Annotated in this window: 76 protein-coding genes (2 of these 76 only partly in view); 55 read left to right on the top strand and 21 right to left on the bottom strand. The window is 60.7% G+C overall.

Annotation, left to right across the window (positions count from 1 at the left end; translation table 11 throughout):
- From ABXS05_RS03075 to ABXS05_RS03100, 6 genes are all read right to left on the bottom strand, one after another.
- On the bottom strand, window positions 1–131 hold the beginning of the coding sequence (locus tag ABXS05_RS03075) for a recombinase RecT (RefSeq protein WP_367622864.1). 865 nt of this gene lie to the left of the window's left edge; the window shows 131 of its 996 coding nt (coding positions 1–131); it begins with the start codon at window positions 129–131; its stop codon lies off the left edge, out of view.
- Window positions 128–1,066 (bottom strand): PD-(D/E)XK nuclease-like domain-containing protein, encoded by a 939-nt coding sequence (locus tag ABXS05_RS03080; RefSeq protein ID WP_367622865.1) that lies wholly within the window; start codon window positions 1,064–1,066, stop codon window positions 128–130. The genes ABXS05_RS03075 and ABXS05_RS03080 overlap by 4 nt, the downstream gene beginning before the upstream one ends.
- On the bottom strand, window positions 1,063–1,281 hold the full coding sequence (locus ABXS05_RS03085; RefSeq protein ID WP_367622866.1) for a hypothetical protein: 219 nt from the start codon (window positions 1,279–1,281) through the stop codon (window positions 1,063–1,065). The genes ABXS05_RS03080 and ABXS05_RS03085 overlap by 4 nt, the downstream gene beginning before the upstream one ends.
- Entirely contained in the window at window positions 1,268–1,783 is a 516-nt protein-coding gene (locus ABXS05_RS03090) for an HNH endonuclease (RefSeq protein ID WP_367622867.1), read from the bottom strand. Before ABXS05_RS03090 ends, ABXS05_RS03085 begins: the two co-directional genes overlap by 14 nt.
- Window positions 1,770–2,048 carry a hypothetical protein gene (locus ABXS05_RS03095; RefSeq protein WP_367622868.1) on the bottom strand — a complete coding sequence of 93 codons (279 nt, stop codon included), beginning with the start codon at window positions 2,046–2,048 and terminating at the stop codon, window positions 1,770–1,772. The genes ABXS05_RS03090 and ABXS05_RS03095 overlap by 14 nt, the downstream gene beginning before the upstream one ends.
- Before the next feature lie 220 nt (window positions 2,049–2,268).
- Window positions 2,269–2,631 carry a hypothetical protein gene (locus ABXS05_RS03100; protein ID WP_367622869.1) on the bottom strand — a complete coding sequence of 121 codons (363 nt, stop codon included), beginning with the start codon at window positions 2,629–2,631 and terminating at the stop codon, window positions 2,269–2,271.
- A 232-nt stretch (window positions 2,632–2,863) separates the two neighbouring features.
- On the opposite strand from ABXS05_RS03100, the gene ABXS05_RS03105 reads away from it, so the two are divergent.
- Window positions 2,864–3,088, top strand: a complete 225-nt coding sequence (locus tag ABXS05_RS03105) for a hypothetical protein (RefSeq protein ID WP_367622870.1) — start codon at window positions 2,864–2,866, stop codon at window positions 3,086–3,088.
- A 12-nt stretch (window positions 3,089–3,100) separates the two neighbouring features.
- On the opposite strand, the gene ABXS05_RS03110 is transcribed toward ABXS05_RS03105, so the two are convergent.
- Window positions 3,101–3,835 (bottom strand): S24 family peptidase, encoded by a 735-nt coding sequence (locus ABXS05_RS03110; RefSeq protein WP_367622871.1) that lies wholly within the window; start codon window positions 3,833–3,835, stop codon window positions 3,101–3,103.
- A gap of 94 nt (window positions 3,836–3,929) precedes the next feature.
- On the opposite strand from ABXS05_RS03110, the gene ABXS05_RS03115 reads away from it, so the two are divergent.
- The 17 genes from ABXS05_RS03115 to ABXS05_RS03195 all read left to right on the top strand — a co-directional run bounded on the left by ABXS05_RS03115 (window position 3,930) and on the right by ABXS05_RS03195 (window position 13,067).
- Complete coding sequence (locus tag ABXS05_RS03115; protein ID WP_367622872.1) at window positions 3,930–4,211, top strand: hypothetical protein; 282 nt, start codon at window positions 3,930–3,932, stop codon at window positions 4,209–4,211.
- Window positions 4,212–4,299: 88 nt separating this feature from the next.
- A complete protein-coding gene (locus tag ABXS05_RS03120) occupies window positions 4,300–4,455 on the top strand; it encodes a hypothetical protein (protein WP_367622873.1) in 156 nt (51 codons plus the stop codon).
- Between the two features lie 202 nt (window positions 4,456–4,657).
- Window positions 4,658–5,020 (top strand): hypothetical protein, encoded by a 363-nt coding sequence (locus ABXS05_RS03125; protein WP_367622874.1) that lies wholly within the window; start codon window positions 4,658–4,660, stop codon window positions 5,018–5,020.
- Window positions 5,021–5,193: 173 nt separating this feature from the next.
- The gene (locus tag ABXS05_RS03130; protein ID WP_367622875.1) at window positions 5,194–5,745 is read left to right on the top strand and encodes a hypothetical protein; all 552 of its coding nucleotides are present in this window, start codon (window positions 5,194–5,196) and stop codon (window positions 5,743–5,745) included.
- A gap of 8 nt (window positions 5,746–5,753) precedes the next feature.
- Window positions 5,754–6,299 (top strand): hypothetical protein, encoded by a 546-nt coding sequence (locus ABXS05_RS03135; protein ID WP_367622876.1) that lies wholly within the window; start codon window positions 5,754–5,756, stop codon window positions 6,297–6,299.
- Window positions 6,296–6,829 (top strand): hypothetical protein, encoded by a 534-nt coding sequence (locus ABXS05_RS03140; protein ID WP_367622877.1) that lies wholly within the window; start codon window positions 6,296–6,298, stop codon window positions 6,827–6,829. The genes ABXS05_RS03135 and ABXS05_RS03140 overlap by 4 nt, the downstream gene beginning before the upstream one ends.
- Window positions 6,826–6,984: a hypothetical protein gene (locus ABXS05_RS03145; protein ID WP_367622878.1), complete on the top strand. Its 159-nt coding sequence runs from the start codon at window positions 6,826–6,828 to the stop codon at window positions 6,982–6,984. The genes ABXS05_RS03140 and ABXS05_RS03145 overlap by 4 nt, the downstream gene beginning before the upstream one ends.
- Before the next feature lies 1 nt (window position 6,985).
- The gene (locus ABXS05_RS03150; RefSeq protein ID WP_367622879.1) at window positions 6,986–7,591 is read left to right on the top strand and encodes a GcrA family cell cycle regulator; all 606 of its coding nucleotides are present in this window, start codon (window positions 6,986–6,988) and stop codon (window positions 7,589–7,591) included.
- Window positions 7,588–7,905 carry a TSCPD domain-containing protein gene (locus ABXS05_RS03155; protein ID WP_367622880.1) on the top strand — a complete coding sequence of 106 codons (318 nt, stop codon included), beginning with the start codon at window positions 7,588–7,590 and terminating at the stop codon, window positions 7,903–7,905. The genes ABXS05_RS03150 and ABXS05_RS03155 overlap by 4 nt, the downstream gene beginning before the upstream one ends.
- 62 nt (window positions 7,906–7,967) lie before the next feature.
- Window positions 7,968–8,303, top strand: a complete 336-nt coding sequence (locus ABXS05_RS03160; protein WP_367623425.1) for a winged helix-turn-helix domain-containing protein — start codon at window positions 7,968–7,970, stop codon at window positions 8,301–8,303.
- A gap of 44 nt (window positions 8,304–8,347) precedes the next feature.
- A complete protein-coding gene (locus ABXS05_RS03165) occupies window positions 8,348–8,899 on the top strand; it encodes an MT-A70 family methyltransferase (protein ID WP_367622881.1) in 552 nt (183 codons plus the stop codon).
- The gene (locus ABXS05_RS03170) at window positions 8,896–9,108 is read left to right on the top strand and encodes a hypothetical protein (RefSeq protein WP_367622882.1); all 213 of its coding nucleotides are present in this window, start codon (window positions 8,896–8,898) and stop codon (window positions 9,106–9,108) included. Before ABXS05_RS03165 ends, ABXS05_RS03170 begins: the two co-directional genes overlap by 4 nt.
- Complete coding sequence (locus ABXS05_RS03175) at window positions 9,105–10,517, top strand: replicative DNA helicase (protein ID WP_367622883.1); 1,413 nt, start codon at window positions 9,105–9,107, stop codon at window positions 10,515–10,517. The genes ABXS05_RS03170 and ABXS05_RS03175 overlap by 4 nt, the downstream gene beginning before the upstream one ends.
- A gap of 2 nt (window positions 10,518–10,519) precedes the next feature.
- Complete coding sequence (locus ABXS05_RS03180; protein WP_367622884.1) at window positions 10,520–11,761, top strand: HNH endonuclease; 1,242 nt, start codon at window positions 10,520–10,522, stop codon at window positions 11,759–11,761.
- A complete protein-coding gene (locus tag ABXS05_RS03185) occupies window positions 11,758–11,976 on the top strand; it encodes a hypothetical protein (RefSeq protein WP_367622885.1) in 219 nt (72 codons plus the stop codon). The genes ABXS05_RS03180 and ABXS05_RS03185 overlap by 4 nt, the downstream gene beginning before the upstream one ends.
- 9 nt (window positions 11,977–11,985) lie before the next feature.
- Entirely contained in the window at window positions 11,986–12,426 is a 441-nt protein-coding gene (locus ABXS05_RS03190; protein WP_367622886.1) for a MarR family transcriptional regulator, read from the top strand.
- Window positions 12,426–13,067, top strand: a complete 642-nt coding sequence (locus ABXS05_RS03195; RefSeq protein WP_367622887.1) for a hypothetical protein — start codon at window positions 12,426–12,428, stop codon at window positions 13,065–13,067. The genes ABXS05_RS03190 and ABXS05_RS03195 overlap by 1 nt, the downstream gene beginning before the upstream one ends.
- 34 nt (window positions 13,068–13,101) lie before the next feature.
- Here ABXS05_RS03195 and ABXS05_RS03200 read toward each other — a convergent pair whose 3' ends face one another.
- Window positions 13,102–13,314: a hypothetical protein gene (locus tag ABXS05_RS03200; RefSeq protein WP_367622888.1), complete on the bottom strand. Its 213-nt coding sequence runs from the start codon at window positions 13,312–13,314 to the stop codon at window positions 13,102–13,104.
- A gap of 16 nt (window positions 13,315–13,330) precedes the next feature.
- Window positions 13,331–13,516, bottom strand: coding sequence for a hypothetical protein (locus ABXS05_RS03205; protein ID WP_322430204.1), 186 nt, complete (start codon window positions 13,514–13,516; stop codon window positions 13,331–13,333).
- A 95-nt stretch (window positions 13,517–13,611) separates the two neighbouring features.
- Here ABXS05_RS03205 and ABXS05_RS03210 point away from each other — a divergent pair, with 95 nt between their 5' ends.
- Complete coding sequence (locus ABXS05_RS03210; protein ID WP_367622889.1) at window positions 13,612–14,331, top strand: hypothetical protein; 720 nt, start codon at window positions 13,612–13,614, stop codon at window positions 14,329–14,331.
- An 82-nt stretch (window positions 14,332–14,413) separates the two neighbouring features.
- Here ABXS05_RS03210 and ABXS05_RS03215 read toward each other — a convergent pair whose 3' ends face one another.
- The 5 genes from ABXS05_RS03215 to ABXS05_RS03235 form a co-directional block, all read right to left on the bottom strand.
- The gene (locus ABXS05_RS03215; RefSeq protein WP_367622890.1) at window positions 14,414–14,821 is read right to left on the bottom strand and encodes a hypothetical protein; all 408 of its coding nucleotides are present in this window, start codon (window positions 14,819–14,821) and stop codon (window positions 14,414–14,416) included.
- A complete protein-coding gene (locus ABXS05_RS03220) occupies window positions 14,818–15,288 on the bottom strand; it encodes a helix-turn-helix domain-containing protein (protein ID WP_367622891.1) in 471 nt (156 codons plus the stop codon). Before ABXS05_RS03220 ends, ABXS05_RS03215 begins: the two co-directional genes overlap by 4 nt.
- Complete coding sequence (locus ABXS05_RS03225) at window positions 15,278–15,784, bottom strand: hypothetical protein (protein WP_367622892.1); 507 nt, start codon at window positions 15,782–15,784, stop codon at window positions 15,278–15,280. Before ABXS05_RS03225 ends, ABXS05_RS03220 begins: the two co-directional genes overlap by 11 nt.
- 194 nt (window positions 15,785–15,978) lie before the next feature.
- A complete protein-coding gene (locus ABXS05_RS03230) occupies window positions 15,979–16,473 on the bottom strand; it encodes a hypothetical protein (RefSeq protein ID WP_367622893.1) in 495 nt (164 codons plus the stop codon).
- Between the two features lie 12 nt (window positions 16,474–16,485).
- On the bottom strand, window positions 16,486–16,725 hold the full coding sequence (locus ABXS05_RS03235) for a DUF4160 domain-containing protein (RefSeq protein WP_367622894.1): 240 nt from the start codon (window positions 16,723–16,725) through the stop codon (window positions 16,486–16,488).
- A gap of 408 nt (window positions 16,726–17,133) precedes the next feature.
- Here ABXS05_RS03235 and ABXS05_RS03240 point away from each other — a divergent pair, with 408 nt between their 5' ends.
- Window positions 17,134–17,958 carry a hypothetical protein gene (locus ABXS05_RS03240; RefSeq protein WP_367622895.1) on the top strand — a complete coding sequence of 275 codons (825 nt, stop codon included), beginning with the start codon at window positions 17,134–17,136 and terminating at the stop codon, window positions 17,956–17,958.
- Window positions 17,959–18,100: 142 nt separating this feature from the next.
- On the opposite strand, the gene ABXS05_RS03245 is transcribed toward ABXS05_RS03240, so the two are convergent.
- Complete coding sequence (locus tag ABXS05_RS03245) at window positions 18,101–18,319, bottom strand: hypothetical protein (RefSeq protein ID WP_367622896.1); 219 nt, start codon at window positions 18,317–18,319, stop codon at window positions 18,101–18,103.
- A gap of 84 nt (window positions 18,320–18,403) precedes the next feature.
- Here ABXS05_RS03245 and ABXS05_RS03250 point away from each other — a divergent pair, with 84 nt between their 5' ends.
- Window positions 18,404–18,595 carry a hypothetical protein gene (locus tag ABXS05_RS03250; protein ID WP_367622897.1) on the top strand — a complete coding sequence of 64 codons (192 nt, stop codon included), beginning with the start codon at window positions 18,404–18,406 and terminating at the stop codon, window positions 18,593–18,595.
- Between the two features lie 18 nt (window positions 18,596–18,613).
- On the opposite strand, the gene ABXS05_RS03255 is transcribed toward ABXS05_RS03250, so the two are convergent.
- Window positions 18,614–18,808 (bottom strand): hypothetical protein, encoded by a 195-nt coding sequence (locus ABXS05_RS03255; RefSeq protein ID WP_367622898.1) that lies wholly within the window; start codon window positions 18,806–18,808, stop codon window positions 18,614–18,616.
- A 63-nt stretch (window positions 18,809–18,871) separates the two neighbouring features.
- Between ABXS05_RS03255 and ABXS05_RS03260 the strand changes: the two genes are divergently transcribed.
- From ABXS05_RS03260 to ABXS05_RS03335, 16 genes are all read left to right on the top strand, one after another.
- On the top strand, window positions 18,872–19,324 hold the full coding sequence (locus ABXS05_RS03260) for a hypothetical protein (RefSeq protein WP_367622899.1): 453 nt from the start codon (window positions 18,872–18,874) through the stop codon (window positions 19,322–19,324).
- Entirely contained in the window at window positions 19,281–20,759 is a 1,479-nt protein-coding gene (gene terL / locus ABXS05_RS03265; RefSeq protein ID WP_367622900.1) for a phage terminase large subunit, read from the top strand. The genes ABXS05_RS03260 and terL overlap by 44 nt, the downstream gene beginning before the upstream one ends.
- Window positions 20,759–22,303: a DUF4055 domain-containing protein gene (locus ABXS05_RS03270; RefSeq protein WP_367622901.1), complete on the top strand. Its 1,545-nt coding sequence runs from the start codon at window positions 20,759–20,761 to the stop codon at window positions 22,301–22,303. Before terL ends, ABXS05_RS03270 begins: the two co-directional genes overlap by 1 nt.
- An 80-nt stretch (window positions 22,304–22,383) precedes the next feature.
- Window positions 22,384–23,172: a DUF6651 domain-containing protein gene (locus tag ABXS05_RS03275; protein WP_367622902.1), complete on the top strand. Its 789-nt coding sequence runs from the start codon at window positions 22,384–22,386 to the stop codon at window positions 23,170–23,172.
- A 102-nt stretch (window positions 23,173–23,274) separates the two neighbouring features.
- Window positions 23,275–24,429 (top strand): major capsid protein, encoded by a 1,155-nt coding sequence (locus ABXS05_RS03280; protein WP_367622903.1) that lies wholly within the window; start codon window positions 23,275–23,277, stop codon window positions 24,427–24,429.
- A gap of 61 nt (window positions 24,430–24,490) precedes the next feature.
- A complete protein-coding gene (locus ABXS05_RS03285) occupies window positions 24,491–24,934 on the top strand; it encodes a hypothetical protein (RefSeq protein WP_367622904.1) in 444 nt (147 codons plus the stop codon).
- 65 nt (window positions 24,935–24,999) lie between these two features.
- Window positions 25,000–25,338 (top strand): hypothetical protein, encoded by a 339-nt coding sequence (locus ABXS05_RS03290; protein ID WP_367622905.1) that lies wholly within the window; start codon window positions 25,000–25,002, stop codon window positions 25,336–25,338.
- 6 nt (window positions 25,339–25,344) lie between these two features.
- Window positions 25,345–25,920, top strand: a complete 576-nt coding sequence (locus tag ABXS05_RS03295) for a DnaT-like ssDNA-binding protein (RefSeq protein ID WP_367622906.1) — start codon at window positions 25,345–25,347, stop codon at window positions 25,918–25,920.
- A 20-nt stretch (window positions 25,921–25,940) separates the two neighbouring features.
- Window positions 25,941–26,297, top strand: coding sequence for a hypothetical protein (locus tag ABXS05_RS03300; protein WP_367622907.1), 357 nt, complete (start codon window positions 25,941–25,943; stop codon window positions 26,295–26,297).
- 1 nt (window position 26,298) lies between these two features.
- Window positions 26,299–27,117 carry a hypothetical protein gene (locus ABXS05_RS03305; RefSeq protein ID WP_367622908.1) on the top strand — a complete coding sequence of 273 codons (819 nt, stop codon included), beginning with the start codon at window positions 26,299–26,301 and terminating at the stop codon, window positions 27,115–27,117.
- Window positions 27,118–27,179: 62 nt separating this feature from the next.
- Entirely contained in the window at window positions 27,180–29,051 is a 1,872-nt protein-coding gene (locus ABXS05_RS03310; protein WP_367622909.1) for a hypothetical protein, read from the top strand.
- 13 nt (window positions 29,052–29,064) lie between these two features.
- Complete coding sequence (locus ABXS05_RS03315; protein WP_367622910.1) at window positions 29,065–29,511, top strand: hypothetical protein; 447 nt, start codon at window positions 29,065–29,067, stop codon at window positions 29,509–29,511.
- Window positions 29,511–29,900 carry a hypothetical protein gene (locus ABXS05_RS03320; RefSeq protein WP_367622911.1) on the top strand — a complete coding sequence of 130 codons (390 nt, stop codon included), beginning with the start codon at window positions 29,511–29,513 and terminating at the stop codon, window positions 29,898–29,900. Before ABXS05_RS03315 ends, ABXS05_RS03320 begins: the two co-directional genes overlap by 1 nt.
- Window positions 29,901–29,920: 20 nt before the next feature.
- Window positions 29,921–30,073 (top strand): hypothetical protein, encoded by a 153-nt coding sequence (locus ABXS05_RS03325; RefSeq protein WP_367622912.1) that lies wholly within the window; start codon window positions 29,921–29,923, stop codon window positions 30,071–30,073.
- Window positions 30,066–30,491 carry a phage virion morphogenesis protein gene (locus ABXS05_RS03330; RefSeq protein WP_367622913.1) on the top strand — a complete coding sequence of 142 codons (426 nt, stop codon included), beginning with the start codon at window positions 30,066–30,068 and terminating at the stop codon, window positions 30,489–30,491. Before ABXS05_RS03325 ends, ABXS05_RS03330 begins: the two co-directional genes overlap by 8 nt.
- Window positions 30,488–31,081 carry a phospholipase D family nuclease gene (locus ABXS05_RS03335; protein WP_367622914.1) on the top strand — a complete coding sequence of 198 codons (594 nt, stop codon included), beginning with the start codon at window positions 30,488–30,490 and terminating at the stop codon, window positions 31,079–31,081. The genes ABXS05_RS03330 and ABXS05_RS03335 overlap by 4 nt, the downstream gene beginning before the upstream one ends.
- Here the strand turns inward: ABXS05_RS03335 and ABXS05_RS03340 are convergent.
- Both ABXS05_RS03340 and ABXS05_RS03345 read right to left on the bottom strand, forming a co-directional pair.
- A complete protein-coding gene (locus ABXS05_RS03340) occupies window positions 31,010–31,504 on the bottom strand; it encodes a hypothetical protein (protein ID WP_367622915.1) in 495 nt (164 codons plus the stop codon). The two genes, ABXS05_RS03335 and ABXS05_RS03340, sit on opposite strands and share 72 nt — an antisense overlap.
- A gap of 40 nt (window positions 31,505–31,544) precedes the next feature.
- Entirely contained in the window at window positions 31,545–31,979 is a 435-nt protein-coding gene (locus ABXS05_RS03345) for a GIY-YIG nuclease family protein (protein WP_367622916.1), read from the bottom strand.
- A gap of 116 nt (window positions 31,980–32,095) precedes the next feature.
- Here ABXS05_RS03345 and ABXS05_RS03350 point away from each other — a divergent pair, with 116 nt between their 5' ends.
- A complete protein-coding gene (locus tag ABXS05_RS03350) occupies window positions 32,096–34,096 on the top strand; it encodes a hypothetical protein (RefSeq protein WP_367622917.1) in 2,001 nt (666 codons plus the stop codon).
- Window positions 34,097–34,122: 26 nt separating this feature from the next.
- Here the strand turns inward: ABXS05_RS03350 and ABXS05_RS03355 are convergent, their stop codons facing one another.
- Window positions 34,123–34,668 (bottom strand): hypothetical protein, encoded by a 546-nt coding sequence (locus ABXS05_RS03355; RefSeq protein WP_367622918.1) that lies wholly within the window; start codon window positions 34,666–34,668, stop codon window positions 34,123–34,125.
- A gap of 90 nt (window positions 34,669–34,758) precedes the next feature.
- Between ABXS05_RS03355 and ABXS05_RS03360 the strand changes: the two genes are divergently transcribed.
- The 11 genes from ABXS05_RS03360 to ABXS05_RS03410 all read left to right on the top strand — a co-directional run bounded on the left by ABXS05_RS03360 (window position 34,759) and on the right by ABXS05_RS03410 (window position 44,083).
- Complete coding sequence (locus ABXS05_RS03360) at window positions 34,759–35,520, top strand: hypothetical protein (protein WP_367622919.1); 762 nt, start codon at window positions 34,759–34,761, stop codon at window positions 35,518–35,520.
- A 3-nt stretch (window positions 35,521–35,523) separates the two neighbouring features.
- The gene (locus ABXS05_RS03365; RefSeq protein ID WP_367622920.1) at window positions 35,524–35,745 is read left to right on the top strand and encodes a hypothetical protein; all 222 of its coding nucleotides are present in this window, start codon (window positions 35,524–35,526) and stop codon (window positions 35,743–35,745) included.
- Window positions 35,742–36,779, top strand: coding sequence for a phage late control D family protein (locus ABXS05_RS03370; protein ID WP_367622921.1), 1,038 nt, complete (start codon window positions 35,742–35,744; stop codon window positions 36,777–36,779). Before ABXS05_RS03365 ends, ABXS05_RS03370 begins: the two co-directional genes overlap by 4 nt.
- Entirely contained in the window at window positions 36,776–37,318 is a 543-nt protein-coding gene (locus ABXS05_RS03375) for a phage baseplate assembly protein V (RefSeq protein WP_367622922.1), read from the top strand. Before ABXS05_RS03370 ends, ABXS05_RS03375 begins: the two co-directional genes overlap by 4 nt.
- 8 nt (window positions 37,319–37,326) lie before the next feature.
- A complete protein-coding gene (locus ABXS05_RS03380; RefSeq protein ID WP_367622923.1) occupies window positions 37,327–37,692 on the top strand; it encodes a hypothetical protein in 366 nt (121 codons plus the stop codon).
- Between the two features lie 9 nt (window positions 37,693–37,701).
- The gene (locus tag ABXS05_RS03385) at window positions 37,702–38,823 is read left to right on the top strand and encodes a baseplate J/gp47 family protein (RefSeq protein ID WP_367622924.1); all 1,122 of its coding nucleotides are present in this window, start codon (window positions 37,702–37,704) and stop codon (window positions 38,821–38,823) included.
- The gene (locus ABXS05_RS03390) at window positions 38,823–39,548 is read left to right on the top strand and encodes a UCP028438 family phage-derived protein (protein ID WP_367622925.1); all 726 of its coding nucleotides are present in this window, start codon (window positions 38,823–38,825) and stop codon (window positions 39,546–39,548) included. The genes ABXS05_RS03385 and ABXS05_RS03390 overlap by 1 nt, the downstream gene beginning before the upstream one ends.
- A complete protein-coding gene (locus tag ABXS05_RS03395) occupies window positions 39,549–41,072 on the top strand; it encodes a hypothetical protein (protein ID WP_367622926.1) in 1,524 nt (507 codons plus the stop codon).
- Complete coding sequence (locus tag ABXS05_RS03400; RefSeq protein WP_367622927.1) at window positions 41,072–41,434, top strand: hypothetical protein; 363 nt, start codon at window positions 41,072–41,074, stop codon at window positions 41,432–41,434. Before ABXS05_RS03395 ends, ABXS05_RS03400 begins: the two co-directional genes overlap by 1 nt.
- A 68-nt stretch (window positions 41,435–41,502) precedes the next feature.
- The gene (locus ABXS05_RS03405) at window positions 41,503–43,287 is read left to right on the top strand and encodes a glycine-rich domain-containing protein (RefSeq protein WP_367622928.1); all 1,785 of its coding nucleotides are present in this window, start codon (window positions 41,503–41,505) and stop codon (window positions 43,285–43,287) included.
- A gap of 148 nt (window positions 43,288–43,435) precedes the next feature.
- Complete coding sequence (locus ABXS05_RS03410; RefSeq protein WP_367622929.1) at window positions 43,436–44,083, top strand: acetyltransferase; 648 nt, start codon at window positions 43,436–43,438, stop codon at window positions 44,081–44,083.
- Here ABXS05_RS03410 and ABXS05_RS03415 read toward each other — a convergent pair.
- Window positions 44,077–44,925 carry a glycosyltransferase family 2 protein gene (locus ABXS05_RS03415; RefSeq protein WP_367622930.1) on the bottom strand — a complete coding sequence of 283 codons (849 nt, stop codon included), beginning with the start codon at window positions 44,923–44,925 and terminating at the stop codon, window positions 44,077–44,079. The genes ABXS05_RS03410 and ABXS05_RS03415 overlap by 7 nt on opposite strands.
- 1 nt (window position 44,926) lies before the next feature.
- Window positions 44,927–45,559, bottom strand: a complete 633-nt coding sequence (locus ABXS05_RS03420; protein WP_367622931.1) for a class I SAM-dependent methyltransferase — start codon at window positions 45,557–45,559, stop codon at window positions 44,927–44,929.
- Window positions 45,560–45,751: 192 nt separating this feature from the next.
- On the opposite strand from ABXS05_RS03420, the gene ABXS05_RS03425 reads away from it, so the two are divergent.
- From ABXS05_RS03425 to ABXS05_RS03450, 6 genes are all read left to right on the top strand, one after another.
- Window positions 45,752–46,663, top strand: coding sequence for a hypothetical protein (locus tag ABXS05_RS03425; protein WP_367622932.1), 912 nt, complete (start codon window positions 45,752–45,754; stop codon window positions 46,661–46,663).
- 76 nt (window positions 46,664–46,739) lie between these two features.
- Window positions 46,740–48,620 (top strand): hypothetical protein, encoded by a 1,881-nt coding sequence (locus ABXS05_RS03430; protein WP_367622933.1) that lies wholly within the window; start codon window positions 46,740–46,742, stop codon window positions 48,618–48,620.
- A gap of 187 nt (window positions 48,621–48,807) precedes the next feature.
- Window positions 48,808–49,170, top strand: coding sequence for a septal ring lytic transglycosylase RlpA family protein (locus ABXS05_RS03435; RefSeq protein ID WP_437178626.1), 363 nt, complete (start codon window positions 48,808–48,810; stop codon window positions 49,168–49,170).
- A 261-nt stretch (window positions 49,171–49,431) separates the two neighbouring features.
- Entirely contained in the window at window positions 49,432–49,983 is a 552-nt protein-coding gene (locus ABXS05_RS03440) for a hypothetical protein (protein ID WP_367622934.1), read from the top strand.
- Window positions 49,984–50,167: 184 nt separating this feature from the next.
- Window positions 50,168–50,689: a glycoside hydrolase family 108 protein gene (locus ABXS05_RS03445; protein ID WP_367622935.1), complete on the top strand. Its 522-nt coding sequence runs from the start codon at window positions 50,168–50,170 to the stop codon at window positions 50,687–50,689.
- Between the two features lie 76 nt (window positions 50,690–50,765).
- Window positions 50,766–50,984 carry the 5' portion of a ubiquitination-like system serine protease family protein gene (locus ABXS05_RS03450; RefSeq protein ID WP_437178628.1) on the top strand. The gene runs 36 nt beyond the window's last position, so the window shows 219 of its 255 coding nt (coding positions 1–219); the start codon lies at window positions 50,766–50,768; its stop codon lies off the right edge, out of view.

Below are 50,984 nucleotides of genomic sequence, written 5' to 3' on the forward strand. Positions count from 1 at the left end.
ACCTGCTCGACGTTGGCGAAGGCCAAGCCGCCAGCATGGTCGGAAATGGCGAGGGAGTTGGTGACCTGAGGGTTGACGCGGCCGGCGAGTTTTTCCTCGGCCGCCGTCACCTGGAGAGTGACCTGATTCATTCTGCTGCTTCCTTGTAGACTGAGCCGTCCAATTCAGGGAGCAGCCCATATTTGGTCTCCGTTTCGACCCGCTTTCGGAGCCAATCCGGCATGGATGTTGTGATTTCTGAGGGGTAAGCCGGCCATTCGCCGGTCTCGATGCACTTGGCGAACTTGTCGATCGCGCGCCGATTGCGCCGGGCGCCGTAGCTGATCCATTCTTGGTCGACAGGCGACACATTCACCGCCCAGGGATCGTCACCTTCGATCCAGACCAGTACAAAATCGGTCATCTCGAAGCCGAGCACCTGACGAAAGGCTTCGCCAACGAGCGCGCCCTGGGCGTCGTAGCCCCACTTCTGAACAGCTTTCTGGATCTTGTCCGGCGAGGCATCGGTCGTCGTCTTGATGTCGCCCGCGATGCCGTCGGATACCGGGATGACGTCCGGCCGGCATTTCAGCCAGAGGCCGGTCTTTCGGTCCTGCCACAATATCGAGCGTTCGACATGGCCCTGGAGCAGGCCGGCCTTGATGCTGGGCTCACGCGCTAGGCTTGCCGCCATGCCGCGGATCGCGACAAGGTCATCAGGCACGAGGACTGTCCGGCCGGCCTTACGCATCTCGTCGCGCCAGGCCTGGGCAGCCTTCGTCCGCCAATCCGACCATTCATCCGGCCGCACGGCATAGCGCCTCTTAAAGTCGGCCTCCCCGAGCAAGAGGGTGTGTGCTGCCCGGCCGAAGTCGAACGCGTCCTTCTGTTCTTCCGGTTTGCGGTTCGGGTTCAGATAGGACTGCGCCCAGTAGTGCGCCGGCGACCTGCTATCGAGCAGGCGCAGACCAGACGAGGAGATGCTGGGTCCGGCGCAGCAATCGCTGTGGTAGACCTCCATCGGCACGCCGGAATAGATGCCCGCCTTCGTGATCTTCTGTCCGTCCCAGGGAATGGCATCGATCATAGGCCCAGCTCCTTCTTGAGCTGGAGGTTCTTCAGCCGCCGGCGCTGGCGCTCGAGGTCGCGGACCGGCCGGTGAAGCCGGCGCGCGGCGGCGAGCTCGACCTCGACCTCCATCAGGCGGGCGCGGATCGGTTGGGTTTCTGCAGCGATACGGCGGGCACGGTGCCACTGGTACCAGGCGAGCAGAATGGCCTTGATCTGATCAAACGGAGGCATGGCGCTTCTCCGCTTGCTCACAAACAAATCCCCGCTTGAGATCGCGCATGGCGACCTTTTCGGACACTGATTTGCTACCGGCTTCCCCGTTACACTCTCTGCAGGCCAACACGAGGTTCGACGGATGGTTGGGGCCGCCGTGGGCCTTCGGCACGAGGTGCTCGATTGTGATCGCGGCGCTGTCGGGCGACAGGAACCCGACCTCGCAAAACCAGCACCAGGGGCCATCCCGCGCGACGAGATCATCAATGAGGTGACGCAGCTTGACCTTGCTTTTCAGGTCGGGCGAGAGCGCCACATCCTGCTTCGCCTTGTAGGAATTCAGGATCTCGACCAGTTCATCTGGCCAAGTCTGCCGGCCGGCCTTGTTCTGGTAGACGACGAACGGCCCAAAGCAGGTCCGGACCCGCAGAACTTCCCAGACATTCGTTGGCGGATCGACGATCGCGCCGCGCTTGGTCAGCCAACCCTTAAAGGCTGCCACTTCCTTATCCGACAGCATGGCTGGCCTCCATCTGCCGGCGGCGAGCACGCGCGCCCTCCAGGGCGTCGTCAAAGCAAGCCAGGACCTCGACCGGATCGAAGGGGAGCGCCGGCACTGGGCCCTTCTGGACCGTGAGCAGTTCTAGGCATTTCGCCTCGTCGTCGAGGTCGACACCCGACACGGCCAGGAAATCGCCGATATCGCGGACGGACTGGGCCCGGGCGACCACGGCCTGTGCCGCGGCGCCGATCGGGCGGAAGTTGGGAGGGAGCGGGCCGGTCATTCTGACCTCCCGCCCGCGCTGGAGCTCAGCGCAAATTCTATAAGGTCCCTGAAGGCTTGAACTCGGCTGGTTGCACCGGTCGCGAGCCCCCACGCGTCAACACGTGCCAGCTGTTCATCTTCGAGGACGAGAACGATGCGTGTTGTCTTCCGGATCCGTCGATTTGAGCGATAGACAGAAGAAGAGCGTTTGGCCGGAGTGGCGGCATCTTTCATCGCCGTCACTCCGCGGCCACCAGGGCCGGAGCGGCCTCAAGCCACCTGCCCTCGACGATTTCGGAGACCCAGGCGTCCACGACCTTGTAATCCTGCATCAGGCGCAGGCGATTGCCGTCGCAGTGCAGCTCGTTCGCCGCGATGTAGTGTTCCGCCTCCTGACAGATCGCCTTGGTGACGTCCTTGCACGTGCCGACGGCCGGATCGATCTCCAAGACCTGCAAGAGCCCCTGCCCGCGCTTATCGCTGGGGTCGAACTCGCCGTTGACGAAACGCTCGACGATATCCTTGCGGGTCAGCGAGGTGGCGCACTCGTCGAAAGTGACGCCATAGCGACCAAAGCAGGTCTTGGTGATGAGGTGAGGCATCTGTGCGATCCATGTTGGGTTTGTGAGGCGGGATCGCTGGCGCCGCGTCCCGTTCATGCCCGGCATGGAAACGATAATTGCGATAATCGCAATCTTTCGTCAACACCTAAATTTGCGACTATCGCAAGTTTCTGTCGCTAATAAATTTTTGTCCTGCGAATCACACATCGCTGGACTCGGCAATAATTTTCGGGAATCAATGTGAACAATTAGAGAACAAAGGAGCCCAGCCATGCATGACGGCGGAGCAAGATTTGCTATCCACCTGATGTGCACCAACTGCCTACGAAGGAAGGTTCAGACGCTCTCTGTGCCCGCCGTCGAAGACGCTCCGACGTGCGTAGAGGAGCTCGTTGAAAGCCAGGCGCTCGCCCAGATGCGGTTTGTTTGCCATGGTTGCGAGAGCGTCATTGGCGAGATCGTAGCGATCAAGCAGCTCTATTCAGAACTGGCATGATGGCCGTCGGCGCTACCGGATAACGATGTCATTGATCACCCGGCGAACCAGGGCGATGATTTCGATTCCCGTACCGCCATCAGCAAAGGCATCTCGTTCCACCACAATCGGCTTGTGCGTCTTGTTGGTCGAACGTGGGCAAAATTCGATGCGGTCTTCATGGAATTCGACTTGTTTGATCGACCACTCGCGCAAATGACCGCCATCGCGGGTTCGCTCGACAACCACGACCATACCGTCGCGGATCGGATAGCGGTGCGAGATGTCCTCAAACGCAAGAGCAACAACCTGGGCACCAGGCAGAATGGGCAACGGAGCCAGGGCGTTCATTGAATCGCCGGCAACCTCGAACACCAAGACGCGAGCATTCGGGAACTCAGGATCCTCGGGGACCATGACGCGCTGCGGCTCGCTCTGGTCATAATCATCGACGAGGCGAAAGCTGCCTGCTTCAACACGGCCCGTAACCAATGCGACGGAATAACCTCGAGCGCTTGGCGTGGCCTGATCCGTGGATGCCGGCATCTCATAGCCGGGCGGCGCCTCGCCAAAGAACGCGACGATAGCCGGCAGCTCGTTCACATTGATGTCGCGAGTTTCCTTGCCAGGATCCGTCCGCGACATCCTAGTGATCTGCGCCTGCGTCAAGCCAAGGTGATTGGCCAACTTTGTTTTGGCGCCGTGCCCGGCCTTCCCGAGCATGGTTGCGAGCCACGCTCGCAGCTGATCCTGCCTCAATGCATTCATGTCGCCATTTTCGCAAATATGGCGGCGATTTCTATTGCGATTATCGCAATCATGAGCTTGACATAATCTTGCGATTGTCGCAAATATTGGCGGCATGAAGAAACATCAGCTCAATCCCGCCTTCGCGGTCATCAAGAAAGTCGGTGGCGTTGAGATCGTCAGCACCATCACTGGGCGTAGCACCGCGCGCGTCTATCGGTGGACCTATCCCAAGAGCCATGGCGGGACCGGCGGCTTCATCCCGCATGAAGAGGCGCTGAAGCTCCTCGACCACGCCAAGGCCAACGGAATCTCGCTGACCGCATCGGATTTCTTCGATGTTTCCCCGGCGGCCCCTCAGATCGTGCCGCCGAGCCAGGAAAGGCCCGCAGCATGAGCTACGTCATCACAGCCATCTTTCTCTACTTCCCCGTGGCCCTTCTCGGCGCCAGCGCTCTCGGCAACCTGATGAAGGAACGCGCCTGATGCAGCAGCCCGACGATCCCGGCATTGATCCTGATTACGACGTGCTCGCCGAGCCGCTCGCCGGCGGCAATCGTGTCGTCGCACTGTCAGCCGTGATCGTCATCGGGCTCGTCTTAGCCGGCCTGATCGGCTTCGCCACTCGGTGGCTTTCATGAAATCTCCCGTCGCATGTCCCCCTCCCTGCGACGGCTTAAGCCGGGTCCGCTCAGCGGCCCGGCCTTTTCCTTTAGCTCTCGCGTCCTCCGCCAAGATGCCGCTCGAGCTTCTTTCACGCCGTGAGTTCTGACCATGCAAGGTGTCACTGTTCTCCCTGATGGCCGTCCTTCGATGCAATCAGCATCGTTGGATAGGTCTGGAATGTCCCACCTCCAAAATTCCTCTCGCGGCAATATCAATTCCTTGTTTGGCATTTGTTCCGGTCCCGAGCTCCGGGACAGGGTCACCGCGCATCTGCGGAAGATTTATCCGAACAAGCCCTCCGAGCACGTCGCTGCAGCCACTGACCTCCCGGTCGACACCGTCAGGAAGTGGTTCGCCCGGCAGAACACGCCGAATGGCCCCGCAATCGTTCGTCTGGTCTTTGTCTACGGCATCGAATTCCTCTGCGCGATCATGGACGAGCCACCGCACTGGCTCAGCCGCGCCGCGGATGCCGAAGAACTCGCCACGCTCGATGCCGAGTTCGCTGCCCTGCAGAAGCGGCGGGAGGCGCTCCGTTGAACCTGGTGCGTGCTCTCTATTTCCGGATCCAGATCGCCCGCGCATTCCGCCGATACCGCCGTGCCACGCGGCTCTCCGGCGAATGGACTGCCGAGGCTCTGCGTTGGCGCCAGATCGTGACCGACCTGATCGCGAAATCCCAATCCCCAACCCCAAACCGATAGGAGAGCCCCATGGCCCGCGGCCGGAAGAAGAAGCAGCGCGTCGAGCGCGTCATCAAGATCAAGCGCTCGGAGATCGTCGATTTCTATCGGGAACAAGGCAGGCTGAAGGATCAGCAGGCCAGCTATACCGGTCAGGCCGGCCGCGACGCCCGCACCTTCAAGGAACGTACCGGTCTCAGCCCGATTGCCCTTGGGTTCATCGGGAAGCTCGACCGGCTTGGCGAGGATCTCAAGCGCCAATCCGTCATGGACGAGGTGGTCTTCCTCTTCGAGGCCATGGGTTGGAACGACCAAGGCAACCTCTTCGACCGCGCCTCGACCAAGATCCAGAATGACATGATCAAGGACGATGACGGCGACGACGAGGACGCGGACGACAAGGATCTCCGTCCAGCCTTCCTGCAGAACGCGATGCCGCTCGACGAGGCGAAGGAGAAATTCGACGCCGCCCTTGAGGTCGCCGAAGCCAAGAAGGCGGTTGCGGCTAAGGCTGCTGCCAAGAGCAAGCCCGCCGATGCTCTCTCCGCCCTGGCCGGCGAAGAACCCGCCACCGCGCATTGAGGTCGGACATGGCGGCGCCCTCCATTCTAAGCATCGACTTCAGCAAGGCTCGCACCGGGATCTGTTTCGGCAGGCCTGGCGAACGACCGACTCTGTCGTCGAAGTCCTTCGCGAAATGGGAGGGCGCCACCCTCGACGAAGCCGCGGCCGCTGTGATCCAGTGGCTGCCGGAAGTGCTGTCCGTCTACAAACCGGACCTGATTGCCCTTGAAGCCGCCCTACCGCCGGCAGCGAGCCGAGATCAGACATCGGCACGGCTCGCCCTGGGCGCCGACTTCGTGATCAAGGGCGCCGCCAAGCTCCGCGCAATCCGCTGCATCGAAGTGCATGGGGGCACCTGGAAGTCCGCAATTCTCGGCTCCGGCAATCTGCCGTCGAAGCAGGCAAAGGCGAAATCCCTGCAGTTGGCTCGCGGCATGGGCCTGGAGCCGAAGGACGACAACGAAGCTGATGCCTACGCTATCTGGCTCTACGGCGTCCTGCACCTCGCAAAATTCAACGACACCGATGCCTTGGCGGCAATCGCCAAGTTGCAATGGAAGCTCTGCGCATGAACACCTATCCCAAATCGCAGGTGAACATCACGGTCGACAGCAGGGTTTATATCGGCCTGCAGAAGCTGGCTCGCACCGCCGGCATGACGACAACGGGCTATGCCACGCAGCTCTTCAGCGCGGCTTACACCGCTCGGCACAAGCCCACCGGCGACCGTGAACTCGATGAGGCGGTCGCCCAGATGTCCGCACCGGCGCCCCCAGTCGACAAGACCTCGGCCAAGGAAATCGCGCAGCTCCAGGCCCAGGTCTCCGATCTTCGCGCGAAGCTCACGGAAATGGCGAAGAAGCCGGTCACCAGCCAGCAGTCGCCAGCGCCGGCAGATGAAGCCCTAAAGGCCGAGATCCGATCGTTGTCGGATCGCTTGGCGACCGCCGCCAGTCACGAGCTTCAACTCAGCACCGCGTGCGACGAGATCAAGCGTCTCAGGGCCGAGCTCGAGGATCGCCCTGCGCCCATCGTAATTCCCGACACCGCCCTTGGCCGCTTCCTGCACACCTGGAACGCCGAACTGAGGACCGCTGCATGAACACCGAACAGATCAAGGAAGCCGCCATGCTGTGGCTGACCGGAAAGAACACGACTGAAATCGCCGTCGCGCTCTTCGTCTTCGAGAGCGATGTCGAGCGGCATCTCACCGAGATCAAGGCCGAGGCTCGGCTGATTGCAGCGAGGGCAGCCTGAGATGTTCAACTGGGATGAGACGGCTATCGACAATCTGAAGCGCCTTCGTTTGGAAGGGCAGAGTGCCAGCGAGATCGCCACGGCCCTCGGCACGACGCGCAATGCGGTTTGCGGAAAGGCACATCGCCTGGGCATCCCATTCGCCCCGCCGAAGAAGTTTGGCCAGGCCGGCGGCACTCCGCAGGCGGCACGCGCTGCAGCTGCTGCGAGATCGGCAGGCAAACGGGACCCCAAAATCACGCTGGCGACGCCGGCGCCGACAATCGCTGAAGAATCGCCCTCCATGAACTCGGGTCAAAAACACCGGGTGCCTAAGGGTCCACTCGGCCGGGAAGAGTGCAGGACTGCACAGCTTGGGCCTTCTATCAGCGCGTTACCCGGGGCGATCTCCGGGAGAGCCGTGGAAACCGGCTCACCAGTCCATTTCCTCGAGCTCCGCTTCGGTCAGTGCAAATACCCGCTCTGGAAGGACGGCGCTGCCCTGGCCGACAAGTTCTGCTGTGGCGCCAGGTCTGGTGACGACGTCTATTGCGGTCGGCATCGCCTGATCTGTACCGGTGTCGGCACGCCTGGAGAGCGCCGCGCGCTTCATGGAGTGGCGGCATGAACCGTCATGTCCTTCCCAACCGGCGACCGAGCCTGACCTTCGGTGTCGAGCACGGCATCGGCGGCAAGCACTCCAATTTCACCGTGTCGATCGGCGGTGACGGCGAGAGCAGCGATGTCCGCGAAGTCTTTGTCTCCGGCCCCCAGAGCCCGCTCCTGGATCTGGTTCGCGACAGCGCGATCCTATTGAGCCTGGCTCTGCAATACGGCTGCCCGCTGGAGACGATCCGGCATGCCCTGACGCGTGACGACGCCGACCAGCCGGCAACGGTGATCGGATCTGTCGTCGCCGGTATCGAGGAGGTGCTGGCTTGATTGTCTCATCGGTTTCCCAGTCCTGCCCCTGCTGCGGCCAACGGATCGACCCTTTGGCTTTGGTGATCGACGCCGATCAAAGCCTTGTCACGTATGGCGGCACGACGATCCGACTAAGTCCGAACCACTTTATCCTCTTCGACACTTTGGCAAAGGCATATCCAAGAATCGTCACCCGCGATCAGATCTATGACAGCCTTTATGCCCTGCGCCCCGATTGCGACTGGCCGGAGCTGAAGATCATCGACGTCATGATCTGCAAGGTGCGCCCCCAGCTCGCTCCGATTGGGATGACGATCGAGACTGCGTGGGGCCGAGGCTGGAAGTTGGCGGCCGGCACAGTCTCGCCTGACGCGGTTGCGATCGCATCAGATCGGCTTCGTAAGAGGTCGGCATGACGGCAGCGTGGCCATTTGGTGAGCTGGAAGCAAGGAAATACAGGGTGATCTATGCTGATCCGCCCTGGAAATTCTCGGCCGGTCCCAACAAGAACCCCAGCCGGCATTATCCGACGATGCCGATCCGCGATATCGCGGCGCTTCCGGTCAAGGAACTCGCGCATCCCGAAGGATGCCGTCTCCTGATGTGGGTGACGCTGCCGATCCTGCTGCTGCCTTTTGGCCCACGCGAAGTGTTGAAGGCTTGGGGGTTCAAATACTCTACCTCCCGCGTCTGGGCGAAGCTCTATCCCCGCGAGGATGGTCTCTTCATCTACCAAGGATCTGTCTCCCGCGGTCCCGGCTATGAATCGACCGGCGATGCTGAGCTGCTGGTGATCGCCAAGCGCGGCCGCGTCCAGCCGATCAAGGGCGGGAAGCCCCGCGGCCTCTTCTACGGCCAGCGCCGTGAGCATTCGCGCAAGCCCGACCATATCCGCGACGAGATCTGCACGCTGTTCGACGGGCCTCGCTGCGAACTCTTTGCACGCTCGTCAGCCCCTGGCTTTGAGAACTTCGGCAACCAGACAACCAAGTTCGACGAGGTGGCGGCTTGAGCTCGGTCCCCCTGTCTCGCCAGATCCACTCCCTCGATCGCCTGATCAAGCTCGGCGCCCAGGCGCTGCGCAAGGAAGGTGCTCGGCCGTCCGAGGTCGACATGATCATCGCTGATGCAGGAGCCGCCAAGGCTACGCTCGAGGCGATCATGCCCGTGCAGGACCAGATGCGGGAACTGATCCGCACAGCTCGGCGAGGCCCGGCATGAATGCGATGACGCCTCCTCCGCCCCGCCCGATCGCCTCCGTCGAAGCCGAACAGGCAATGCTCGGCGCGATCATGCTGAACAACGAGGCCTTTGGCGCAGTTGCCGACGTCGTGAAGCCGGAGGACTTCTACGAGCCCCTGCACCGCACCATCTTCGACCTCATCGGCCGGCAGATCCGCGACGGGATCAAAGTCGACGCGATCACGCTTCGCCAGGCCCTACCGGATATCGAGGTCGCCCCTGGCATCCGGACCCAGCAATATCTGATCCGCCTCGCCGCAGAAGCTACAACGGTCATCGGTGCCAGGGACTATGCCCGGGCCGTCAGGGAAGCATTCGTCGCCCGCCAGATCGCCGCCATCGGAGAAGATCTCCGCGCCGCGCCTGACAACGCCAAGACGACGGGTGAAGCCCTCGATGAGGCCTGGAAGCGTCTCGACAAGCTCCGGCAGGATAGCCAGGAAAGCGAGGACAAGTCAGCGACCGTCGGCGAGGCCGCCCAGAAGGTCGCCAGGCGCATCACCGAGATCCGCGCCGGCAAGTCCGAGTCCGTCGTCAGCACCGGCCTTGCAGAATACGACAAGGCAATCGGCGGTGGCTTCCGCGCAGGTCGAGAGTACGTGCAGGCCGGCCGTCCCGGCCAAGGTAAAACGGTGCTCGCCATCGCCCAGGCCAGGCGCATCGCTCGCGCCGGACACGGTGTCATGTTCTTCAGCTTGGAGATCGACGACGAGGAGACCGCGGCGCGGACCATCGCGGCGGAATTGGCACGCTCCACAAGCCCGCTGACCTATCGCGATATCCTCACCGGACAGGTCGATGATCTCAACCATGAACGCATTGCTGAGGCTGCGATGCGCATGGAGGAATGGCCGCTCCGGTTCGACTGCACCGGGGGTCTCTCCATGGCCCAGATCGCGGCGCGGTGCCGCCTGCAGAAGGAGCGGTTGGCCAAGATCGGCAAGGAACTCAAGGTCGTCTTTATCGACTATCTCGGCCTTCTCAAGGTCACCGATCGCTACAAGGGCAACGCAACGATCGAGCAAGGCGAGCTCGCTCTGGCCGGGAAGACCATGGCCAAGGAACTCAATGTCGCCGTCGTGATGCTGGCCCAGCTCAACCGCGGTGTCGAAGGGCGTGATGACAAGCGGCCGACCATGGCCGACCTCCGGCAATCCGGGAATATCGAGGAACACGCCGACTGCGTCGGGCTGCTCTACCGGCCCGCCTACTACCTGGAGAAAACGGCCAAATACAAAGCCGACGATCCGGATGCGCTCGACGAGATGCTCCGCATCAAGAACGACTTCGAACTCATCATCGACAAGAACCGCCTCGGCCCGACCGGGACCCGCCATTTCTGGTGCGACGTCTCGTTGAACTCGGTCGAGGACAAGACGAGGTACTGACCGTGGCCAGGATCCGCACCATCAAGCCTGAATTCTGGACCGACAGTCTTATGGTTCAATTCGATGCACTCACCCGTCTTCTCTATATCGGAATGTGGACTGCCGCAGATGACCATGGGGCACTCCCCGACGAACCAGAACGCCTCGCCATGGAGATTATGCCTCGCGAGGATGTCGACGATGTTCAGGCGAGGATCGATCTTCTTATCGCGGCAGGTCGCCTAACCCGCATGCTCAACGATGATGGAAGCAGCTACCTCGTCATCGAGAAATGGACTGCACACCAGCGGGTCGACAAACCGTCAAAGAGCAGAATTCTTCGCGAGAATTCGCGAAAGCTCGCGATACCTGCTGAAAGTCGCCGGAAGGTCGCCCTGAAATATGGATGCAATCCCGGCGAGACAAAGGAGGCGACTTGCTACTTCTGTGGCAAGCCAGGCCAGATCTATTGGCCCCGCCTTGGCTCCGGAAAACCGGGGGCGTGGGTCGCTTTTTCAGGCCTGGAACTAGACCATTTCCATCCGGAGAGCGAAGGGGGCAATTCGGATCAGGCCAATCTCGTATTGAGCTGCGAAGGCTGCAACTGCGCCCGCCGAAATCGCACGGCCTTTGCCTTCGTCACCGCCCGTCTCACTGCTGCCGGCTCCCTCCCAAGCCAAGCTCAACAGGAGTTCTCGCGAAACCTCCGAGAAACTTCGCGAGGGCTCTTGGAGGGAAAGGACCTGGACCTAGGAAGGGAAAGGAAAGAACCAAATCCTGAACAGCAGCAGCCTGTAGGCCGCGCGTCGCAGGCTGCGCTGCTTGAAGATCTCGAAATCAGATGCCGGGAAGCAGCGGGAATTGAAAAGGACCCCTCCCCTGGTCTCCTCGTCATCGGACCCATCGCCGATCTGATCGAAGCGGGCTGGTCGCTGGAGCGTCACGTGCTGCCGGCGCTGCGCTCCGCCAAGGCCGCCGGGCGCAAGGGAAAAACCTGGGCCTACTACGCCAAGATCATCACCGACGGCGCCACGACACCGCCTAAGGCCGAGCCGCCGCCCCAGGAAGCAGCAAAGCCCGAACTGACCGAGCGCCACCTGATCCAGATGGCCTGCCGGTACATCGAGCGGGGGAACGACTGGCCCTTCAACTCGCCAGGGCCTGGCACCCCCGGAACGAAGATCACCCCCGAAATCCTCGAACGTGCCCGCGCAGAAGTTGCCGCGGAACGTCAACGCCGCGCCCGCCCCGGAGAAGCCGCATGAACACCGATGCCGATGAATTCTACCTGGTCTGGAACCCCAACGGGTACAACCCGCAGCACCGCCACGCGAGCTACGAGGACGCCGCCAAGGAAGCGAAGCGCCTGGCCGAACAGAACCGAGGCCAGAGCTTCTTCGTCCTGGCTGCCCTCGCCTTCGCCAAGGTCCGGGACCCGGTCGAATTCACCACGATCAACCGCGATCTCATCCCGTTCTGAGGTGCCACGATGACCGCCACCAAGTCCCCCAAACCCGCCTCGTCGAGCAAGCCGCACCGCGCTGATATCGCTAAGTTTATGGGTGAAAAAAAAGCATCGTCGGGTATCACGCCCCGCGACCGGCGCGCTCTGATCGCACAAATGGCCTCCGAGGGCCAAACCCTGAGGGAAATCGGGCGCAGCCTCGGCATTTCAGCTCAGCGTGTCAGTCGCATCGCCAGGGGCGCGGGCATCCCGCTCGGGCGACAGGGTGGCACCGGCCTGGTGAGCACACATGTGCCCTTCCGGCTTAAGTCCGCGCTTAGGCAACAGGCCGAGGCCGCCGGGGTCAGCGTCAGCGCCTATGTCGCCAGGGTGCTCAGGGCGGTGTGCGAGGACGCGACGGTGGCGAAGCGGACGCTTGGGCGGGATGCGCTGCCGGTGCGGGCTTATCGGAAGGGAGCGGCGTGATGGGCAAAACACCGTACAAGGACCTGACGCCCGAGCAGAAGGCCATCGTCCTTGAGAACAACAAGAAGTGGAGAGACAGAAATAGGGACAAAATCAAAGTTTATAACGCGGCGCATTGCAAGGATCGCTACGTCTACACCAAAACGTGGCGGGAAAAACACAAGGAACATTTGCGACAAAAGAAGAAGCTCTACAGCAGGCGATGGTACCTGAAGGTGAAGGCTAACGACCCCAAACGCTGGCGAGAATGGATGGTCGATTGGGCAGCGCGCCAAAGGAGCCGCCGCGAGAGGCTGAAATCCGAGATTCGAGCTCAGGCCGAGCCCGGAGTGGCATTTATGGAAGCCTTACACAGCAATACCCTCTATGCCGCTGTGGCAGCAATCGTACATAGGCGATTGCCGGCGTTCGTCAGGGACGATGTCATATCATCGATAGTACTGGACGTTCTGGACGGAAAGCTTTCCCGTGAGGAACTCGACAGCAAAACCGCCCGACGCTACGTCTCCGCCTATAATCGAGAATTCGAGACCTATGCCATCCGCTCGCTCGATGAAGATCTCGGCGACGGCTTCAGGCTACTCGATACGCTCGCAAGCGAGGATCTCAGCCCCGAAGATGCAATGATGCAACGCCGATGACCGGGAGCGCTCCTCTCGCGCTCATGGCGAAGTCTCAATGCAGCAGGCTCTCCCTGATGTCCGCGAGCAGCGCCAGTGCCATCGGCGACATCTTCTCCATGTTGACCTCCATATGCTCGCGCAAGGCTTCGGGGTACTGCCCGCGCTCCAGCACCCCGTTGCGCTCCAGGCACAGCACCAATACTTCGATCGCGGCGGAATTGGCCTCGATCATCGATTTCATGACATCACGGTCGTCGTCGGACATGGCAACCTCCCTGCCATCACATCATCTGTTGCCGAAATGCAGCGAGAAGTTCACGGGCCATTGGTGGCAGATGAAGGTCGGGATTTTCAAGGTCTGCGGACAGAGAGGCGGCGTACTGCCCGGGCATCAGCGTTCCGGCGGCCTCCAAGGATCGCACAAGCGCCTCGAGTGCGACGGTCAGCATGGTGATCTGGGCGCGCACAACCTGGTCCCCCGTTTCCGACATTGTTCTCGACCTTTCTCCAGTTTCCCGACGCCGGATCTTAGATCGAACCTACCTCATAGGAATGGAATTTGATGCTCGCCCGCGATCACGACGATAGCCACGATGCCGTCCTGGATGTCGATCTCTCTTCCCCCGTCGGCGGTGACAGGGTCAAGGCCGTCATGACCTGCATGGTCGACGCCTTCGAGACTCTCCGCCGGATCCCAGGCGCTGTCGGCCCGAAGCAGCCCGGCAGCGGGTGGCCTGCTATCGTGCGCGAGATGGGCGAGGAGGATTCCTTCCGCTCCGGAGACCGTGAGTTTCAGCGGGCCCTGTCGAAGGCCCAGATCAGCCGCATGGAGGAGGTGCTGGCCTGGCCGTCGCGTTTCCTTGCCGATGAGCCGCTGGCTGCCGACGCGCTGAACCTCTGGGCGATGTGCAAGGCCTGGGGGCGCTCGATTGATGGCGTGCTGCAGGGACGGGCGAAGCAGGCCGCAGACATCGCCAGGGTCGTCGAGCGAGAGATCAATGAGCGGCGGGGCGCCCAGCGCAAGGCAGCGGCCGGCGAAGCAGCGACCTGGACCAACAAGCGTCGGTTCCTGTCGGACGGCTCAGCGGAGGCCCGGGAGCGCATCGTCGCGAACGCACTGATCCGCCTCGAGCGCGACCTCGCAAGCAAGGGCCTGGTGCACGCTGCGGTGATCGTGAAGCCGGCGGAGTGCTCGCCCGACAAGGTGATCAGCCGGACGAGCCTGGATCGGTGGCGGTTTGTGGGGGCGCGGGTGATTGCGGAGGGTGTGACCCGTAGTTGAACATGTTAGGATGGATCGAGCAGGTGCCAATAGCTCGCGTACGTATTACTCGCTAGGCATGACCCATTACGGCGTTCTTATTTCACTGGCTTTCACTATCTTGAAATGATTTCAAATGTAAAATCCGAACTTTCTTCAATGATTTCCAGGGTCCGTCGTTCACTTTCCCTCTAAGAGTCACAACACTCGGTCTATCGACGTGAACATCGATTGTAGGAATTGGAAGAAGTGCCCCATAATCTGGCCCGGTTACTTCAATTTCAGATTCGACCTGAGCCAACGGCTTCTTTTTGCCCTCCAACAGAACTTCAAACGCCACCTTTGATGAGCCTATCTCAGGCATATCAGCCACGACTACCCAAGATAAGGGCACTTTGGCGGGTAACTGCGGGACGCCAACTACACTGTGGTAACACCCGATAAGTATCAGTTTTGAACCAACCTCAAACCGCACCTGATCGCACACGATTGCCGTGACCAGCTTGATCATGTGCACGGAACCAGATGCGATTTAAATCGAGCCTTTTCAGACACGGGCTGCGATCCAGTCATCTCAACCGGCGAGTGGACGATGAAATAAGAATGACTACTCATCGTCACCGGCTGGATCGCTCGCGTCTCCACTTTCGGATAGAGCACACTGAGGGCATCGTTCTCTAAAGAGGGCATCTCTTCATAGGGCACCGCCGCAAGAAATAAATCGTGTTCCAAAACGGCGAGATAAGCGGCAAGAGACTCCAGCGTCATGCCAGCGCCAGCGCCGTTCAACAAGCGCGAAACCTGGGATTTGTTGCGATCGAGTTTCTCGGCCAACTTCGAAAGCGTCATCCCCTTTTCGGCTCGAAGATTGAACGCCTTCTTGAGCGCAGCATAAGCGTCCAATTGGGCGTGGGAGACCGCTTCCGCGATGGGAAGTTCCGCACGGAGCCAATCCAGTTTTCTCTTCTTAGTTGCCATTGGATGCCTCAACACACAGGGACTCGATAGAAGTGCTGCAACGATTGAAGGTAGGAAAGAGTTTCAGCCAAAGTTCGCAGCACATATCAATGGCTTCGTTATAGTGCCCCGCCAAATCAGCGCGAGACGCCGCAACCAACCCAATGAAATCACCGGGAACAATGAACCCCCCGATTAAACGAGCTTCTGGGAAACCTTTATATTGCAATTTCCAGACCCCCAGTCCGGGGGAGCCGTTACGCTTCGTGGCTCTGGCTGGCGCCATAAGGTGGCTGTCAACGACGGCACCACCTTCGCAGAAATGCTGGATCGATGTTGAAAGACCCAACCATACGCCATATTCGTCACCATCTCGGTCAGCGAGACCTTCATCCAAACGTCGCGCAACTGACTTGTACAACCAGACGCGACGCACAAAGCGCCTTCGCCGTCGACGATCAAAAAGCACAAGCTCTCCGTCGTCCACCAGCGCTCGCAGATGGTCATGAGTTGACATCGTTGTCAACCCATCGTTGCGTATATGTAATGCGCGCCACGAACCTACCTCAGCCCCGAATCCCCATCTAATGGGACGATTCAGGCTTATCCTGCAATCGGCGCGTTAAACAGCGAGCTGTCATTTCACGTTTGTGTCACATCACGCCCGCTGTGTGCGCGAAAACACGTCGTGACGCCTTACTTCCTCAGTAACTACGCCAACACTTCCTTCTTTGGCCGCCCCGCCTTCCTCGGCCTGTAGTGCGCCTGCATAATCAGCGGATCCCGCATTGCAGCCCGCAATGCGATCGCAACCACCTTGGCTCCCCTGCCCAGCTCCCCGGCTTTGTACAGGTTCCAGGTGCTCAACGAGACGCCCAGCAGGTCGGCGGCTTCGTGGTTCGATAGCCGCGCCTTTTCCTGCCAGGCGGCGACGTCGATCGGTGCCTGCTCCTCAGCGAGAAGCCGCAGATGCTCGGCATCGATCATCCAGTCGTCATCCTCGCCCCAGGCAACAGAGGTGCCGTACTCAGCGACATGAGCAGAGGCGAACAGCGGGGCGTGTGCCAGTGCCGCCAAAAGCTCGCCGCCGGTCGCGATCCAGCCGGCGAGATTGACGGTCGATACGCCGCCTTCCTTCCATTTGATCTGCAGCGTGAGCGGGACCAGGGTCTCTACGGATTCGATCCTCGGAAGTTCCTCAGTCATGGCTCTCTCCTCTCACTCGATCGGGAAGCGGGGGTTGATCCGGTTCCACTCCGCCTTGATCGTTTCGATGTTGGCGGAAACCCAAGCCTCGATTTCCTTGCGGTTGGACTTGATCGAACCCTTCAGCACGCGCTGCGTTTCGATCTCGACCAGAGCCTGGGAATCAGGGGCGACGATATGGAAGTGCGGGGGCAGATGATCATTGGCATACACCCGGATGATGATGTTGCCGATCTGAAAGAGTTTGCCCATCGCCGTCCCCGTCGTTCGATGAAACAAACCTAATCCGAATTTCGGACCACTTCAATAAAACTAATCCGTTTTTCGTACTACATTACAAACAAATTCGCCTGAATATCACCCTCCCATGGGGCGGTGACACGACCTTTTCCAGCTCAATTTGGGGTGGTGACAATTGCCGCGAAAATTGGCATCAAATCGTCACTGTCGCCGAAGGTGTGGGCAACGCACTTTCCACCGAGCGCACCGCGCTCCCAGAGAGCCGAGAGGCTCTCAGCGACAGGCCATTTCTCTTACAATCCGAGGCTCTTTGAAACCGCAGCTGGTTTGCGCCACCCGGCAGCGATTATGTAATAATTCTAGTTTGCGACCTAACTCATGCTAGATAAATCTCAGTTCAAAAAAATTGGCTGGTAAAGCATGTGGGACGCCAAGCAACATTCATATGAGGAACTCCGCGACGTTACAATTGACGTCCTTTTAAGGCAGCAACCACACGTCAGCCAATATGCCAGTCTCTTGGAAGAGGTTGCGAAGGTGATCAACGCACGTGAAGGATCAACTGCGAATCTCGGCGCTGGGATGGCGTATACTGGTGCAAAATCGGCGCTACACCCGAATGACAGAGATAAATTACTAGAGATTTTTTGGGATCTCTTCCGACAGGGGATAATAACCCTTGGAAGGGATGACAATAACCCACAATGGCCCTGGTTTCGACTGAGCCGTTTTGGCAAGTCGGACGCAGCCCGCCAACCCTTTCGTTTTCACGACGCCAGCTCATACATTGCTCTGGTAGAGAAGAAAGTGCCAGATCTGCCTCCGGAAACTAAAATGTATCTGGAAGAAGCAGTTTCTTCCTTCTACGGCGGATGTTTCTTGGCAGCGACAATAATGTTAGGCGTCGCTGCTGAGGCCGAGTTTTTGCGGATGCTCGATGTAGCAACCAACAACCCTCAATTTGGCAGTTCTTTTGCGGCTACGGAAAAGGCAAAATTCATCCGTGGCAAGATCGAAGCGTTCAGCAAAGCATTTGAGCATCACCGCAAGAATTTCTCGAAGGAAGTAACCGAGGATTTAGATACAAATCTAAATGCGGTGCAATCGATCATTCGAATTGCAAGGAATGAAGCAGGACATCCATCAGGAGTGGCTCCGCCCTCTCGTGAGCAGGTATATGTGAACCTTCAGTTATTTGCTCCCTACGCAGGTCAATTGCATCGCTTGCGTCAAGAATTGTTGTAGATTTCAAGCAGGCAGACGGACGAGGCTTTGGCCCGTGAGTGCTGAGCCCTGAATTGGCAGGGCTTTCGAGGCAGGCAGGCGGGAGGCGAAAGCCGCTCTAACCGCGAGAGCCAAGCACAAGCCGGGGTGGGTAGCGTGCGGTCTAGCCTGCTTGATGCGGCGATAGATATCGAGCGAAGCCGTAGAAAACGAGAGTGACAAAACTAAAAGCCATTTCGACGGCGATAACGGTCAGCACCATCGACCCGAACCATGCGAAGGGATGCTCATAGAAGGGTGCCCGCCCAACCATGAACACCAATATCGCGAGCCACGCCGCCGCGATCCCCGTGGTCTTCAAAGCTCGTCGCATGGTGCTCATCTGAACTGCCTCTTTCAGCCACGACTTCCTATCACATTTTCGCCCCGTCGGCCCTGCCGCGCGGGGTTTTTGTTTGGAGCCGCCATGCCGACCGAACAGGAACAGCGCCAGGTCGTCGCCAACTGGCTGATCAAAGAGAACATTGCAGATCCGGCCCTCGCCAATCTGCTGGCGCCCGCGGTGACGGAGCTATTTTGCCCGGAACCCAAGCGCATCAGCATCGAGCACTGGCAGTTGATCACCGAGAAGGCCGGGCAGCCCGACAAACCCGAGTGACCGGGCTTATTTCATTCCTCAATCGCTTCCGAAAAACCAGAGCGCAACTGAGGCGATCGCCGCGAAGGCATACGAGCCGATTGCCCATCCAATAACCTTTGACCAAGGGTCGGCAATAAAGCCCTGCCAGTTGATAATGGCCGCGACGACACAGGCCGTCATCCAGAAAAAGGTGGCCTTCAGGAAAACCTGCATCGGTGTGCCGCGATACATGACAAGCGCCCTCGGGACGATTTCGGCCGTTCATAGCACAGTACCGCAAACCCGAGTGAATCCATGACCGACGAAGCGCCAAAGAAAAACAAGGGCGGCGGCCGGCAACCAGGCGCCGGCAGGCCCAAAGGGCGCCGGAACACCTTCACCGAGGCTGAGAAGAAGAAGGCCCTGGCACGCGGCCTCTCTCCGCTCGAGGTCATGACCGACCTGATGAACCACAGCTACAAGCGGTGGAAGGCCGAGGCCAGGAAGAGAAAGCCGGACGAGGACGTCTTGATGGCGAAGCAGAAAGCCACCTTGGAGGCTGCCGAGAAGCTGGCGCCGTACATCCATCCCAAGTTGGCGGCCGTGCAGCATACCGGAAAGGGCGGCGGGCCGATCCCAGTTGCCGTGGATTTGACAAAGCTCAGCGATGCGGAACTCACGGCCCTCGAACCTGTCGTCGCTGCGCTTGCCGCCGCCGGCGGTCTTGCTGGAGCAGATCCGGAAGGAGAAGGCACGCCGGAAGCGTGAGGCCGAGCTTCAGCGGCTCGCCAATGACGCAGAGGCCACCCGGCAGCGCTGCAAGACCTTCGCCGGCTTCGTCAAGGAAGCCTGGCCGATCATCGAGCCCAACACCCGGCTGATCTGGGGTTGGGAACTGCAGGCGATGTGCGATCACCTCGAGGCGATCACGCTCGGCAAGTTGCATCCTCGCCTGATCATCAACGTCCCGCCTGGGTCGTCGAAGTCGACAATCGTTTCCGTGCTTTGGCAGGCATGGGAATGGGGCCCGATGGGTATGCGTTCCCATCGCTTCGTCTCGACCTCCTATGAAACCGGGAACGTCACCCGCGACACCCGAAAGACCCGCAATCTCATTCTGTCGGAGTGGTATCAAACACTCTGGCCTGAGGTGAAGCTCAACCGCACCGGTGAAACGAGCTTCGAAAACACCGACACCGGCTTCAGAGAGGGAGCCGCCTTCAAGTCCCTTACCGGCAAGCGCGGCCGGCGGCTGCTGGTCGATGATCCGCATAGCGTCGATGGCGCTGAATCCGAGAAGGAACGGGCGTCAGCGGTGCAGAGCTTTCTCGAAGGCGGCCTCAACCGTATCGAGAGTGAGGATTCCGCGATCGTCGTCGTGATGCAGCGTCTGCACGATAGCGACCTTACCGGAACCCTGCTCGCCCGGAAATGGGGCTTCATCCACCTCAGGATTCCGATGGAATTCGAGGTGGGCAACGCCTGCGAAACGCCCCTGCCCTGGCGCGATCCCCGCTCCTTCGAGGGCGAGTTGATGAACCCGCTCCGGTTCACACCGGCGGGCATGGTGCCATTTAAGGCCCAGGCCTTTGTTTGGGCGGGACAGTATCAGCAGCGGCCAGTCCCGCGCGAGGGTGGTCTCTTCAAGCGATCCTGGTTCGATGGGAAGATCATCGACACGGTACCGGCTGGGACAATCTGGGTCCGGCATTGGGACCTTGCAGCAACCAAGGGCGGCAACGGTGCCCGGACCGCTGGCGTGAAAATGGGTCGGATGCCGAATGGCTCCTACGTGGTTGGCCATGTCCGCACTTGCCGAGAAGACGGCGCCGGCGTCCGCGGGGCCATCAAACAGCAAGCGGAGATCGACGGCAAAACCGTCAAGATCAGCCTGCCGCAAGATCCAGGACAGGCTGGCAAGGTGCAAGTCAGTGATTATGCCACCCTGCTCGCTGGATGGACGCTCACGGCGGAACCCGAAACCGGCGACAAGATCACAAGGGCCGAGCCGTTTGCCGCCCAATGCAAGCTCGGGAACGTCTATCTCCTCGGTGGGGAATGGGTTGACCCATATCTCGATGAGCTCTGCCTGTTTCCTGGAGCCGCTCTGAAAGACCAGGTCGATGCCTCGTCCGGCGCGTTCGGTCAGTTGGTCAGAAACAAAGCATCGGGCCCCTCTTTTGGAACCTATGGACAGACCTGATGGAATCCGAACCGAACCCTCAGACGATGGCGTCGGACAGAGCCTCCATGTCCGCATTCTGGGAAATGGTGGATGCCATTCTCGGCGGGGCGGAGACAATGAGGGCGGCAGGTCCGATCTATCTGCCCAAGTTCGAAAACGAGACGACCAAAGATTACGAGGAGCGGAGGAAAACCGCTCCGTTCACCAACATCTATGCCGACATTTCGCGGGATCTGTCCGCCAAGCCGTTCTCGAAACAGCTCGTTGTCGGCGAAGGCGCTTCCCAGAATATCGCCGGCAAGATCGACGACGGGAAGCGCAGTGATGGCTTCGTCGACAATGTCGACGGGCGCGGCAACAATCTTCACGTTTTCGCAGCCGATAGCTACAAGGCCGGTATCGACTACGGCCTGGATTGGATCCTCGTCGACTACCCCAAGGCAACTACCGATCGGGCGCTGACGCAAGCCGAAGAGGTCCAGCGCGGTCTGAGGCCTTATTGGGTGCACGTCCGCGCCAAACGGGTCCTGGCCGCCTATAGCGACTTCGTCAATGGCAAGGAGATCCTCGTCCACGTCCGACTGGATGAGACCACCACTGTCCGCCAGGACTTTGAAGAAAAGACCTTCGAGCGTGTTCGCGTCATCGATCGCTTGCCCATCAGAGGCCTCGACGATGTCGTTACCGGCTACGAACCGGCGACATGGACGATCTACGAGAAGCAAAAGGTAGCGAACTCGGATCGAGAACAGTGGGTAGCGATTGAGGAAGGAACCTACACGATTGGGGTGATCCCACTCGTGCCCTTCATCCCCGGCGATCGCATTGGGACCTCGTTCGCGGTCCGCCCTCCTCTCAAGGACATTGCCTACGCCCAGGTCGAGGAGTTCCAGCAGGAATCCAATCTCAAGGCGATTAAGAACCTGACGGCATTCCCCATGCTCGTCGGCGAAGGTGTTCAGGCCAGCGACGAAAATGGTACAAAGATCGTCGTTCCGGTTGGGCCCCGCGCCGTTCTCTTGCCAGGCACGAATGCAAGTGGGGAGAACGCCACTTTCAAATTCATCGAGCCGGCGGCGACGTCCCTGACCTTCCTCGAGGAAAGCCTGGCAAAACATCGAAAGCAGATGCGCGAGCTCGGGATGCAGCCGCTGACCGAGACGAATATCACCGTCATCACCTCGGCAAACGTCTCGCGTAAGGCCGGTTCGGTCTCGGAATCTTGGGCAATCAAGTTCCAGGACATGCTGGAACAGTGCTTTGTGCTGACCTCGATGTGGCTGAAGGAAGCGCCGTCGGCAGAGGCCCTTGTCCATACCGACTTCACCGTCGACCTCGATGGTGCCTCCCAGTTGGATTCCCTCCTGAAGGCCCAGGCACAGGGCGTGCTTTCCAAAGAGACCGTTCAGTCCGAATTCAAACGGCGCGGCGTCGTTTCCGATGAGTTCGACCCGGCCGTCGAGAAGAAGCGGCTCGAGCAAGATCAACTCAGCGCGGTCCCTGCTATCGATCCTGTGACCGGGCTTCCAGTGCAGCCACTGACCAGACCCCAGAAAGTCTAACCGGCCCGTCGCTGCGGATGCAGCAGGGCCATTCCGAGGCGGATGCCTCAACACCAGCGGTCGGATGACCGGAGACCACCATGAAGTTGAAACTTGATGATGCCGGCCACGTTGTCGTGGCGGACGGCAAGCCCGTCTATGTCTATGACGACGGCAAGGAAGCCCCCTTCGATGCGGCCCATACGATGGCCACCATTACGCGCCTCAACGGCGAGGCAAAAACCCACCGTGAGGCCAAGGAAGCCGCCGAGACCAAACTCAAGGGCTTCGAAGGAATTGAGGATGCCGCTGCCGCGCTGAAGGCGTTGGAGACCGTCCGCAACCTCGACCAGGGCCAGTTGGTCACCGCCGGCAAGGTCGAAGAGATCAAGGCGGCGGCCAAGAAGGCAGCCGAGGAGCAGGTCGCTGCGGCCGCAAAAGCTAGCAACGAGACCATCGCTCGGCTGAAGTCGGAGAACGGGAAACTCACCTCCGACCTATTCAGCGAGAAAGTCGGCGGCGCATTCTCCAGGTCCAAGTTCATTTCGGAGAAGGTCGCTGTTCCTCCCGACATGCTGCAGGCGGTCTTCGGCAATCGCTTCAAGATCGAGAACGGCAAGGTCGTTGGCATCGGGCTCGACGGACAGCCGATCTATTCGCGCACGAAGGCCGGGGAAATCGCCGAGTTCGATGAGGCGATCGAGAGCATGGTCGATGGATATGCTTTCCGGGATTCGATCCTGAAGGGCAACAATCACAGCGGCGGGGGCGGCAAGCCCGGCAATGGTGGCAACCACGGGAACAAGACCATGAGCCGCCAAGCCTTCGACGCCCTCGACCCGGCGGCGCGAGCCACGAAAATGAAAGAGGGATACACCCTCACCGAATAGCGCCACCAGGCGCGTAGTGCCCCACGCGGATGCGGGACGGGGCGACCGGGCTGGATGGCCCAGAGACCCTAACATCAATCCAAATCCCAAGAGGCAATAACCATGGGCAATACGCTCACTGGGCTCATCCCGACTATCTACAACGCCCTGGACGTCGTGAGCCGGGAACTGGTGGGGCTGATCCCCTCCGTTTCCTCGGACATGACCTTCGAGCGTGCTGCCGTCGGCCAGACCGTCATGTCGCCGGTCGCTCCTCCTGCCACCGGCACCGACATCACGCCGGCCGTGACGCCGCCGAACGACGGCGACCAGAACATCGGCAACGTGCCGATGACCATCACCAAGGCCAAGCGGTCCCCGATCCGTTGGAATGGCGAGGAGAAACTCGGCCTCGACAATAATGGCGCATCCTACAACGTGATCTTCCGCGACCAGATCGCCCAGTCCATGCGTTGGCTGGTCAACCAGGTCGAGGCCGATCTCGCCGCGCTGTTTCCGGCCGCTTCCCGCGCCTATGGCACACCCGGAACGACCCCGTTCGCCTCCGATCTGTCGGACACGGCGCAGATGCGCAAGATCCTCGCCGACAACGGGGCGCCGATGGGAGATCTGCAGTTGGTGTTCGACACCACTGCCGGCGCCAAGATGCGCACCCTGACGCAGCTTACCAAGGCAAACGAGGCGGCCGATACGTCCCTCCTCCGTCGGGGTGTCCTGCTCGATGTCCACGGCTTCGCTCTTCGCGAGTCGGCGCAGATCAAGACCAGCACCGCGGGCACCGGCGCCGGTGCCACGACGAACGCCACCGGCTATGCGATCGGCGCCACCGCCATCACGCTGGCCTCCGCCGGAACCGGCACGATCGTTGCCGGCGACGTGATCACCTTTGCCGGTGACACCAACAAGTATGTCGTGGCGGCTGGCGACACCGATGTCTCGAACGGCGGCGCCATCACGCTTGCAGCGCCTGGTCTCCGCAAGGCCATCCCGGCCGCTGCCACCGCCATCACGGTGCTGGCTGCGGCCGTGCGCAACATGGCGTTTGCTCGTACCGCCATTGCGCTGGCCACTCGTGCACCGGCTCTGCCGCCTCAAGGAGACAGCGCTGTCGACCGACAGATCGTCACCGACCCGGTGTCTGGCCTGTCGTTCGAAATCGCCATGTATGCCCAATACAGGCAGATGCAGTACGAGGTCTCCCTGGCCTGGGGTACCGCGGCGATCAAGCCCGAGCACATGGCTCTGCTTCTCGGCTGAGGCGGACAACCCTAGGGGCGCGCTTCGGCGCCCCCTTCCTCCCTATTTCGCGAGATCAGACATGAAAACGATCAAGGTAAAGCCTTGGGGTGAGGGTCAGGGCGAGTTCGTCGTGATCAACGTCGATGACCTCACTGAACGTCACGAGGTCATTTCGGAAGATGGCTCGATCGATCCGGCCGTTGAGAAACGGACGCTGGCCGACAGCATCATCGCCAAGATCTTCGCCAGACGCGCGGGTATCTCGCTTGATGCGTGGTATGGCCTCCCGATCGACGAGCAGATCGACCAACTCCGCAAGGCCGAAATCGAAATCGATGGCTCGGCCACCGCCGACGAAATCCAAGACGCTCTTCGGGTCGCGAAGGGACCAGGCGGCAGGCTCTACCTGAAGCGCGGCAAGGAGACCGTTGGCGGCCCGTTCGAGAACGAAGAAGCCGCTCAGGCTGCCATGCAGGAGGTGCTCAACCAGGAGGCCGGCGCCCAACAGTCCGGTGAGCAGTGAGCAACATTGTCACCCTCCCGCGACGCGACGCCGACAAGATCGTATGGCGTTGTGATTGCGGGTGCTTGACCCATTTTGCGCGAGCTGACGACGAGCTCGAATGCGCCCAGTGCGGCATGGTCGCCAGTGGCGATACCGGCGAGTGGCGCAAGAACCTCCCCGACACACCGACGACGGTCAAGGAAACGGAGACTGGCGACGTAAAGGTCACCGATCTAAACTCCATGGACGCCGCGATCAAACGCATCCTCCGCAACGCCAACCCGGATCAGATGTTTGCTCTGATCGTGGTCAACAACGACGGATCGCTCTCCGTCTGGGGGCGCACGCTCCATACCGACGATCAGCGCGAGTGGTTCGACCACAAGATGGCTGACGCCAAGGCCTTTCTGTCCAGGGGATGATAACCGATGGCTTTCATCGTTGAGGACGGGACCGGTCTGGCAAACTCGAATAGCTATGTCAGCGTCGCTGACGCCGATAGCTATTTTGCCGATCGAGGCGTTACCACTTGGACCGGCGCCGATGCAGTCAAGCAGGGAGCGCTGGTCAGAGCCACGTCGTTCATTGACGTCACCTTCCGCCAGCGCTTCACGGGCTATCGGGGAAAGCGGCATCAGCAGGCGTTGGAATGGCCGAGGATTGGAGCCTATTACGACAATGGTATGCCGCAGGTTCCGCCGGACGGCTTTTTCTACGGCATCGGGTATCGGCTGTATGAATACGAGCCGATCGATCCAGCGACGATCCCGAAAGAACTGAAAAACGCCACCTGCGAGGCCGCGCTACGAGAGCTCGCCGGCGCCGGTTCCCTGACGCCAGATCTCGATTCCAATGGGGCGGTCAAAAGGGAGCGCGCCGGAGATACTGAGCGCGAATACATCGGCGGTGCCTCGCTGGCCCGAACATATCCCGGCATTTTCGCGGCGATCTCGGGCCTACTCGGTAATGACTATGGTCTTGCAGCTCGCGCGGTGCGGGGCTGACCACAAACAGGTGATCCGAGATGTCCTTCCTCTATCCCAGGACAATCGCGATCACGCGGCCTGTCGAAAACCTCGCCGTCGGCATCCAGCCCTATAGCGGCGTACAGCAGGCAACAGAGACGCCGATCGTCTCCGGTATCCCGGCATCGGTCCAGGCCGCCAGCGGCTCTGCGCGGCCACGTGGGGGCGATCTTCCGGCTTCACCGCCAGCACCGATCCAATGGAACATCTTCATACCGCGCGGCAAGGTCGCCAAAGACGTCATCCAAGATCGTGACATCGTGACCGACGACCTCGGCGACCGCTATCAGGTTTCCGCTGCGTATTGGAACTCCATGGGGTGGAAGCTCCTGACCATCCGGCTCGAGGCGCACTGACATGGCCGATGAAGCAGACGCCGGCAACGCCCTGGTCGCCCTGATCGCGGCGGCGGTCTATCCCAACGGCACAAGCCAACCATCGCCCCTCGGTGCGCCGGCTTCGATCATGCGAGGCTGGCCTGTTCCCGCCGTCCTCGACCAGGCCATGAGCACCGGCCAAGTCGTGATCTCGGTCTTCGGCCAGAACGGTACCGAGAAGAACGTCACCCGGTTCTCGCGCGATTGGGCGCAGCTGATCCCGGCCGTCGAAACGGTCACGACCACTGTCGTCGACAATGTCCTGACGCTCGGCGGCGCCGTGCAGACCCCGCAGAACGTAGCCGTCATCGTAGGGGACTATCCGCCCTCCAAGATCTCGGCGATCTATCCGGTGCAGCCCGGCGATACCGTGGCGACAATTGCAACGGGGCTCGCCACGCTTCTGACCGCCCAGGGCGTCAGCGTGTCAACGGCGGGCCCGGTCCTGACCTTCGCCCCGAATGTGCGGGTGGTCGCCCACGCTGGTGGATACGGGACCATCGTCCGAGAACTGAAACGTCAGGAGCGCTGCTTCACGATTACGGTCTGGTGCAACTCGCCGGCCCAGCGTGACCAAGTCTCCCCGATCGTCGATATAGCGCTGGCTCGCCCGGAGAACCTCCGCTTTGCCGATGGGACCGTCGGCCGGCTGCTTTACGAGCGGACCCTCATTCTCGACGAACGCCAGACGGTCGAGATCTACCGGCGCGATATCCAGTACCGCGTCGAGTACCCCACGATCGAGACGCAGGACGCCACCAAGATCCTCGTCGTTGAGACCGACATCACCCCGAACTGATCACGTCGACCAGTCGATGCAACCGAGCCGCCGCAGGGCGGCTTTTCTTTTGGGAAGAGCCCATGCCTATCGTCCAGCAAGGCCTTCTGAATACGACGGCCCTTTCCGTGGCAGACGTCTACATTCAGATCGTCCCTCCGCAGTTCCTGATCAACGGCGTTCCGTCCAACGTCCTCGGCTTGGTCGGCTCCGCCACCTGGGGCCCGGTCAACCAGCCCCAGATCGTCGGCTCGCCTGCACAGTTCAAGGCGAAGTTCGGCCCCTATCAGGCCCGGCAGTACGACATGGGCACCTGGGCAACGATCGCCTTCCAGCAGGGCGCAACGGCCATTCAGTGCGTACGCGTCACTGACGGCACCGACGTCGCCGCCACCGTCCAGGCTCAGGCAAGCGCTCCCAAAGCCAGCGGCCAGATCGCGTTCACGACCAATCCCTCTGCCTCGTCGACCATCACGCTGAACGGCACCGCTGTGACCTTCGTGGCTTCGGGCGCGACCGGTCCACAGGTCAACATCGGCGCAAACCTCGGCGCGACCCTGACGGCACTACTGGCCTTCCTGCAGGGATCCAGTGACACCCAGCTTGTGAAATTCACTTACGCTCTCGCTGGCAACAATCTGAACCTGACCGCAGCCACCGGCGGCACGGCCGGCAACTCGTTGACCGTCGCAACCACTGTCTCCGGGGCGACCGTTACCAACATGTCCGGCGGCGCAGCCGCTGCCCCCGCCCTGACCTTGACCTCGAAATATACCGGCAGCTTCGGCAACGGCATCAAGGTCACGATCCAGCCCGGCTCGGCGGCCGGCACCTCACAGGTCCTGATCGCCGCCCCTGGCCTGGCTTCGGAGAAGTTCGACAACATCGGCGGCAGCGGGGCAACCTTCTGGGCCAATGTCGTCTCAGCGATCAATAGCGGCCTAAGCGGCGCGCGCGGCCCGTCTGACATCGTCACGGCGACGATCGGCACCAGCTCCGCTTCGGCACAGACCGCCACCTACGCGCTGCAGGGAGGCACTGACGGGGCTTCCGGCCTCAGCGCATCGGCGTTGCTCGGCGTGGACACCGTACCCCGCACCGGCATGTATGCCCTTCGCGGCCAGAATGTCGCCGTCGCCGCCCTCTGCGATGTCACCGACACCACTTCGTGGGCAACTCAGGTTGCTTTCGGCCTCGGTGAAGGCGTCTACATGATCACTTCCGGCCCCGCTGGCCAGAATCCTCAGACGGCGGCAGCTGCTAAGGCCTCGGCTGGCATCGACAGCTACGCCATGAAGATCATGCTGGGCGACTGGGTGTACTGGAACGACACCGCAAACGGCCTGCCCCAGCGCCTGGTCAGCCCGGCCGCCTTCTCCGCTGGTTTGCTTTCCGCCCTGTCGCCGAACCAGTCGACGTTGAACAAGCAGCTCCAGGCGATTGTCGGAACCGAAAAGAGCGCTTCCGGCCAGCCCTACACGACAGCCGATCTCCAGATCCTGGCCGGCGCCGGTATCGACGTGATCTGCAACCCGGTTCCGGGCGGCAACTATTTCGGTTGCCGCAATGGCCGCAACGCCTCGTCGAACGACGTCATCCATGGTGACAACTACACGAGGATGACCAACTACATCGCGACGACGCTGGACTCGGCGATGGGCATCTACGTTGGCAAGTTGCAGAGCGCGACGACCCGGCGCCAGGCCAAGACCACCATCGATTCCTTCTTCGGGAACCTGCAGCAGCAGGGCCTGATCGGAACGCCGAACGGTCGCGACGACGCTTGGGCCTCCGTCCTCGACGACAGCAACAACCCGGCTTCGCGTGTGGCCCTCGGCTACATGCAGGCCGACGTGCAGGTCCAATACCTGTCGGTGATCGAGTACTTCCTCGTGAATCTGGAAGCCGGCCAGTCCGTCCAGATCGAGCGCAAATCCGTCAATTTCGCAGTCTAAGGAGCGCTGATACATGCCAGCCAATACCGGCTTTGGCGTCCTGACGATCGGCAAGGACGTCTCGATCGACGTCACCTTGCCGAGCGGTCAGGTGCTCAACATCGATAGGGTCACCTCCTTCGACAAGAAGCAGGAAACCACCTCTCTCAATTCGAAGGGCATGGACGGAATCCACCGCTTCGCCGAAATCCCGGACGGCTGGACGGGGTCGATCGGGATCGACCGCGGCGGACATTCGCTCGACGACTTCTTCGCGGCGCTCGAGGCGGACTATTACGCCACCGGCACCCTCAACAACGTCCGGATCACCGAGACGATCGAGGACACCGACGGCACCGTCACGCAGTTCCGCTATGACGGCGTCGCCATGAAATTCGCCGACGCAGGCAAGTCGCAGCCCGACGCCTACGTCACCCAGCAGCTGAGCTGGAAAGCCAGCAAGCGCATCAAGGTGCTCTGATGGCAACTGTAAAACTCAACCCGGTCCGAGAAGCCACAACGGTCAAGTCGCCGTCGCAGCAGATCGTCGAAGAAGCCAACCGCATCGTCTATGTGACCGATGCCAGGGGCCGAAATCTCGGCGTCCGCAGGATCACGACTCCGCTGCGCCGCCGGATCTTCAAGGCATTGTCCGCCGAGTCCGCCGAAAAGCGCCAGTACCTCGGCATGGTGTTCGTTGCCGCCTCCTGCTGCAGCATCGACGGCGAGGAAGTCCGGCTTCCGAACTCCGAACTCCAGTTCGACGCGCTGATCGATCGTCTCGACGATGATGGCGCCGAAGCTGTCGCCGATGCCATCCGCGAGAACTTCCAGGTCGAGGAAGAAGGCGCCGGCGAAGCGGGGGAATAGCTGGGGACGGCGATTTCCGGATGAGGCTCTACCTCGTCAAGAACGGCGTCCCCTATGATGTCGCCCTCAGCCTGAGCTCCAGCGAAGCCCTCGCCCATTATGTCGTCTTCGGTGAGTTCGAGGGCAACAAGTGGGACTGGAAAGAGATGAAATGGGAGCCGAGACGTGGCTGAGTTCACCCTTGCCGGCTTTGCGGCCCACCTGACCGCCCTGGCCAACATGACCATCGCCGAACACGAAGGTCTGGAGAAGGCAGCGGTCATCGTCGAGACCGAGGCCAAATCGGTCATCGGTACCTATCGCTATGGATGGCCCCAGCTTGCCCCGGCGACACTCGCCAAGAAGTCCGCGAACACTCCCCTCCTCGAAACCGGCGCTATGCGGGAATCCATCCAGCACAGTGTCGGCGATAAGGAGGCCCGGATCGGTTCGAACGACGACAAGGCGGTGTGGCAGGAGCTTGGCACCTCACGCGGCATCCCACCTCGCTCCTTCCTGGCCGGCGCGGCCCGACACAAGGAGAAGGAGGTTGTCGCGGCAATCGGCGATGCGGTGTATGGTCATTTGACAATGACTCGGTTCCTCCGTTGAAGATCGCCCTCGCCCTTCTTTCCCTGCTCTTCGTGGCGCCCGCCTGGGCCGAGCCGTCGCGCAGCGCATCGCCGCCAGCTGTGTCGGTGTGCTTCACGCCCGGTGAGGATTGCGAGGCCACGATTGTCCGCGAAATCGGCAAGGCCAAGCACCAGGTTCTGGTCCAAGCCTATGGTTTCACTTCGATCCCGATCATCTCGGCCGTGAAGGAAGCGGCGGCCCGCGGCGTCGAGGTCCTCATCATCCTCGACAAGAGCAACGACCGAGGCCGGTACAGCGCAGCGACCTATCTTTACAATGCCGGCATCCCGGTATGGATCGATACGACGCCGGGCATCGCCCACAACAAGGTGATGATCATCGACCGCGAGCGCGTCCTGACCGGAAGCTACAACTTCACGAAGTCGGCCAAGACTAGGAACGCGGAAAACCTGCTGGTGATCTCCAGCCGGCCGGTAGCGCTCAGGTTCGCGGCCAACTGGGAATCGAGGCTGAAGGCATCGAGGTCGTATGAGGGCCTACCGGCCGCCGACCTGGATCAAAGCAGCGCCGCCCCGAACGGTCACGCTGTGACGAACGCCAGCAATTGACACCTCTTCGGCCTCGCCGGAAGCGGTAGCCTTCGCGATCGTCTCGGAAACAGGCTTTGATGTCTCTGCGACCTTCACCTTGCGCCCAGACATCAGTGTTTCGATCGTCGAGAGGCTGGTCGTCCCGTACACGGTCGATGCGGAGTCGTTGCCGAGAACCACGGTAAAATGGCTCAGCTCCTCGTTGGGAGCGGGAAAGACAGCCATGAATTTGAAGGCATTCTTCTTCTTGGGCGTGTCCACATAGACGTCGCAGACGAAATTTTCGTCTTTCTGGCAGTTATCGGCCCGAAATTTCGTACGGTATCCAAGGCTCTTCGCTGCCTTGGTCAATGCCGTGTCGACATCTGCTGAAATCGGGTTGGCGGCGAAACTGGCGGTCGTCCATAGGCCAAATAAGGCAACCAACAACGTCCGTTTCAATCCGGCCTCCCTGATTGGTTTTGAGCTGAACTTGGGATGATCACGTCGATGCGAGCCATATCACCGACGCGCCGGCAAGAGCAGCCGGAACGAGGATGAAAAGCCAGGTCGTCAGCCCTATCGAATCCCTTGGGATCGCATTGAGCCCTCGCCGGAATGTCTCGCTGTCAGTCGTGGCGATCGGGATGCCGAAATCCGCCGCCACCTCATTGATGGTGCGTTCTGCCACGTCAGGCGAGCAATCGAACCACTCGCCCGAACAGCGATGATCATCGAGCCTGCGATGCACCTCGCCCTCGATCTGACGAGCATCGATCTGCACGGCAAGTGCATAAGTTGGCCTGATCGGAAAGGCTGATGCTGTCCGCAACTGGGCCAGGCGGGCATCCATGTTGGTGGTGACGCCTATCTTCACCAGGCCGTGGTCGCCCTCGATCACATAGACAAACTCGATCCCGGCCGCTCCCATCGTCATTCCGCCTCGGCGGCTCTGGCGAGGACTGCTGGCGCCCATAGAGAAGCTCAACCCGGCTCGCAGGCCGAAGGGAAGGCGTCTCGAAATGAAAAATCGCATAGCTGGATTCTACGCTGATGTCTGACGTTTACAAGATCGGCGTGCAGCTTGCGTTGACGGGCAATATGTCCGCCGCTCTGGCCGGAATTGCCAGCCAGTTGATCGACATCGACAACAAGACCACTTCCCTGATGTCGAAGTGGGAAAAACTGGGAACGAATTTGAAGCTCGCTGTCGGAGGCGCGGTTGCGACCGGTGCCGGCGTCGGTTTGCTCGATGGCCTTGGGAAGCTGATCGATCGTGGCAATGATCTTGTCCACGTGCAGCAGCAGTTGATGGGCGCGACGCAGAACCAGGCTCAGGTCGCCGAGGCGACGGCAGTGGCCTGGGAGAAGTCGGCCAAGTACGGTCTCAGCGTTTCCTCGGTGCTGTCTGACATCAAGGAGTCCCGCACCGTCTTTGGTTCGACCGAGCATGCCATCGACTTCATCGACCCACTTGAAAAGATGCGGGTCGTTCTCAATGGCATGACGGAAGGATCCGGCAATAAGGCTGTCGAAGCGGTCTACAACATGGCCCGCGCCGGCGAGCTCAAAGGCCTCACCTCGCCTGATGAGTTCATTCGGTATTTCGACGGCATGACCAGGGCCATTACGGCTTCTGGCGGCAAGGTCGACCCACATGCCTTCATGCAGGCAACGCAGTACGGCAAACTGGCTTCGAAGGGCTGGAGCGAGGAGTTTTATACCAAGATCCTGCCTTCCATGATCCAGGAAGCAGGCCCCTCGACTGCTGGCACGCAGTTGATGTCGCTGTACGGCACCGTAAACCAAGGCCGAGTAACACAGCGCGCTCTGGAACTGTGGGAAAAGCTGGGACTGATCGAAGATCCTTCGAAGCTAATGTTCGACAAACAGGGGAATACGAAAGGCTTCCAGCCCGGCGCCGTGCAGGGCACTGAGCTCTTCACCCGCAACCCGTTCGAGTGGGCCCAAACTGTCCTGAAGCCGGCGATCGAGAAGTCCCTCGGACACGAGATCAAGCCTGGGGACACCGATGCCATCAATCTACTTGGCGGTATGTTCGGCAACCGAAACTCCGCCGCTGCCATTGCAGCGCTACTGCTCGAGGGGCAACGCATCCGCAAGGATGCCGCCATCACAGGCCAGGCCAAGGGGCTCGATGCCGTCGACGATCTGCTGGGCAAGGACCCGAAGATAGCCGCCGCAAACTTCAAGTCGGCCTGGGACAACCTGCTGACCTCACTCGGTTCGCCACTGGTCCAACCCGCGATCAGCGCCATGAACGCAATGGCCAGCGTCATGAAATCCATGACTGCTGTCGCGGCCGCTCATCCCGACGCCGTGAAAGCGCTTGGCATTGGCGCCGCGGGCGCCGGCGGTGCCTTGGCGATCGGTGGAACTGCCGCGATGAGCGCGGCGATCTGGCGGACCTTGTTCGGGTCTGGCGGATTGAACGCCTCGGCAGCGGCCCTGAACACCTCGGCAGTCATGCTGCAGCAAGCTGCGGTTGCGCTGGGGGCTAAGGGCGTTCCTGGCGTTGGTGGCGCTCCAGGCGCCCCTTCCGCTGGAAAGCCTTGGGGCAGCGCTCTGGGCGCTTTGCTGGCCTATTTCGGCGTGGAATATGCCGACGGCAAGATGGGCCAACTGATGAACTGGTTGCCGCACGCAAGGACCGACTACTATGGCAAGGCCTACGATCCCGAAGCTGAGCACAGCAAGGGACTCGGTGGTCGGATCGATCGCCTGATCAACGACCTCCCTGACAAGATCGCCGGGGATACTCCCTGGTATCGCAGAGCGTTCAGCGATCCGAAGTTCTGGTTCAATCGCGACGCAATGCGCAGCGGGATGCAGAACATGGGTGGTGCCGTGGCGCCCCCTCCTCCGCCGCCGGTCAACGTGAACCAGCAGACCCAGGTGAAGGTGCAGATCGGTAACCAGAGCATCGACGCCTACATCCTGTCGGTGGTGACGAAAGCGATGGCAGGCTTCGCAACGAGCACGCCGGCGCAGAATACCGGCTCGACGATGCCGGCGGTAGACGGTGGGCATTGAGGCACAGGCCGGAACGATGCCATCGGTCACCCATTGAGGCGGCGACGTTTATCGCTGTCGCCTTCGCGTTGTAGTGCAAGGCGAACTTGAGCGCGCACAGCTCCTACTTGGTGGTTCTGGCACCAATGATTGCGCCCAAAAGTATCCTGTATGCCAACCTTTGAGTATGTTTCCCCAGCGAGCGCTTCATGCAGGGGCGTGAAATACAAGGACATGCTGTCGCCCACTCCAAGTTTATGAGGAAGGCCGCCACTAAATGGCCCCTTGGAGGCCTCATCTTGGTTCGGAAAATCATGGAGCGGATTGAGCATTCCAATCCTCTTCTTTTTCCCGGGGCTGTCGACGATCGCCGCGTAGAGTGTGACCTCCCCAGGTCCAAGATTAGTCGCGGTCAAGGTAATAACATCGCTGTCAGACCCGCCAAACTGGTTGAACACTGTCATATAGTTCCAGCCAACATATACTCGCGGATATACGAATATAAATTTTGACCAAATGTTCCAGGCCAGTCCGATTGCGGCAACTAAGAACGAAAGAATGCTAATGATCAAAGCCCAGTCGGCGGTGGTCAATTCTCAACTCCTTCATTGAACACGGTGTCATTCGCTCACTTCAGCAGTGAAATCGTGATGTGAACGTTAATTCAACCACGAGGGTCATTGATGGCCGACACTCAGATCGTCATCGGGCCCTTCGTTCTCCATGGCTGGGAGATCCCAGAAAAGATCAACTTCGGCGGAAAGCACGAGCTTCCCGTTCACAAGCTGATCGGGGGCCGGCGTGTCTTCGATGCCATGGGCGGCATTCCCGACGCGATGGAGTGGAAGGGCCGTTTCCGCGGCCCCGACGCTCTGTCGCGGGCCCAGGCCCTGAACCAAATGCGCATTGCCGGCGCGCAGATCGAACTGTCCTGGTTCGATTTCTTCAAGACGGTGGTGATCACCAAGTTCAAGGCTGATGCGGAGCGCTTCTACGAGGTCAGCTACGAGATCACCTGCGAGGTTATCACGGATGACGCCGCCGACGCCCTGGGAGGCCTCGCTGGCGCCCTCGAAGGCCTTGTGACGGCGGATCTTCGCTCGGCGTCCAGCGCGGCTCTGATCGCTCCTGCAGCGGTGTCTACTGCTCTGGGAACGGTGCAGGCCGCGATGACGGCCTCGACCGGGCTGACCCAGTCCAGCAACGCCGATCTGCTTGCCTTCCACTCCACGGTGGCAGGCGCGGCAGGAACGATGAGCGGAGTAGCGGATGCAGCCGAGGCGTCGATCGCTGCGACCCCTGGCATGGTCTCCGGCACCGATCCGGACGTCATGTCGGCGTGGCTGATCGGGCAGGTGTCGGCCGTCCAGACCGAGAGCGCCGTCCTCGACGTCATCCCTTATGTCGAGCGGATCGCGATCAACGTCGCCGGGACGGGAGCCTGAACGATGCCTGAGGCCAACAACATTCAGTCGCCGCTGACGAGCCGTGTCGTCACGGTCGCCGGCGGCAACTTGTTTCAGGTCGCGGCCGAGCAGCTTGGCGACGCCACGCGCTGGAACGACATCGCGGAGCTCAACGGGCTTCGTGATCCCTTCTTGACCGGCGTCGTCACTCTCAAGATCCCGTCGGGCATCAGGCCTGGCAATGGCGGAATTCTCTGGACATGACCTATCGAACCCCGCGCGCCAATCTGGTCGTCAACGGCCAGCCCATGCAGTGCGAGGAGATCAACGTCGACCAGAGCCGTGACGGCAAGTCCGACACCTTCAGCGCCAGGGCCCCGCTTTGGCATCTGCCCGAGGGGCTCGATGCTGACTGGTGGTCGAGCGCCACCGACATCAAGGTTCAGGTCTATGTCGATATCGGCCAAGGGGCGGTGAAGCTCTTTGACGGTGTCGTCGACGACGTCGAGCACGACTTCGATTCCGGTGTCTTGAACCTCAACGGCCGAGACAAGGCGGCGAAGCTCCTCGACAAGAAGTCTTCGGCCAAGTTCCACAACAAGAAGCCTCACGAGATCGTGCAGCAGCTCGCGAAGGAATCGGGCCTCGATGCGGATGTCGACGACGTTTCCGATCGGGCCGGCAAGATCTACCAGATCGATTACGCAGCCATCCAGCACCGGATATCGGACTGGTCATCGATCCAGGACCTCGCCGACAAGCATGGCCGGGTCGCTTATATCTCGGGCGGCAAGGTCTATTTCAAGAAGCCAGATGAGCAACTCCCGGTCCTGAAGGTGACCTATCGGCCTCCGACGCTAGATAGCCCAGCCGACAGCAATGCAGTGAAGCTCTCGGTCAAGCGCAGCGTCACCCTCGGCCGTCCGGTGAAGCACAAGGTCAAGAGCTGGAACCATCGCAAGGCCGAGTCGGAAGATGGCGAATATACCGAGCCCGGCGACGGCGACGAGCTCGTCTGGCAGCACCATTATCCCGGTCTCTCTCGCGACCAGGCCGACCGTCGCGCGAAGGATCAGTGCGACAAGACCACCAAGCACGAGGTCGGTCCCTCGGTGACGATGCCGGGCGATCCAACCGTCACGCCGCGTTACATGCTTGAGATCAGCGGGACCGGCACCGCCTACGACCACCAATACGAAATCAAGTCCCTGCGGCACCGTCTGAAGCAGGGCGAGCCCTACACGATGACCGTGAACTGCAAGGCCAAGTCGAAGAAGCGAGGGAAGTCGAAGGGATGAGCGAGTTCCAAGACTACCTCCATCGCGAAATCGACCGACACCTCGCCCGCCGCCCCGGTATCAAGGCCGCTACGATCACCAGCTACGACCCGCAGCGCCACGCGATCAAGGCGACGATCCAGCCCGATGGGTTCGAGACCGGTTGGTTTCCGCATTCGGTGCCCCATGTCGGCAATGGCTTCGGCATCGTGGCCGGCCCGACGCCTGGCGACCAAATCATGGTCGGCTTCATCGACGGCGACATGGAGAGCCCTGTCAATTTGGGTCGGGTGCATTCCGACAAGGAGCGCCCACCGGTAGCCGAGTCCGGCGAGGTCGTGATCCAGTCCAAGGGGGTCACGATCAAGATCGACAAGGACGGGAATGTCGGGATCACCGGCGGCGCCGGCCTCAACCTCACCGGGCAGAACATCAAGCTATCCGGCAATGTCGCGATCGAGGGCGGCACGCTCACTCATGAGGGCGTGAACATCGGTAACGATCACGAGCATACCGCCGTCCAGCCCGGGCCCGCCAATACCGGGCCGCCCGTTTCCTGAGGTCCTGAATGCCCGATCTCTACCATTTCTGGGGGGAAGACCTGTCGGTCAGCCCCGCGGGCGATCTTGCGCTTGTCGATGGCGACGACCTCACCACGCAGCGGATCATCCGGCGACTGATGACCTCCGTCAAAGGCTACATCTGGCATCTCGACTATGGCGCCGGTCTTCCGCAGCGCATCGGCGATCTGCTCGATGCCAACGCGATCCGAGGCGTGATCAAGACCCAGATCGCGCTCGAGGAAGCTGTCGCTCGCCAGCCCGCTCCCAAGATCACGGTTACCCCCCTCACGAATGGCGTCTCGGTCACGATCGAATACGCCAGCGCGATCACCGGTCAGCAGACCGCCCTGTCCTTCGACGTCAACAATTGAGGCCGCGCGGTGGCACTGAACGTAAAGAGCTTTGCCCGCCTGGTGCAGGATCAGGCCGCGACGATCCAGACCAAGTCGTCGAAGCTGGTGGCCTTTGCTGTCGGCTCGCTGCTTCGGGCAGTCATCGAGGCCAATGCCTCGGTCGTGCTCTGGCTTCAGGGCCTCGTGATCTACGTCCTGTCCCTGACCCGCCTCTCAACCTCAACCGGCACCGATGTTGACAGCTGGGTCAACGACTGGGGCATCAGCCGACTTGCCGCCACCTTGGCGAGCGGACAGGTCACCTATTCGCGGTTCACCCCGACCAATTCGGCGGTGATCCCGGTTGGCGCGCAGGTCCAGACTGCTGACGGGTCGCAGACGTTCGCAGTTGTTGCCGATCCCTCGCATTCGTCCTGGTCTAACGACCAGAACGGCTATCTCCTGCCGGCCGAAGTGGCGAGCATCACTGTTCCGGTCCAATCGGTCACCGGCTCCACGGCTGCAAACGTCATCGCTGGCGCCGTCAACGTCATGTACACGGCGATCACGGGCGTCGACTATGTCTCGAATGCCCTTCCTTTCGCTGGCGGCGCCAACGCCGAGAGCGATGCTTCCCTCAAGGCTCGCTTCGTCGCTTATATCGCGTCGCTTTCCAAGGGCACGATTCCGGCCATCAAATACGCCGTGTCGAGCCTGCAACTTGGCCTGGAATGCACGATCATCGAGAATGTGACGCCCGACGGGGTCGCGACGCCCGGCTTTCTTTGGGTGACGGTCGATGACGGCACCGGCGCCCCGCCGCAGAGCACCTTGGACGAGGCTGCCCTTGCCGTCGGCAATACCCGAGCCGGCGGCATCATGTGGGGCGTCTTTCCGCCCATCGTGCTGCCCGCCGATATCGCGATCCGCCTCGATACCGCGACTGGCTACGATCATCAGGTTGTTGTGGCGACCGTGGCCGATGCCGTGACCAAGTTCGTGAACACGCTGCCGCTCGGCGCCGATCTGCAATTCCTGCGTCTTGCCCAGGTGGTCCAGAACGCCTCCGCAGGCGTCTCCGGGTTGTCGATCATCGTGAACGGCACCTCGCTCGATATCACGGCTGAGCCTCAGAACGTGGTGAAGATCTCGACCCTCACGGTGACCTGATGGCTACGGGCGATACCAACAATATGCTGGCTCGCCTCAAGGCGGTTCTGCCGGCGCGATGGTTCCCGGATACGTCGCCGATTCTGGATGCCCTATTGTCAGGCTTTGCCTCGGCGGCAAGCTGGGTCTACGGCCTGATCCAGTACGCCAAGCTGCAGACCAGGATCGCGACGGCAACCGACGGCTTCCTCGACCTCGCTGCCTATGACTTCTTCGGCCGCCGCATCAAACGCCGGAAGAGCCAAACCGATATCTCCTTCCGGCGCACGATTCAGGACGAGGTGCTCCGCGAACGGGTCACACGGCCCGGCGTCCAGAAGGCAGTGGCCGATCTCACCGACAACAAGGTGACGATCTTCGAGGCCTTCAACCCCCACGATACCGGGGGCTGGGGCGTCATGTTCGCGTTCAACATGGCAGGAGCCTGGGGCAGCAACACCCTGCCCTATACGATGTTCATCACTGCCGTGCAGCCCCAGGGCGCCGGCATTCCGAACATCTCCGGTTTCAACAGTCCGCAGTCGGGCTGGGGCGCCGGCATGTTCTATCTCGCCGACCTTTCCGGAGTGACCGGCGAAGTCACCAACCAAGACATCTACGACACTGTCGAAGCATCGCGCGCCGCGGGCGTGACGTGCTGGGTGAACATCGCCCCGCCGCCTCGCAACGCCAGCCGGCTCGGCGTCGACTTCATCCTCGGCAGCAGCGTTCTAGGAAGCCCATAAATGACCGCTTTTGTAGACGGCCAGTACCTGACGGCTGCGGATCTGAACAATGCCTTCGCCGGAAAATTCGACGCCGGCGGTGTATCGTCCTTCAGCGCGACCGTTCTGGCCAAACCGACGGCCGCCCAGTGGAAGGCTGCTATCGGCTTGGTGGGCGGCCCGCTTACGACGGCGGTCGGCCATTTTGCATTCTGGGATAGCACTGACGGCACTTTGCTGAAGGATGGCGGTGAAGCGTCGACCGATAATATCCTGGACAGGAGCTCGTTGGGCGGCGGCACGTTAACTGTCTCCCAATCGCTCACCGCTTTTTACAACATCCTGCTGACGCTAGGCACAGCAGCCCAGAAGAACGTGGGCACCGCCTCCGGGAACGTCCCGGTGCTCGACGGAAGCGGGAAGCTGGCAACAAGTACGATACCGACAGTGCCAGTTGCCCAGGGAGGCACCGGCCAGACGAGCCTCACGGCTAACCGGATCCTGCTCGGCAATGGCACGAGCGCCGTTGCGTTCGTCTCGGCTGTTGGAAGTTCCGGGCAGATACTGGTTGGCCAGGGCGCAGCCCCGACCTGGAATACGGTATCAGGCGACGCCACTTTGTCGGCGGCTGGTGCCCTGACCGTCACCAAAACCAACGGCACGACCTTCGGCACCGCGGCAACCAAGAATACCGGTACAGCAGCGGGCCAGATCCCGCTGCTTGATGGCAGCGCCCGCCTTCCCGCCGTCGACGGCTCGCTCCTGACCGGCATCACCTCGACCTGGGCTCCAGGCACGCTCGTCGGTCTGACGCTTTCCCGTGCCTCGGCAACGACTGTCGGAATCGCTACCGGCTTTGCGCGCAATGAAGACGGCGGCACGGCGTTCAACATGACGCTGGCCTCCGCGATCACGAAGTCGCTGTCCGCTTGGGCAGCGGGGACCGGGAATGGCGGCCTCGATACCGGCTCAATCGCGGCGAGCACTTGGTATCATGTCTGGCTGATCCGAAAGGACAGCGACGGATCGATCGACGCATTGCTCTCGCTGAGCGCAGCTGCCCCAACGATGCCGTCCGGCTACACGGCGCGGCGTCGGCTGGGTGCGATGAAGACGGACGGCAGTTCGCAGGTTACCGCGTTCACTCAAGTGGGCGACGACTTCATTTGGACGGTGCCGGTCATGGACCGGAACGGCAACTCGGCGTCGGGAGCGACCTCACTCACGATCTCAGTGCCGAGCGGCATCAGGGTCAAGGCCAGGCTTCGCGGCGCTGTCGAGACGACTACCAGCAACTTCGTGACGATGTCTGTCTATTCACCGGAGATCACCGATCAGTCGGCGATGGCTGGCAATGCGAACTCTGCCAGTCTTGTAATCCCAGTGTCTGGCTTGCCCCCCACAAATGGAACCTGGGGCAGCGGCGTCTTTGACGTGATGACCAACACCTCCGCCCAGGTTCGCGTTGCCGTCACCTCCTCATCAACGGCCGGCATCGTTGCTCTTCAAACCGACGGCTGGATCGATACGAGAGGGAGGCTTTGATGCTGTTCATTCAACGTGACGGCGCTGGCAAGATCGTCTGCTCCTACGCCAACCCACAGCCTGGTATCGCCGATGAGGGCATCGCAGAAGATGCCCCGGAATATCTAGCGTTCCTCGAAAGCCTGGCAGCAGGCGTGGCACCAACTGTGATCTACAAAGCCGATATCTGGCGCCGAGCGACGGACGCTGAGGCAGCCACGATTGATGCTCAACTGAATGCCCAGCCCATTCGCCTCCGGCGCATGTGGCAGGACAGCCAGACGCTCACGACTTCAGACGAAATGTATCCAGCCGTGAAAGCGGCCTTCGAGAGCGCCTTTGGGACTGAACGGGCCGCTGATTTGCTCGCGCCAACAGCCTAGCCGCCCTCTCTCAGCACCTTCCTGTTCAGCCGCTCCACAAGGGCGGCTTTTTCTTTGGAGCCTTCACCTTGGATCGCACGATCGTCTATGCCGGGCAACAGCCAACCGATACCGTCTGGCTGACCCACGAACGCAATGCCATGATCGCACTCGGCTATCTGGCCCAGGGCGTTCTCGGCACCAACACCATCGCCGATGGGCTCGCTGTGACGCCGACGCTGCCGGCCTCGATGGCTGTGCAGGTCGCCCCCGGATCGATCTACACCGTCGAACCCGTCGACGCGACGGGCTACGGCTCGCTGCCGGTCGATGCGGTCCACACCGTCGTCAAGCAGGGCATCAGCCTCGACGTTCAGACTTTGACGCTCGTGCCGCCTTCGACTTCTGGGCAGGCCGTCAACTATCTGATCCAGGCCCAGTTGTCGGAAGTCGACGACGGCGACGCGGTTCTCCCCTACTTCAATTCGTCGAACCAGCTGATCCCCTACACCGGCCCGAACGGATCCGGTGTTGCCCAGCCAACCAGCCGTACCTGCAAGGTCGCCGTGCAGGCCAAGCCTGGCATCGCTGCTACAGCCGGCAGTCAGGTAACACCTTCACCGGATGCAGGTTGGGTTGGCCTCTACGCAGTCACTGTGGCCAACGGCGCGAGCTCAATCGTGTCGGCGAACGTTGCCCTGCTGCCGACGGCTCCGTTGATCTCGGTGAAGCTGCCCGACCTGCCGAAGTGGGTGCAGGCAGGCGCGTGGCAGTATGCTACCGACACTGGCACGGCCAACGCGATGTCGGTGACGCTGAGCCCACAGCCCTCGGCTCCGCCAGCGGCGTTCTTCGTCCGCAAGATGGGTTCCGCCAACACCGGCGGGATGACCATCATGATCGCAGGCGTAGGAACCTATGCCCTGCTGAACGCCGATGGCACAGCACTCGCCAGCGGTGCGATGAGCGGGAACTATCTCGCTCATGTCGCTTTCGACGGCACCTCCTATCGCTTCATCAACACCACGACTTCGACCTCGGTCGGCTCGTTCTCCGGCACCTCCGGCGAGGGCATCAACGTCAACGGTTCCGGGGTAGTCGCGCTCAACCTACCGAGCCTGACCGATCAGCCCAACATCGTCGCCGCTGACCTTATCCCGTTCTACAGCCAGGGCGACGCCCACCACCGGGTCTTGAAGTACTCGGAACTGATGTCGGTCATCAAAACCGGCCTCCCGAGTTCGGTCCTGAACATCCGGGTCTTCACGAGTACCCAGACTTTCACCAAGACATCGGGCACGAAGTCCGCGCTCGTCATGGCCACGGCCCCGGGTGGCGGTGGCGGTGCGGCCGCCGGACTGGATGTCACTGCCTCAGGCGGCGGCGGCGCCGGTGAGACGGCATTCGCTTTCATCGACATGACTGCTGTTACAACAGTTCCAATCACGATCGGGAACCCTGGACTTGGCGGTTCGAAGTCCGGCAATGCGAGTATGAATGGCGGGAACGGTGGCCAGGTTTCTTTCGGCGCCTATGCTGTAGCGAACGGCGGCAAAGGTGGCTTGAGGAACAGCACAAATACGATCGACAACGCTCAAGGCGGCCCTGGCGGCACGGGCGGTTCTGGGCTGTGGACGGTCGACGGCGGCGCAGGCCAGAGCGGCGGCAGCGCTGCATCTGGCAACGGTGGTGATTCCTTCTGGGGCGCCGGCGCGCCGGGGTTGGTCAGCCCTACCTACAATGCTGGCACCGGCAATGGTTTTGACGGCGGCAAGTACGGCGGTGGGGGAAGCGGCGGTGAAAACAACAGCGGTGCCGCTATGACCGGTGGAAATGGCGGCCCTGGCGTTGTCATTGTGATGGAATTCTCCTAACGCCGAACGACGAATGATCTGAAGCCAAAGTCGCTCTCTTTGAACCTTGGCTTCAGGCTTTTTCATTTTGCCTCAGCTCTCTTTCCAACTGGTGCAAGGACATACCGGCTGTTATCGTATTCAGGAAAATGGCCAACATGCGGATCAGATGACCGAAGTCGTTTTGTGGGGCGGTACCGGGCATTCCCGCGTACTTCGCGAATTGCTGAGCCACCTCGGCATGGTGGTGCCGGCGGTAATCGACAACCGTGAAATCGAGGCTCCATTTGCCGGCGTCGAAACAATCCGAGGAATCGAGGGCCTAAAGGCTTGGCTCGACCGTCGGGCCGATGGTTCAATCAAGCCCTCCTACGCACTGGCGATTGGTGGTGGTTATGGCCGAGACCGCCTTGCTATTGCCAATGATCTGGACGATCTCGGGCTGCCGCCGATCACATTGGTTCACCCGACGGCTATGGTTGCCTCTGATGCGGTCCTCGCACTGGGTTCCCAGGTGCTGATCGGGGCTACAGTAGCGACATGCGTCAGGGTTGGTCGCTGCTCGATCATCAACAGCCGGGCCAGCGTCGATCATGACTGCGTCATCGGCGACGGTGTACATATCGGCCCTGGCGCGACGCTTTGCGGCCAGATCGAGGTCGGTGATGGCGTCTTTGTCGGGGCTGGCGCGACAGTCTTGCCGCGCATCAAGATTGGCCCAGACTCGACGGTGGGCGCCGGCGCAGTGGTGATTAAAGATGTCCCTGCCGGGAGCACCGTTGTTGGTGTTCCGGCGAGGCTCCAAAAGGCTCAGTAGCGAAACAGTGTCCGCTTGATGATCTTCTTCATCGGATAGACTCGCTTACCTACATAGAGACGATTGGCCGCTTTGATCGCGAGCTTCGTGAATGGATTGAACGCGCGGTCATCGACCATGGCGTCACAGCACTTCAGGAACTCGCGCCGCAGTTCCAGGAGCTCGGGGATCGGCTGCCGCTGACCGGTCCTGGGACCATGGGCCTTAGGCGTCACTCGCTGGATGAATTTTGTATCCGGTGCCGCCGTGACCTGCTGGTCGAGCAGCAGCGGATAGAGGGTGAGATGGTCCGAGGCCCAGGCATAGGGAAACTCGGTCCAGACCTTGCCAATGAGAGGCCGCAGGGTATCGGTCTTCCAGATCCCATAGTACCAGCCAGCATGAGAGCCGAACATCAACTTCAGGATCGATGACAGCCCTCGGCCCGTAGGGATCGATGGGACATAGTCTCTCGTCGGTCTGCCATTCGGCCGCTCGAACTGGATCGTTCCGGTTGCCAAAGCCGCAGATGGTGACCGCTTCAAAGCGGCGACGAGCTTTTCGACATAGTCGAGCGCGGAGATGTCGTCGTGGGCCCGCCACATGAAATATGGCGTTGTCGCCAGCTCCAAGGGGGTGATGAAGTTCTTGACGGCACCGACGTTCTCGGGCCGGCGGGTGTACCGGATGCGGCTGTCCTGGGCGGCAAAGCGTTCGGCGATTGCCTGGGTTCGGTCTGTCGACGCGTTGTCGAAGAGCAGGATCTCAGTATCAGGAAACGTCTGCCTGACCAGGCAGTCCAGGCATTCCTCGAGCTGATCCTCGCCGTTATAGACCGGAACGCCTATCGTAACCTCGGCCACGTCAGAGCTTCCCGCGCCCGGTGGCTCGATTGAAGGCCGTCGGAATCCTCTTTTTGCGCTGCAGCTGCCAGATCGAGATACCGAACCGAATCGCGAAGTTGCGGACCAGGATGAAATCCTTGGCCTGGATCAAATCGTCGAAGACGCGCTTGCAGTCCCAAACGCCGAGTGTGTCATGGAGGACCATGTAGCCGCCGACCCTGAGCAGTTCCTTGGTCAGGAAAATGTCTTTGCGGAGACCATGATAGGTGTGATCGCCATCGACGAAGGCAAAATCGATCTTGTTCTCATATTTCAACAGACGCTGGCGGACCTCGGGGGCATGGGAATCGGAAATGATCTCCTCGATGAGGTCGCTATTCAGATCCTTCTTGATGCGAGCCCAGTGCGGATAGACCGGGTGGGTTCCGACATCGACTACGATCGTTTTGTCTGCCGAATAGTAGTCTCGCAGAAACTTGGTCTGGCCGCCGGAAGCGATGCCGATATCCATGCTGTATTCGGCCGGCTTCACCTTGGTTGCCATGTAGTGGACGAACGAACCGAACTCCTCAGGATCCTGCTGGAGGAAGAGCCCGTTTTCGCGCGGAGGGTAGCCAAAAAACGTCTCGTCGGAGGAGCCCGCCTCTTCCACGGCCTGGATGATGCTGTCTCGGCTGCCGGCCGGTTTCGTCGCTCGCATAGACTTCTCCCCTCATGCGCGGGCGACGCTAGCCTGCCGTCACATTGAAGACAAGCTCGTCTGATTTCATCCTAAGGTAGGTATGGTGGAACAGGTACACCCATTATATACCGCTGCCAGGACGATCAGGATCATCAGAAATCCATGCCGCGCATTACTGTTATATTCTTGTGGCGAAAAATAAACGATCCAAGATATGCTTGCGCGTTCTTTAGAAGCCTGAAAGACTATCCGGCTGGCGTGGAGTATGATCTGATAATTGCCGCAAAAGGATATGGCGCCGGCGAGCCAATTGCCTATGCCGACGTGATGTCTTCGCTGCCATGTTCTAGTTTTAGAACTATGCACTTCCCGGATGAAATGCCTCCAACGGCAGTGATCCGCGAAGCAGCTGCTTCCTGCAGGACGGAGTTTGTTCTCCCGCTGACTTCGTGGAGCAGAATCCTGGCCACGAATTGGCTGTCTCGTTACCTGTCGGCGTTCGATTCCATCCCGGATTGCGGAATTGTTGGCGCCAGCGGCGGCTACGAATGCCTGAACGATGGCACGCCTTTTCCCAATATCGGTATCCGATCCAATGCCTTCATGGTCAGGACGGAGGTCTTCAATTCGCTCGATGCTGGCCCCCAGGAAACCATTTTCGATGGCAGCAACTTCGAAGCCGGCCCCAATGGCATGACGAAGCAGATAGTCGCCAAGGGGCTACGGCCTGTTGTTGTCGACCGATTCGGCGGCCAATGGCTTCCGGAGGATTGGCCGAAGAGCCAAACCTTCCGCCTCGCTGAGCAAGAAGGGCTCCTCATCGCCGACAATCGCACCATGCAATACACATGCGGCAGCCGGCGGAAACGAAATCGCCTGGTTCAGCGGTGTTGGGGCGCCGACGCTCACGCTGTAGCAGGATCGCCGTGGCGCAAGCTCGTCGAGTGGGTGAAGTGGCACTATCCCAGGGGGCCAATCGATGTCCTCCCAGATCTTCGTGATCAGGTCTTCTTGTTCGTTCGCAAGGTGATGCGGAGGGCTCCTGGTCAGTCAAAAAAGGCGTTTCCGAGTTGAGGAGCTCTTAGCCTTAAAATCATTCGAGCCAACGTTTCAGCCGCCCTCCGGGGCGGCTTTTCTTTTGGAGTTTTCAATGACACGTCTGCTTGCATTTATTCTAGCAGTTTTCACTACCGCTGCAGTTGCACAAACCAAGGACACGCCGACGTTCCAAATTGATGGATCTGGCGCAACGCGCTGCGTCTATGTCTGGGATCCGAACAATACGACGGCAACCGACAAAGGGCTTCCCTTTGGCTGCATCGACGGCAAAGGCGCATGGAATTTGCCGCCCGGGCTTCGGAACGCTCGTACGATCAACGAGACCGATCTGCGTGGCTATGGCTACGTCGGCGACGGAACGAGCCGGCCGCTTTCCAGTGTTGCCATCCTGAATGGTAGAAGCACCGCCGGCTGGACGTTAGCGCAGTGGCAGGCCGCACTGCCTGGCGCTCAGGCGTTGACGGACAATATCGATGAAGCAGCTATCGCGTCCGCGATCTCAGCGTCTACCGGTGACCTGACCATCAATCTTGGTCCCGGAACAATCGTGCTCACCCGACCGCTGATCTTGTGCGGCAAGACTGTTATGCTTCAGGGCGCGAGCCTGTTGTCCTACAACGCCGTCACAAAATTTGTGGTGAGGCATGCTGGCAATGGAATCGAGCACTGCGCCAGCGCACCGCAAAGTTCACGCATGGAGCTGCGCAATCTCGATATAGATCTTGACGACACGTTCCGTTCGGCTTCGAGCGGCTCTTGGGCGATCTACGATCGTACCGCGAATTGGACCCGTCTCGACAATATCGTCGTGACTGACTTCAATAACTGCGCCCGACTGTTTAATCCTTCGGGCACCGTGGCGACCCGCGTGCAGTGCCGGCATTTTGATGGCTCGTATGTCAACAACGGCATCGGCTTCCTCTATGAAGGAACGAACAGTTTCGAGAACAAAATCTACGACAGCGGACCGAACGGCTTCAAACAGTCCTACGTGCTGAATTCACTGGTCGCAGGCTTTCCGGGGGCGATCGGTCTAGAAGACTTCACCATCCAGAACTCGGGATGCGGCCATACCGAAACCTGCATCACCGTCGACAGCGACAGCCGCACCTATGGTCCTTTGTTCTTCAAGTTCATCGGGATGTCTGCGGAGGCAACCGGGCAATTCGTGAGGGCGCGCTCCTGCACGGATATGGTGATCCGCGACGGTATCTGGCTGGTCTCAAAGAAGGCGGGTGGATCGACTTTTGCTAACAACCTCCCGCTCTTCGAGTTCGGAGGTGACAACGGCGCCAACGGCTCCAACACGCCGAATTGTGCGATGATCCGGGTAAATGACAACATGATCTTCGCCCCTTCCGGCGGTGACATCCAGGATGTATTTCGCGTAAATCGGCGGACTACCGACGTGGTCTTCGCCAACAATCAGATCGGCACCGCGGGATTTACGGCTGGTGGCAACGGATCGATGTCAGGGTACTACTATTATCTCTCTGACTACACTCATCCCAGCTTGGACAAGCCATCCTTCACAAGAGCCAATAGCATCACCGAATATGGCACCTACTGGCGCGACCAGGCCACACCGTTTCTGCCGCCGACCAACGCCTATGGCTCCGCTACCGATCCGAGCGGAGGCTTCGGTCTAGACAATAGCGAGCGCGCCTATACTCGGTACGATATCCAGATGTTCGGTCGTGCCAAGACGACCTTAGGCACTTGCTCCACCGGCACCGGATCTGCAATGGCACCGGGTTCGACGAATGCCTCTGGCACAGTGCATGACGATGGTACCGGCACCTCGTGCGTCATTAACTTTGGTACGCCAAAGTTCAACTTCGTGCCTCGGTGCCAGGTCAGAGCTCGAACAGGCTCTGTCCAGATCAGTATTACGTCGATTACGCAGAATGCCATCACCTACACCCGAAGCGCCGGGCCCGTGGACGTGGACTATTCGTGCTCGGCCAACTGATGAGCTTTGGTGGCGGACTCTGGTGGTGACCTCATTGCGTCGCTAGTCCGCCATCCTCGTTCAAGCCCGCGCCTCCGGTGCCGTGGCGCCATGGGGAGGCGGCCGAATACTACGAAATTCCGACATCGCAATCGGTCAACTAGTCACAGGCGTCCTTTGGGACGCCTTTCTTTTTGGAGAAGTCGCATTGCATATCGATCGCCGCGACGTCGGCCCCATTGCCCTCGCCGTCGGTCTGATCTGGGCTGTCGTCTCGATCGATCCCGCCGTCGGCGGCCAGACGGGAATCGCCTCCTGGTATGGACGAGAAAGCGGCAGCCGCACCGCGAATGGAGAGAAGTTCCCAACCTCTGAGCGAACCTGTGCCCACCGATCGGCACGGTTCGGATCTCATCTCAGGGTAACGGTGCTCTCGACCGGCCGATCCGTCGTCTGCCGCGTCAATGACCGCGGGCCCTTCATCCGAGGCCGGATCATCGACCTCAATCCGGCTTCTGCCCGCGCTGTCGGCTTGTCCGGCTTGGCCAAGGTCCGTGTCGTCGCAGATTAAGCGGATGACAAAGAGACCCGACTTTCCGGGGCTGGGGGGCTGGAGATTGGATCGCCGAGTCTCTTCGCACCGTGGTGGTGAACGCTCTCTACTTGAGCGAGAAAACTTAGCCGAGACTTAGCACCGCCCGAGGGCGGCTTTCCTTTGGAGAATTGATATGCGCGTCCTGCTTTGCGGGCTGCTGGCGCTCGTCCTGGCCTCATGCGCCACCAGCCAGCCCGATGCCCCGACCTGGGCCGCGGTCTCGAAGGAGATCCGCAAGTGGTGAGGCTGCTGCTGATACCAGTCTTCGCCATGCTGAACCACGCCCGCGGCGGCGGTGCTTGGCTAGGTGTCTCGGCGCTACTGGAGAAGCTGCCCGGGCGCGGGATCTTCTACACCTCCCCTTTAGCCGCTCTTGCAGCATGGCCGGCGCTGGGCTGGCTCGATTCTCTGATCTTCGGCCTGACCTATCTGCTCTGGGGAGCTCCAGAGTGGGGCCGCTGGTACACCTTAAACCGCGAGCCGCGCTCGATCAGCGGTGAGCCGGGCTGGTGGGCGGCTATCCTCGAGCGCTATGCCGATCAGATCCCGATCGGGCAGATCGTCGATCCGCAGACCGGGCAGAAGCGCAACGACTTTGCCTGCTTCACTATCCGCAACACGGTCCTACTGGCGCCGCTCGCATTCATCTCACCTTGGCTCTTCCTTCTCGGCCCTCTCCAGACCGTAGCCTATGAGATCGGGCACCGGATCAAGCATCCCGGTGGCGTCCCGCTTTGCGAGCTCCTCTTCGGCGCCGTGATCGGCACTGCTCTTGCCCTAGTCGTTTGAGGAGCGACCCGGCCTTGTGCTCTCTGGCAGGGAACAACAGACCGGGCCGCGTTGCCAGCAACATCCCTACTGCCAGCGCGCGAAGAACGGCCGAGCGCGTGATTTAGTTCCGCGGCAACGCGCCTCCGCGCAAGCGCCTGAAATCGCCCCACGAATCCAATCGTAAAAATTAGCAAGGCCTCCAATGAGCGACACCCTCGCCCAATCGATCAAACTCGTCTTCGGCTCTGAGGGCGGCTATGTGAACCATCCGCGTGATCCGGGAGGCGCCACGAAATACGGCATCACAGCGGCGACGCTCGGTGCCTGGCGCAAGCTGGGTCGGAAAGCGATGCCGCCGGAAGTGGCAGCTCTCACCTTGGCCGAGGCGACGCGGATCCTCGACAAGCAGTATGCCCAGCCGATCCGCTATGCCGAGTTGCCTTCGCCGATTGATTATGTCGTGTTCGACGAGGCTGTGAACTCGGGCCCAGTACAGGCGATCAAGGACCTGCAGGCCTGCGTCGGCGCCAAGGTCGATGGCAATATTGGGATCAATACGCTGCGGGCCGTGCAGGGCATCAATGATCGGGCGGCGCTCGTCCGCAAACTCTGCACCCGCCGGCTCAGTTTCATGCGCCGCCTGAAGACTTGGGTGACGTTCGGCCGAGGCTGGACCAACCGGGTCAATCACGTCCAGGCGACTGCGTTGGCGATGATCAAGTGAGGGCGAGATGAGACGAGGCATTCTCCGCACTCTCGAAGGAGGTCGGCTGGCCTTCGTGTGCCCTGGCTGCAAGGAATTGCATCAGATCACCATCGGCGAAGGGCCAGGGCCGCGGTGGGGCTTCAACGGCAACCACGAGAAGCCAACCTTCACGCCATCCATTCGCGTCAGCTGGAACGAGCCGAGCGATATCCCTGAAGAGTTCGACGACACGTCGAAAGACCGCCAGTTGGTCTGCCATTCGTTCGTGACTGACGGTCAGATCCAATTCCTCGGCGACTGTACCCACTCACTC

Origin of the sequence: Labrys neptuniae, assembly GCF_040797145.1 — a bacterium.
GTDB lineage: Bacteria > Pseudomonadota > Alphaproteobacteria > Rhizobiales > Labraceae > Labrys > Labrys neptuniae.

What these genes read in the sequence shown, in the direction of transcription:
- ABXS05_RS03400 (WP_367622927.1), top strand. Translation starts at nt 41,072, where the DNA reads ATGCTGTTCATTCAACGTGACGGCGCTGGCAAGATCGTCTGCTCCTAC.
- ABXS05_RS03105 (WP_367622870.1), top strand. Translation starts at nt 2,864, where the DNA reads ATGCATGACGGCGGAGCAAGATTTGCTATCCACCTGATGTGCACCAAC.
- ABXS05_RS03320 (WP_367622911.1), top strand. Translation starts at nt 29,511, where the DNA reads ATGGCAACTGTAAAACTCAACCCGGTCCGAGAAGCCACAACGGTCAAG.
- ABXS05_RS03150 (WP_367622879.1), top strand. Translation starts at nt 6,986, where the DNA reads ATGTTCAACTGGGATGAGACGGCTATCGACAATCTGAAGCGCCTTCGT.
- ABXS05_RS03130 (WP_367622875.1), top strand. Translation starts at nt 5,194, where the DNA reads ATGGCCCGCGGCCGGAAGAAGAAGCAGCGCGTCGAGCGCGTCATCAAG.
- ABXS05_RS03225 (WP_367622892.1), bottom strand. Translation starts at nt 15,784, where the DNA reads ATGTCAACTCATGACCATCTGCGAGCGCTGGTGGACGACGGAGAGCTT.
- ABXS05_RS03230 (WP_367622893.1), bottom strand. Translation starts at nt 16,473, where the DNA reads ATGACTGAGGAACTTCCGAGGATCGAATCCGTAGAGACCCTGGTCCCG.
- ABXS05_RS03285 (WP_367622904.1), top strand. Translation starts at nt 24,491, where the DNA reads ATGAAAACGATCAAGGTAAAGCCTTGGGGTGAGGGTCAGGGCGAGTTC.
- ABXS05_RS03350 (WP_367622917.1), top strand. Translation starts at nt 32,096, where the DNA reads ATGTCTGACGTTTACAAGATCGGCGTGCAGCTTGCGTTGACGGGCAAT.
- ABXS05_RS03430 (WP_367622933.1), top strand. Translation starts at nt 46,740, where the DNA reads ATGACACGTCTGCTTGCATTTATTCTAGCAGTTTTCACTACCGCTGCA.
- ABXS05_RS03260 (WP_367622899.1), top strand. Translation starts at nt 18,872, where the DNA reads ATGACCGACGAAGCGCCAAAGAAAAACAAGGGCGGCGGCCGGCAACCA.
- ABXS05_RS03445 (WP_367622935.1), top strand. Translation starts at nt 50,168, where the DNA reads ATGAGCGACACCCTCGCCCAATCGATCAAACTCGTCTTCGGCTCTGAG.
- ABXS05_RS03195 (WP_367622887.1), top strand. Translation starts at nt 12,426, where the DNA reads ATGGGCAAAACACCGTACAAGGACCTGACGCCCGAGCAGAAGGCCATC.
- ABXS05_RS03215 (WP_367622890.1), bottom strand. Translation starts at nt 14,821, where the DNA reads ATGATCAAGCTGGTCACGGCAATCGTGTGCGATCAGGTGCGGTTTGAG.
- ABXS05_RS03155 (WP_367622880.1), top strand. Translation starts at nt 7,588, where the DNA reads ATGAACCGTCATGTCCTTCCCAACCGGCGACCGAGCCTGACCTTCGGT.
- ABXS05_RS03110 (WP_367622871.1), bottom strand. Translation starts at nt 3,835, where the DNA reads ATGAATGCATTGAGGCAGGATCAGCTGCGAGCGTGGCTCGCAACCATG.
- ABXS05_RS03210 (WP_367622889.1), top strand. Translation starts at nt 13,612, where the DNA reads ATGCTCGCCCGCGATCACGACGATAGCCACGATGCCGTCCTGGATGTC.
- ABXS05_RS03395 (WP_367622926.1), top strand. Translation starts at nt 39,549, where the DNA reads ATGACCGCTTTTGTAGACGGCCAGTACCTGACGGCTGCGGATCTGAAC.
- ABXS05_RS03370 (WP_367622921.1), top strand. Translation starts at nt 35,742, where the DNA reads ATGACCTATCGAACCCCGCGCGCCAATCTGGTCGTCAACGGCCAGCCC.
- ABXS05_RS03185 (WP_367622885.1), top strand. Translation starts at nt 11,758, where the DNA reads ATGAACACCGATGCCGATGAATTCTACCTGGTCTGGAACCCCAACGGG.
- ABXS05_RS03315 (WP_367622910.1), top strand. Translation starts at nt 29,065, where the DNA reads ATGCCAGCCAATACCGGCTTTGGCGTCCTGACGATCGGCAAGGACGTC.
- ABXS05_RS03365 (WP_367622920.1), top strand. Translation starts at nt 35,524, where the DNA reads ATGCCTGAGGCCAACAACATTCAGTCGCCGCTGACGAGCCGTGTCGTC.
- ABXS05_RS03200 (WP_367622888.1), bottom strand. Translation starts at nt 13,314, where the DNA reads ATGTCCGACGACGACCGTGATGTCATGAAATCGATGATCGAGGCCAAT.
- ABXS05_RS03300 (WP_367622907.1), top strand. Translation starts at nt 25,941, where the DNA reads ATGTCCTTCCTCTATCCCAGGACAATCGCGATCACGCGGCCTGTCGAA.
- ABXS05_RS03095 (WP_367622868.1), bottom strand. Translation starts at nt 2,048, where the DNA reads ATGACCGGCCCGCTCCCTCCCAACTTCCGCCCGATCGGCGCCGCGGCA.
- ABXS05_RS03250 (WP_367622897.1), top strand. Translation starts at nt 18,404, where the DNA reads ATGCCGACCGAACAGGAACAGCGCCAGGTCGTCGCCAACTGGCTGATC.
- ABXS05_RS03380 (WP_367622923.1), top strand. Translation starts at nt 37,327, where the DNA reads ATGCCCGATCTCTACCATTTCTGGGGGGAAGACCTGTCGGTCAGCCCC.
- ABXS05_RS03175 (WP_367622883.1), top strand. Translation starts at nt 9,105, where the DNA reads ATGAATGCGATGACGCCTCCTCCGCCCCGCCCGATCGCCTCCGTCGAA.
- ABXS05_RS03235 (WP_367622894.1), bottom strand. Translation starts at nt 16,725, where the DNA reads ATGGGCAAACTCTTTCAGATCGGCAACATCATCATCCGGGTGTATGCC.
- ABXS05_RS03310 (WP_367622909.1), top strand. Translation starts at nt 27,180, where the DNA reads ATGCCTATCGTCCAGCAAGGCCTTCTGAATACGACGGCCCTTTCCGTG.
- ABXS05_RS03120 (WP_367622873.1), top strand. Translation starts at nt 4,300, where the DNA reads ATGCAGCAGCCCGACGATCCCGGCATTGATCCTGATTACGACGTGCTC.
- ABXS05_RS03360 (WP_367622919.1), top strand. Translation starts at nt 34,759, where the DNA reads ATGGCCGACACTCAGATCGTCATCGGGCCCTTCGTTCTCCATGGCTGG.
- ABXS05_RS03255 (WP_367622898.1), bottom strand. Translation starts at nt 18,808, where the DNA reads ATGTATCGCGGCACACCGATGCAGGTTTTCCTGAAGGCCACCTTTTTC.
- ABXS05_RS03305 (WP_367622908.1), top strand. Translation starts at nt 26,299, where the DNA reads ATGGCCGATGAAGCAGACGCCGGCAACGCCCTGGTCGCCCTGATCGCG.
- ABXS05_RS03375 (WP_367622922.1), top strand. Translation starts at nt 36,776, where the DNA reads ATGAGCGAGTTCCAAGACTACCTCCATCGCGAAATCGACCGACACCTC.
- ABXS05_RS03410 (WP_367622929.1), top strand. Translation starts at nt 43,436, where the DNA reads ATGACCGAAGTCGTTTTGTGGGGCGGTACCGGGCATTCCCGCGTACTT.
- ABXS05_RS03140 (WP_367622877.1), top strand. Translation starts at nt 6,296, where the DNA reads ATGAACACCTATCCCAAATCGCAGGTGAACATCACGGTCGACAGCAGG.
- ABXS05_RS03275 (WP_367622902.1), top strand. Translation starts at nt 22,384, where the DNA reads ATGAAGTTGAAACTTGATGATGCCGGCCACGTTGTCGTGGCGGACGGC.
- ABXS05_RS03240 (WP_367622895.1), top strand. Translation starts at nt 17,134, where the DNA reads ATGTGGGACGCCAAGCAACATTCATATGAGGAACTCCGCGACGTTACA.
- ABXS05_RS03390 (WP_367622925.1), top strand. Translation starts at nt 38,823, where the DNA reads ATGGCTACGGGCGATACCAACAATATGCTGGCTCGCCTCAAGGCGGTT.
- ABXS05_RS03190 (WP_367622886.1), top strand. Translation starts at nt 11,986, where the DNA reads ATGACCGCCACCAAGTCCCCCAAACCCGCCTCGTCGAGCAAGCCGCAC.
- ABXS05_RS03345 (WP_367622916.1), bottom strand. Translation starts at nt 31,979, where the DNA reads ATGACGATGGGAGCGGCCGGGATCGAGTTTGTCTATGTGATCGAGGGC.
- ABXS05_RS03090 (WP_367622867.1), bottom strand. Translation starts at nt 1,783, where the DNA reads ATGCTGTCGGATAAGGAAGTGGCAGCCTTTAAGGGTTGGCTGACCAAG.
- ABXS05_RS03245 (WP_367622896.1), bottom strand. Translation starts at nt 18,319, where the DNA reads ATGAGCACCATGCGACGAGCTTTGAAGACCACGGGGATCGCGGCGGCG.
- ABXS05_RS03115 (WP_367622872.1), top strand. Translation starts at nt 3,930, where the DNA reads ATGAAGAAACATCAGCTCAATCCCGCCTTCGCGGTCATCAAGAAAGTC.
- ABXS05_RS03100 (WP_367622869.1), bottom strand. Translation starts at nt 2,631, where the DNA reads ATGCCTCACCTCATCACCAAGACCTGCTTTGGTCGCTATGGCGTCACT.
- ABXS05_RS03280 (WP_367622903.1), top strand. Translation starts at nt 23,275, where the DNA reads ATGGGCAATACGCTCACTGGGCTCATCCCGACTATCTACAACGCCCTG.
- ABXS05_RS03085 (WP_367622866.1), bottom strand. Translation starts at nt 1,281, where the DNA reads ATGCCTCCGTTTGATCAGATCAAGGCCATTCTGCTCGCCTGGTACCAG.
- ABXS05_RS03145 (WP_367622878.1), top strand. Translation starts at nt 6,826, where the DNA reads ATGAACACCGAACAGATCAAGGAAGCCGCCATGCTGTGGCTGACCGGA.
- ABXS05_RS03295 (WP_367622906.1), top strand. Translation starts at nt 25,345, where the DNA reads ATGGCTTTCATCGTTGAGGACGGGACCGGTCTGGCAAACTCGAATAGC.
- ABXS05_RS03220 (WP_367622891.1), bottom strand. Translation starts at nt 15,288, where the DNA reads ATGGCAACTAAGAAGAGAAAACTGGATTGGCTCCGTGCGGAACTTCCC.
- ABXS05_RS03425 (WP_367622932.1), top strand. Translation starts at nt 45,752, where the DNA reads ATGCCGCGCATTACTGTTATATTCTTGTGGCGAAAAATAAACGATCCA.
- ABXS05_RS03135 (WP_367622876.1), top strand. Translation starts at nt 5,754, where the DNA reads ATGGCGGCGCCCTCCATTCTAAGCATCGACTTCAGCAAGGCTCGCACC.
- ABXS05_RS03125 (WP_367622874.1), top strand. Translation starts at nt 4,658, where the DNA reads ATGTCCCACCTCCAAAATTCCTCTCGCGGCAATATCAATTCCTTGTTT.
- ABXS05_RS03325 (WP_367622912.1), top strand. Translation starts at nt 29,921, where the DNA reads ATGAGGCTCTACCTCGTCAAGAACGGCGTCCCCTATGATGTCGCCCTC.
- ABXS05_RS03270 (WP_367622901.1), top strand. Translation starts at nt 20,759, where the DNA reads ATGGAATCCGAACCGAACCCTCAGACGATGGCGTCGGACAGAGCCTCC.
- ABXS05_RS03080 (WP_367622865.1), bottom strand. Translation starts at nt 1,066, where the DNA reads ATGATCGATGCCATTCCCTGGGACGGACAGAAGATCACGAAGGCGGGC.